The 47474-nt window shown below is 61.4% G+C and carries 45 protein-coding genes, 1 tRNA gene, 5 pseudogenes and 4 riboswitches (1 of these 55 only partly in view); of the genes and pseudogenes, 16 read left to right on the top strand and 35 right to left on the bottom strand.

Annotation, left to right across the window (positions count from 1 at the left end):
- Positions 1–257: 257 nt before the first annotated feature.
- Complete coding sequence (gene groL, locus LRP59_RS04355) at positions 258–1892, bottom strand: chaperonin GroEL (protein WP_002513189.1); 1635 nt, start codon at positions 1890–1892, stop codon at positions 258–260.
- 334 nt (positions 1893–2226) lie between these two features.
- On the opposite strand from groL, the gene LRP59_RS04350 reads away from it, so the two are divergent.
- The 3 genes from LRP59_RS04350 to LRP59_RS04340 are packed head-to-tail and all read left to right on the top strand — an operon-like array spanning position 2227 to position 4257.
- Positions 2227–2511 (top strand): DUF3263 domain-containing protein, encoded by a 285-nt coding sequence (locus tag LRP59_RS04350; RefSeq protein WP_002513187.1) that lies wholly within the window; start codon positions 2227–2229, stop codon positions 2509–2511.
- Positions 2512–2555: 44 nt separating this feature from the next.
- Complete coding sequence (gene manA, locus LRP59_RS04345; RefSeq protein WP_252236820.1) at positions 2556–3737, top strand: mannose-6-phosphate isomerase, class I; 1182 nt, start codon at positions 2556–2558, stop codon at positions 3735–3737.
- 37 nt (positions 3738–3774) lie between these two features.
- On the top strand, positions 3775–4257 hold the full coding sequence (locus LRP59_RS04340; protein WP_002521213.1) for an S-ribosylhomocysteine lyase: 483 nt from the start codon (positions 3775–3777) through the stop codon (positions 4255–4257).
- A 149-nt stretch (positions 4258–4406) separates the two neighbouring features.
- Here the strand turns inward: LRP59_RS04340 and LRP59_RS04335 are convergent, their stop codons facing one another.
- Together LRP59_RS04335 and LRP59_RS04330 are read right to left on the bottom strand one after the other, a co-directional pair.
- Positions 4407–4886: a hypothetical protein gene (locus LRP59_RS04335; RefSeq protein ID WP_002532667.1), complete on the bottom strand. Its 480-nt coding sequence runs from the start codon at positions 4884–4886 to the stop codon at positions 4407–4409.
- Between the two features lie 74 nt (positions 4887–4960).
- Positions 4961–5359 (bottom strand): annotated as a pseudogene (locus tag LRP59_RS04330) (hypothetical protein); the annotation flags it as partial.
- A gap of 832 nt (positions 5360–6191) precedes the next feature.
- Here LRP59_RS04330 and LRP59_RS04325 point away from each other — a divergent pair.
- The 3 genes and pseudogenes from LRP59_RS04325 to LRP59_RS04315 form a co-directional block, all read left to right on the top strand.
- Positions 6192–6352, top strand: a pseudogene (locus LRP59_RS04325) (S-ribosylhomocysteine lyase); the annotation flags it as partial.
- Positions 6353–6420: 68 nt separating this feature from the next.
- Positions 6421–7185, top strand: a complete 765-nt coding sequence (locus LRP59_RS04320; RefSeq protein ID WP_148378547.1) for a PTS sugar transporter subunit IIA — start codon at positions 6421–6423, stop codon at positions 7183–7185.
- 49 nt (positions 7186–7234) lie between these two features.
- A complete protein-coding gene (locus LRP59_RS04315) occupies positions 7235–8824 on the top strand; it encodes a PTS ascorbate transporter subunit IIC (protein WP_002513178.1) in 1590 nt (529 codons plus the stop codon).
- A gap of 37 nt (positions 8825–8861) precedes the next feature.
- Here the strand turns inward: LRP59_RS04315 and LRP59_RS04310 are convergent, their stop codons facing one another.
- Both LRP59_RS04310 and LRP59_RS04305 read right to left on the bottom strand, forming a co-directional pair.
- Complete coding sequence (locus LRP59_RS04310; protein ID WP_002533355.1) at positions 8862–9050, bottom strand: hypothetical protein; 189 nt, start codon at positions 9048–9050, stop codon at positions 8862–8864.
- A gap of 21 nt (positions 9051–9071) precedes the next feature.
- A pseudogene (locus LRP59_RS04305) lies at positions 9072–9271 on the bottom strand (hypothetical protein).
- Between LRP59_RS04305 and LRP59_RS04300 the strand changes: the two are divergent.
- Entirely contained in the window at positions 9271–9423 is a 153-nt protein-coding gene (locus LRP59_RS04300) for a hypothetical protein (RefSeq protein ID WP_002513177.1), read from the top strand. The pseudogene LRP59_RS04305 and the gene LRP59_RS04300 sit on opposite strands and share 1 nt — an antisense overlap.
- Before the next feature lie 281 nt (positions 9424–9704).
- On the top strand, positions 9705–11111 hold the full coding sequence (locus tag LRP59_RS04295) for a hypothetical protein (RefSeq protein WP_002521205.1): 1407 nt from the start codon (positions 9705–9707) through the stop codon (positions 11109–11111).
- Between the two features lie 90 nt (positions 11112–11201).
- On the opposite strand, the gene LRP59_RS04290 is transcribed toward LRP59_RS04295, so the two are convergent.
- From LRP59_RS04290 to cobT, 4 genes are all read right to left on the bottom strand, one after another.
- Positions 11202–11277: transfer RNA gene (locus tag LRP59_RS04290), tRNA-Thr, on the bottom strand.
- Between the two features lie 56 nt (positions 11278–11333).
- Complete coding sequence (locus LRP59_RS04285) at positions 11334–12098, bottom strand: helical backbone metal receptor (RefSeq protein WP_002521204.1); 765 nt, start codon at positions 12096–12098, stop codon at positions 11334–11336.
- A complete protein-coding gene (locus tag LRP59_RS04280; protein WP_002521203.1) occupies positions 12095–12934 on the bottom strand; it encodes an adenosylcobinamide-GDP ribazoletransferase in 840 nt (279 codons plus the stop codon). Before LRP59_RS04280 ends, LRP59_RS04285 begins: the two co-directional genes overlap by 4 nt.
- Positions 12931–14601, bottom strand: coding sequence for a nicotinate-nucleotide--dimethylbenzimidazole phosphoribosyltransferase (gene cobT, locus LRP59_RS04275; RefSeq protein WP_002521202.1), 1671 nt, complete (start codon positions 14599–14601; stop codon positions 12931–12933). The genes LRP59_RS04280 and cobT overlap by 4 nt, the downstream gene beginning before the upstream one ends.
- 116 nt (positions 14602–14717) lie before the next feature.
- Positions 14718–14779, bottom strand: a riboswitch (cobalamin riboswitch).
- A 45-nt stretch (positions 14780–14824) separates the two neighbouring features.
- Here cobT and LRP59_RS04270 point away from each other — a divergent pair.
- Positions 14825–15577, top strand: coding sequence for a cobalt-precorrin-6A reductase (locus LRP59_RS04270; protein ID WP_002513171.1), 753 nt, complete (start codon positions 14825–14827; stop codon positions 15575–15577).
- Positions 15578–15596: 19 nt separating this feature from the next.
- Here LRP59_RS04270 and cobA read toward each other — a convergent pair whose 3' ends face one another.
- The 3 genes from cobA to cobO are packed head-to-tail and all read right to left on the bottom strand — an operon-like array spanning position 15597 to position 19420.
- A complete protein-coding gene (gene cobA / locus LRP59_RS04265) occupies positions 15597–16373 on the bottom strand; it encodes a uroporphyrinogen-III C-methyltransferase (RefSeq protein ID WP_002513170.1) in 777 nt (258 codons plus the stop codon).
- A 9-nt stretch (positions 16374–16382) separates the two neighbouring features.
- Positions 16383–18806 (bottom strand): cobyrinate a,c-diamide synthase, encoded by a 2424-nt coding sequence (locus tag LRP59_RS04260; RefSeq protein WP_002513169.1) that lies wholly within the window; start codon positions 18804–18806, stop codon positions 16383–16385.
- Positions 18806–19420 (bottom strand): cob(I)yrinic acid a,c-diamide adenosyltransferase, encoded by a 615-nt coding sequence (cobO, locus tag LRP59_RS04255; protein ID WP_002513168.1) that lies wholly within the window; start codon positions 19418–19420, stop codon positions 18806–18808. Before cobO ends, LRP59_RS04260 begins: the two co-directional genes overlap by 1 nt.
- Positions 19421–19462: 42 nt before the next feature.
- A riboswitch (cobalamin riboswitch) is annotated at positions 19463–19577 on the bottom strand.
- A 71-nt stretch (positions 19578–19648) separates the two neighbouring features.
- Here cobO and cbiT point away from each other — a divergent pair.
- On the top strand, positions 19649–20245 hold the full coding sequence (gene cbiT / locus LRP59_RS04250; RefSeq protein WP_002513167.1) for a precorrin-6Y C5,15-methyltransferase (decarboxylating) subunit CbiT: 597 nt from the start codon (positions 19649–19651) through the stop codon (positions 20243–20245).
- Between the two features lie 22 nt (positions 20246–20267).
- Here the strand turns inward: cbiT and LRP59_RS04245 are convergent, their stop codons facing one another.
- From LRP59_RS04245 to LRP59_RS04225, 5 genes are read right to left on the bottom strand one after another with little or no spacing between them, the layout of a single operon-like run.
- On the bottom strand, positions 20268–20957 hold the full coding sequence (locus tag LRP59_RS04245) for a DUF4118 domain-containing protein (RefSeq protein ID WP_002513166.1): 690 nt from the start codon (positions 20955–20957) through the stop codon (positions 20268–20270).
- Positions 20958–21009: 52 nt separating this feature from the next.
- Positions 21010–21846: an energy-coupling factor ABC transporter ATP-binding protein gene (locus LRP59_RS04240; protein WP_002513165.1), complete on the bottom strand. Its 837-nt coding sequence runs from the start codon at positions 21844–21846 to the stop codon at positions 21010–21012.
- Positions 21843–22688 carry a cobalt ECF transporter T component CbiQ gene (gene cbiQ, locus LRP59_RS04235; RefSeq protein ID WP_002513164.1) on the bottom strand — a complete coding sequence of 282 codons (846 nt, stop codon included), beginning with the start codon at positions 22686–22688 and terminating at the stop codon, positions 21843–21845. The genes LRP59_RS04240 and cbiQ overlap by 4 nt, the downstream gene beginning before the upstream one ends.
- The gene (locus tag LRP59_RS04230) at positions 22685–23119 is read right to left on the bottom strand and encodes an energy-coupling factor ABC transporter substrate-binding protein (RefSeq protein WP_002513163.1); all 435 of its coding nucleotides are present in this window, start codon (positions 23117–23119) and stop codon (positions 22685–22687) included. The genes cbiQ and LRP59_RS04230 overlap by 4 nt, the downstream gene beginning before the upstream one ends.
- The gene (locus tag LRP59_RS04225; RefSeq protein WP_002513162.1) at positions 23112–23795 is read right to left on the bottom strand and encodes an energy-coupling factor ABC transporter permease; all 684 of its coding nucleotides are present in this window, start codon (positions 23793–23795) and stop codon (positions 23112–23114) included. Before LRP59_RS04225 ends, LRP59_RS04230 begins: the two co-directional genes overlap by 8 nt.
- Before the next feature lie 238 nt (positions 23796–24033).
- Between LRP59_RS04225 and LRP59_RS04220 the strand changes: the two genes are divergently transcribed.
- On the top strand, positions 24034–24753 hold the full coding sequence (locus LRP59_RS04220) for a precorrin-8X methylmutase (RefSeq protein WP_002531818.1): 720 nt from the start codon (positions 24034–24036) through the stop codon (positions 24751–24753).
- Between the two features lie 129 nt (positions 24754–24882).
- Positions 24883–25547, top strand: a pseudogene (locus LRP59_RS04215) (ATP-binding protein); the annotation flags it as partial.
- Positions 25548–25622: 75 nt separating this feature from the next.
- On the opposite strand, the gene LRP59_RS04210 reads toward LRP59_RS04215, so the two are convergent.
- The 11 genes from LRP59_RS04210 to cbiB all read right to left on the bottom strand — a co-directional run bounded on the left by LRP59_RS04210 (position 25623) and on the right by cbiB (position 38603).
- Positions 25623–26693, bottom strand: a complete 1071-nt coding sequence (locus LRP59_RS04210) for an ABC transporter substrate-binding protein (protein WP_002513159.1) — start codon at positions 26691–26693, stop codon at positions 25623–25625.
- Between the two features lies 1 nt (position 26694).
- The gene (locus LRP59_RS04205; protein ID WP_002513158.1) at positions 26695–27486 is read right to left on the bottom strand and encodes an ABC transporter ATP-binding protein; all 792 of its coding nucleotides are present in this window, start codon (positions 27484–27486) and stop codon (positions 26695–26697) included.
- Entirely contained in the window at positions 27483–28502 is a 1020-nt protein-coding gene (locus LRP59_RS04200) for an iron ABC transporter permease (RefSeq protein WP_002513157.1), read from the bottom strand. Before LRP59_RS04200 ends, LRP59_RS04205 begins: the two co-directional genes overlap by 4 nt.
- Before the next feature lie 87 nt (positions 28503–28589).
- Positions 28590–28768, bottom strand: a riboswitch (cobalamin riboswitch).
- 92 nt (positions 28769–28860) lie between these two features.
- Positions 28861–28998 carry a 23S rRNA methyltransferase gene (locus LRP59_RS12080; protein ID WP_171011474.1) on the bottom strand — a complete coding sequence of 46 codons (138 nt, stop codon included), beginning with the start codon at positions 28996–28998 and terminating at the stop codon, positions 28861–28863.
- A gap of 438 nt (positions 28999–29436) precedes the next feature.
- The gene (locus tag LRP59_RS04190; RefSeq protein ID WP_002513155.1) at positions 29437–30303 is read right to left on the bottom strand and encodes a VOC family protein; all 867 of its coding nucleotides are present in this window, start codon (positions 30301–30303) and stop codon (positions 29437–29439) included.
- 41 nt (positions 30304–30344) lie between these two features.
- Entirely contained in the window at positions 30345–31613 is a 1269-nt protein-coding gene (locus tag LRP59_RS04185; RefSeq protein ID WP_002513154.1) for a CbiX/SirB N-terminal domain-containing protein, read from the bottom strand.
- Positions 31610–34180 carry a precorrin-3B C(17)-methyltransferase gene (cobJ, locus tag LRP59_RS04180; protein ID WP_054249198.1) on the bottom strand — a complete coding sequence of 857 codons (2571 nt, stop codon included), beginning with the start codon at positions 34178–34180 and terminating at the stop codon, positions 31610–31612. The genes LRP59_RS04185 and cobJ overlap by 4 nt, the downstream gene beginning before the upstream one ends.
- Entirely contained in the window at positions 34177–35148 is a 972-nt protein-coding gene (gene cobM / locus LRP59_RS04175; RefSeq protein WP_002513152.1) for a precorrin-4 C(11)-methyltransferase, read from the bottom strand. The genes cobJ and cobM overlap by 4 nt, the downstream gene beginning before the upstream one ends.
- Positions 35145–35900, bottom strand: a complete 756-nt coding sequence (gene cobI, locus LRP59_RS04170) for a precorrin-2 C(20)-methyltransferase (RefSeq protein ID WP_002513151.1) — start codon at positions 35898–35900, stop codon at positions 35145–35147. The genes cobM and cobI overlap by 4 nt, the downstream gene beginning before the upstream one ends.
- A 58-nt stretch (positions 35901–35958) precedes the next feature.
- Positions 35959–36018, bottom strand: a riboswitch (cobalamin riboswitch).
- A gap of 198 nt (positions 36019–36216) precedes the next feature.
- Positions 36217–37689 carry a cobyric acid synthase gene (locus LRP59_RS04165; RefSeq protein ID WP_002521192.1) on the bottom strand — a complete coding sequence of 491 codons (1473 nt, stop codon included), beginning with the start codon at positions 37687–37689 and terminating at the stop codon, positions 36217–36219.
- Complete coding sequence (gene cbiB / locus LRP59_RS04160) at positions 37689–38603, bottom strand: adenosylcobinamide-phosphate synthase CbiB (RefSeq protein ID WP_230606450.1); 915 nt, start codon at positions 38601–38603, stop codon at positions 37689–37691. Before cbiB ends, LRP59_RS04165 begins: the two co-directional genes overlap by 1 nt.
- A 183-nt stretch (positions 38604–38786) precedes the next feature.
- Here cbiB and LRP59_RS04155 point away from each other — a divergent pair, with 183 nt between their 5' ends.
- Positions 38787–39341 (top strand): histidine phosphatase family protein, encoded by a 555-nt coding sequence (locus tag LRP59_RS04155; protein WP_371408054.1) that lies wholly within the window; start codon positions 38787–38789, stop codon positions 39339–39341.
- Positions 39342–39613: 272 nt separating this feature from the next.
- Here LRP59_RS04155 and LRP59_RS04150 read toward each other — a convergent pair whose 3' ends face one another.
- The 5 genes and pseudogenes from LRP59_RS04150 to LRP59_RS04130 all read right to left on the bottom strand — a co-directional run bounded on the left by LRP59_RS04150 (position 39614) and on the right by LRP59_RS04130 (position 44303).
- Positions 39614–40234, bottom strand: a complete 621-nt coding sequence (locus LRP59_RS04150) for a response regulator transcription factor (protein ID WP_002513146.1) — start codon at positions 40232–40234, stop codon at positions 39614–39616.
- A 4-nt stretch (positions 40235–40238) separates the two neighbouring features.
- A pseudogene (locus LRP59_RS04145) lies at positions 40239–41394 on the bottom strand (sensor histidine kinase).
- A 61-nt stretch (positions 41395–41455) separates the two neighbouring features.
- Positions 41456–42205 carry an ABC transporter permease gene (locus tag LRP59_RS04140; RefSeq protein ID WP_002513143.1) on the bottom strand — a complete coding sequence of 250 codons (750 nt, stop codon included), beginning with the start codon at positions 42203–42205 and terminating at the stop codon, positions 41456–41458.
- Positions 42202–43155: an ABC transporter ATP-binding protein gene (locus tag LRP59_RS04135; RefSeq protein ID WP_230703799.1), complete on the bottom strand. Its 954-nt coding sequence runs from the start codon at positions 43153–43155 to the stop codon at positions 42202–42204. Before LRP59_RS04135 ends, LRP59_RS04140 begins: the two co-directional genes overlap by 4 nt.
- A 131-nt stretch (positions 43156–43286) precedes the next feature.
- Complete coding sequence (locus LRP59_RS04130) at positions 43287–44303, bottom strand: NADP-dependent oxidoreductase (protein ID WP_002521185.1); 1017 nt, start codon at positions 44301–44303, stop codon at positions 43287–43289.
- A 117-nt stretch (positions 44304–44420) separates the two neighbouring features.
- On the opposite strand from LRP59_RS04130, the gene LRP59_RS04125 reads away from it, so the two are divergent.
- Positions 44421–44936, top strand: coding sequence for an O-acetyl-ADP-ribose deacetylase (locus LRP59_RS04125; protein ID WP_002513140.1), 516 nt, complete (start codon positions 44421–44423; stop codon positions 44934–44936).
- A gap of 30 nt (positions 44937–44966) precedes the next feature.
- Here the strand turns inward: LRP59_RS04125 and LRP59_RS04120 are convergent, their stop codons facing one another.
- On the bottom strand, positions 44967–45329 hold the full coding sequence (locus LRP59_RS04120) for a DUF488 domain-containing protein (protein WP_002521184.1): 363 nt from the start codon (positions 45327–45329) through the stop codon (positions 44967–44969).
- A 24-nt stretch (positions 45330–45353) separates the two neighbouring features.
- On the bottom strand, positions 45354–46184 hold the full coding sequence (locus LRP59_RS04115) for a DedA family protein (protein WP_049785439.1): 831 nt from the start codon (positions 46182–46184) through the stop codon (positions 45354–45356).
- Positions 46185–46303: 119 nt separating this feature from the next.
- On the opposite strand from LRP59_RS04115, the gene LRP59_RS04110 reads away from it, so the two are divergent.
- Together LRP59_RS04110 and LRP59_RS04105 are read left to right on the top strand one after the other, a co-directional pair.
- Entirely contained in the window at positions 46304–47140 is an 837-nt protein-coding gene (locus LRP59_RS04110; protein WP_002513137.1) for an ABC transporter ATP-binding protein, read from the top strand.
- Positions 47137–47474: the 5' portion of an ABC transporter permease gene (locus tag LRP59_RS04105; RefSeq protein WP_002513136.1), read on the top strand. It continues 310 nt past the right edge of the window; only the first 338 of its 648 coding nucleotides appear in the window; its start codon is at positions 47137–47139; its stop codon lies off the right edge, out of view. Before LRP59_RS04110 ends, LRP59_RS04105 begins: the two co-directional genes overlap by 4 nt.

The following is a 47474-nucleotide window of genomic DNA, read 5'->3' as shown; positions in this document are numbered from 1 at the left end:
CTTTCCCCCGCGCTTCCTGCTTTGCCGGCCGGGTGGGTGGTTTACTACCCCCCCCCCGCTCTCTTTCGTGCGGGGTTGTTTTGTTCGCGCGGGTTGCCGCGCGGTTGCCGGCCCCGGCCCCGCCCACGTCTGTGCTGGGCCAGCTCTCTCATGTACGCATGCGCACCGCACGAACAACCCCCACGCTTGTAACAAGACAGCGAGGTGGGGCGGCCACTAAGACCGCCCCACCTCAAGTCAGCGAAGGCAATGCAAGATCACATCATGCCGCCCATGCCGCCCATACCGTCCATATCACCGCCGCCAGCGGGAGCCTTAACGGGCTCGGGCTTGTCAGCGATGACGGCTTCAGTGGTGAGGAACAGGGCCGCGATGGACGCGGCGTTCTGCAGAGCCGAACGGGTCACCTTGGCCGGGTCAATGATGCCGGCCTCTACCATGTCGACATACTCGTCATTGGCCGCGTTGAGGCCCTGTCCTGCGGGCAGACCAGCGACCTTCTCAGCCACGACGCCGCCCTCAAGACCAGCGTTGATAGCGATTTGCTTGAGCGGGGCAGTGCACGCGGCCAGAACGATCTGTGCACCGGTGAGCTCGTCGCCCTCCAGGCCCTCGATTTCAGCGGCCTTGGAAGCCTGCAACAGGGCGACACCACCACCAGGGATGATGCCTTCCTCAACGGCGGCCTTAGCGTTACGCACTGCATCCTCAATGCGGTGCTTGCGCTCCTTGAGTTCAACCTCGGTAGCAGCGCCCACCTTGATGACGGCAACGCCGCCAGCGAGCTTGGCGAGGCGCTCCTGCAGCTTCTCGCGGTCGTAATCGGAGTCAGAGTTCTCGATCTCCTTACGGATCTGGGAGACACGGCCGGCGATCTGCTCGGAATCCCCGGCACCGTCGACAATGGTGGCCTCGTCCTTGGTGACGACAACCTGACGAGCGCGCCCCAGCAAGTCCAGGGTCACAGCGTCAAGGGACAGACCAACTTCTTCGGAGATAACCTGGCCACCAGCCAGGATGGCAATGTCATTGAGCATCGCCTTGCGACGATCGCCAAAGCCTGGAGCCTTGACGGCGACAGACTTGAAGGTCCCGCGAATCTTGTTGACGATGAGACCAGCCAAGGCCTCACCCTCGACGTCCTCGGCAATAACAAACAGCGGCTTGCCCGACTGCATAACCTTCTCAAGGACCGGCAGGAGATCCTTTAGCGACGAGATCTTGGAGTTGACGATAAGGATGTAGGGATCCTCGAGGACAGCCTCCATGCGCTCGGTGTCAGTAACGAAATAGGGCGAGATGTAGCCCTTGTCGAAACGCATGCCCTCGGTGAGCTCAAGCTCCAGGCCGAAGGTGTTGGACTCCTCGACGGTGATGACGCCTTCCTTACCAACCTTGTCCATAGCCTCGGCGATGATCTCACCGACGGTAGGGTCGGCGGCCGAGATGGAGGCGGTAGAGGCGATCTGGTCTTTGGTCTCGATGTCGATGGCCATGTCGGACAGACGAGCGCTAACAGCCTGGACGGCGGCCTCGATGCCCTTCTTCAGGCCCATCGGGTTAGCGCCAGCGGTGACATTGCGCAGGCCTTCACGAACCATGGCCTGCGCCAGAACGGTGGCGGTAGTGGTGCCGTCGCCAGCGACGTCGTCAGTCTTCTTGGCGACCTCCTTGACGAGCTCGGCGCCGATTTTCTCGTAGGGATCGTCGAGCTCGATCTCCTTGGCGATGGAGACACCGTCGTTGGTAATGGTGGGAGCGCCCCACGACTTTTCGAGAACGACGTTGCGGCCTTTGGGGCCGAGAGTGACCTTGACCGCGTCGGCGAGGGTATTCATGCCCGCCTCGAGCCCGCGGCGGGCCTCGATGTTGAATTCGATGAGCTTTGCCATGTTTGGGGGATTCCTCCGCTCCGGTGGGCCTGGTAGCCCGTGGACGTCAGATGATGTGGCGGGAGCGACCCCGCATTGTGATTCCCCGTGATGCCCGCGACGGACGATCTGGTGATCTCATCACCGGGAGGACCACTCGTACCGGCGCTCGCAACACCAATCCGGGCGGTAGCACTCTCGCTTGTCGAGTGCCAATGACATGTTTAGCACTCACACCCAGCGAGTGCAAAGAGTTCGTGAGCGGAACATGTCCAGTCGTACTGCCAACGATGACGACGGAGCCCGCAACGTCACCCACCCGTTTATTCCCCGGGATGGCCCCTAAACTGGCACTGTGTCAGATTCCATCACCCCCGAATCCGCAGAGTCCGCCGAGTTGTGCGCCTCGGATCGCGCGATTTTGGACCTTGAGGAGTCCTGGCAAGCCGGGAGTCTGGGCGTTGACAAGGAGACCGCCATTCGCGACAGCCTCGGCCTATCGTCCCCCCGATACCACCTGCGACTCAACGAGCTCATCGACGACGAAAAGGCCGCCCAGTACGCGCCGTCCCTGGTGGGACGACTTCAGCGGGTTCGCAGCCAGCAACGCCGCTCCCGTAGCGCACAACTGCTCAGATGACACCTACGGCGTCGGCAACGATGCGACACGACGAGAGGCACATTATGAAACGCCTGACCGGAACGGTTCGGACGTACTCCTGGGGCTCCTACGATGCGATCCCAGACATCCTCGGACAAGAGGCTGACGGAAAGCCCTGGGCCGAATACTGGCTCGGGGCCCATGAAACCTCGCCGTCGACCCTCGATGGCATACCACTCACCGACTACATCCACGCTCACCCTGACGAACTCGGTGATCGCAGCCGAAAAATCTTCGGTGCCCGCTTACCCTTTCTCCTCAAAATCCTCTCGGCCCACCACCCGTTAAGTCTGCAAGCTCATCCTGACGCCGCGATGGCACGGGCTGGATTCGCTCGAGAGAACCAGGACGGCATTGACGTTGACGACCCCCACCGCACCTTCGTCGACGATTGGCCTAAGCTCGAGATTCTCGTCGCCCTCAGCGATTTTGAGGGGTTGTGCGGATTCCGCGATCCGCACGAGACCCGTCAGCTGTTCGATGAGCTTGAGGTCCTCACCCCGACTGACCCGGTGTTGGGATCGCTGACCGAACGTTCCGGTTCGGCCGCCCTTGCCGAAACCTTCCTCAACTGCCTCGCCGGGGACGACGTACGGCGTCAGATCGTCACCGAGGTGGTCTCAGTAGCCGTCAACCACGTAGGAGAGGACACACCCCTGGGAGAGTTCGCTCGCACCGCCGTCGAGCTCGACGAGTATTTCCCCGGGGACCCCTCAATCCTCGCAGCGCTCATGCTCAATCGAGTTCACCTGAAACCGGGCCAGGCGCTGTCTGTGCCCCCGGGACTCATGCACTCATACCTATCGGGCACGGGCATTGAGATCATGGCTGATTCCAACAATGTCGTGCGTGGCGGACTCACCAACAAGCACATTGACATCGATTCCCTCATCCAAATCGTCTCGTTCCAGACCCAGGAGCCACGGATCATTATGGCGGAGGAGGTAGACCCGGGAATGCGCGTATTCCCGGGCATTGACAACCAGTTCCGACTCTGGCAGCTCGACCTCGACACCACCTGCCCCGCCATGATGCCGGCAAGCGAGCTAGCTCGAATACTCCTCATTACGGATGGGTATGCGGTCTGTTCAGGCTCTCATGGAACTGACGAGATCGTACGCGGTCAGGCCGTCTGGATTCCGGCTGGTGAACGGGTACAAATTGACGGAGACTGCGACGGATTTATTGCTGCCGCCGGGCTTTAACCACAGCTGGCTGGTTGCCCGTGTGGGATTCGTGTCGATGCGAGAGGATGGGTTCATGGCACACAAAATGAACGTCGAGAGTTTCAACCTAGACCACACCAAGGTGGCAGCACCATTCGTGCGTGTGGCCGACGTCAAGCACCTACCCGCTGGCGACACCCTCACCAAGTACGACGTGAGGTTCTGCCAGCCCAACAAGGAACATCTGGACATGCCTGCGGTGCACTCCCTGGAGCACTCCTTCGCCGAGTGCGTGCGAAACCATTCCGACGCCGTCATCGACTTCGGGCCGATGGGATGCCAGACCGGGTTCTACCTCATCATGATCGGAGAACCGGATGTCCCAGGCACATGCGAACTCATCGAGACCACCCTGCGCGACATCCTCAAGCTCGACACCACCCCCGCCGCTAACGAAGTACAGTGCGGGTGGGGAGCCAACCATTCCCTCAAGGGCGCCCAAAAAGCCGCCCACACAATGCTGAACCACCGCGACGAATGGGAACAGGTAACGGCCTGAGGATTCGGCTACCACACCGAGCTCGTCGAGACACACCGCTTGCATCGTCTACCGCTCTCAACTACGAAAATATCGGGTTGTGTTCATCACAGCAGTAGAACCCAGCATGGGTTTCTCGGCGCACAGAAAGCACTCAGCGCCCTACCGGGTCAAGGTTGGTTGGGGGCGTGCTTCTGCCGTTCGGCGGCCCTATCGAGAATGGGTTCGGTAACAGTGGTCATAATCATCACCACAATGCTCGCCCAAAAAGCATAGCTAATCGGGTGCATGAGAGTGGAATAAAACCACCAAAGCACAAGGAACTCAAGAACCCCTTTAAAGACCCTGTTGACCACAGGATGAGTCAAGGGGGCGACGACCCTCGCCAACACCCCCATGAGCAGGGAAACACCCATCCCCAGTGCAAACAGCACTAATCCGCCCAGGACAACAGTCTCCCACGTCCACGGCGAATCTAGATAGCACTCCTGAAACACCAAGGCGAACAACGCTGGAATCATAATGAAGGGGGCCATAACAAGAATAACGATGACGAGAAAAAAGACAATTGCGCCTAACATCCCCAGCAAATCATCGACTTTCTTAGATACTACCACGTCGAACCTCAACCTAGGAAGAAAATGATCCAATCTGCAGCCGCCTTGGCAACGTCGTACGGGATCCCGGCTTTACCTAAGGTGAAAATAATAGGAGCCTTTTCCCATATCTCTGTTTGCTCAAGAACATCTGCGATTTTGTTGGCCCAAGGCCTGATTTTGGCTGGTAGTTTGTGCACGGAATGGCGCAGCACAAAAAGGGCGACCCTGCGCCCCCATGATGTCCAACTATACGTGGATACTTGGTGAGAATTGGCCACTTCCGCTACTGGCATTCCACCATGCCATCGCACAACTTCACGATCACCAACAGCGATACGACCATCGCCGCCATGGGCCAGATCGTTGCGATCCGACAAGGCCTGCGTCGCTAAAGTAACCGTTTGACTCTTGTTAGATATCGACTCCGCATGTGCAACTACAGTCATCGAGCCAGCAGTGCCACTAAAAAGGGCCGCAACGATAACCGTCGCCACCACAGCCGAGACGGACTTCCTTATCCTCATATCGATGCTCCTTTTGTGGGTTACACTGCGCTTCTCAAAAAGAAACCAAGCGTTATTCTTCCCCTGTCTAAAGGTTTTGTCAATACCCCGAGTTGACGCAGTCTCAGCCCTCTGCCTGGGCAGGGCACGTTGCCTCGCGTAAGAATCTCCGACTAGACATGATCGAGTATGGAGTTGACGCGAGCACCGGAAAACATAATTCTGGCACCATTCATGTCAGCGCTGATTCCGCTGCTGCATGCCAAGGGTGAGATCACGCTCACCGATACCCGGGTCACACTCACACCAAATCCGGACATTAGCCATCCACCAGCCGATCCGCGCCCAGCCAGGCTCGTCGTCAGCTCGTCGAAGCGATTGACCACACCGCCAGGCAGTGAGTTTGTTCGCCGCACTGAATGTTCACGACGAGACGGTGATCCCCTCGATCCACCGGCACCACTAAGCAGAAGAGCCTAAGAAATTCCTCCAGAAGATCGACAAGACCACCTCCACGCATGTGGACGTGCACGTAGCATGCGATAATTACGCCACCCACAAGCACTCTTCAGTAAAGACGCAACTAGCCAAGCATTCTGGCCCCATATGCACTTCACTCCGACATACTCATCGTAGATAAACCAGATCGAGCGGCTCATCGCCGAAATCACCCGCGGTCTCCTCCAACGCCCCGATCACCGCACCGTCCAATCCCTAGAAAGAGATTTCTGCAAACTGGGCCAAAGCATGAAACGAAAACTCCAAGCCCTTTATCTGAGCTAAGATCGTCGAAGACATCCTCGAATCCATCGCCAGATATCTGAAACGTATTCAAGTATCAGGGCACTAGGGACTCGTCGAGACCGCCCTGCGCGACATCCTCAAGCTCAATACCACCCCCGCCGCTAACGAAGTACAGTGCGGGTGGGGAGCCAACCATTCCCTCAAGACCGCCCAAGAAGCCGCCCACGCAACGCTGAACCACCGGACCACTGGAAACAGGTAATGGCCTGAAAGCCGTGGCCTTCTACCCTCACGAGGGCGTACGCTATGGCTCCCCCAGCGATGGAAAGGCCCCCACGGTGATTGACCTGACAGACCTCCTGCCTCCAGCCGCCATTCGTCTGAACGCACACGTCAACGATTGGCGAGAAGCTCTCCAGGCCGTCGGGCATCTGCTGGTGTCCACCGACACCGCTACCCCCAGATACACGCAGGCCATGATCGATAATCTCGAGAAAAATGGCCCTTACATCGTCGTCGCCCCTGGATTTGCACTGGCCCATGCCAGACCGGACTCCTCAGTGCTGCGGACAGGCATGTCATGGATGCGACTTGACGAACCGGTGGCATTCGGCCACGAGACGAACGATCCTGTAACTCTAGTAGCAGGACTCGCAGCCACAGACGCCTCTGCCCACCAAAATGTTCTGGCCGCGTTGGCGAGCGCACTGGCCGATCCACACAGACGCAACGCCCTCGACACCGCGACGACTCCCCAGGAGGTCGTGTCGATCCTCTCCAACGAGGCCGGACACCGTTCAGCTGAGGCATCGACATCCCAGAATCTCTTGCTCACGGTCTGCGGCAACGGACTAGGCACCAGTCTGTTTCTTAAGAACACCACTGAGCAAGTCCTTGATGCTTGGGCGTGGACCCCTTACCTGTCAGTCGAGGCAACCGACACCATCTCTGCAAGAGGGCGCTGCAGCGAAGCAGACGCCATTTTGACGTCGGGAGCCATTGCTCAAACTCTCGGTGAGCTATCCATTCCCGTCGAAGTCATCGACGATTTCACATCGGTGTCGCAGGTCGATGCTGCGTTACGCCGCATTTACGACGTCTAATCGCTGACCATCAGTCGCCACGCCTACATCATCCCCGGAGACTAGCCTCATGAACATCGCCCTGGCCATCGTCCAATTCCTCGTAAACGAGATCCTCAGCGTGCCCGCCTTCCTCATCGGCATCATTACGGCCGTCGGACTGGCAGCTATGCGCAAATCCGTCGGCCAGATCGCCGGTGCTGCTATTAAAGCCACCCTCGGTTTCCTCCTCATTGGGGCCGGAGCAGGGCTGGTCGTCAACTCTCTCGGGCCGCTGGGAAAGATGATCGAGGGAGCGCTGGGGGCTCAGGGCGTCGTACCCACCAATGAGGCGATCGCTGGCATCGCCCAACAACAATTTGGATCCCAGGTCGCATGGATCATGCTCGCAGGGTTTCTCATCTCGTTGGTACTGGCCCGCATCACCCCACTTCACTACGTGTTCCTCACCGGGCATCACATGCTGTTCATGGCGACCCTCATCACCATCGTCATGGCATCGACATCGATGCCCACTTCCATCGTCATCGGGCTTGGCTCATTGCTGCTGGGGGTGCTTATGGTGAGCCTTCCTGCCTTGGCTCACCCCTTCACACGAAAGATCACCGGCGGGGAGGACATCGCCATCGGGCACTTTGGCACCTCGGCCTATATCGCCGCTGCCGCCACCGGCCGCTTGGTCGATCCGCACGGGAAAAGCCAGTCAACCGAGAACATAAAAGTTCCCGAGGGTCTGCGGTTCCTCCGAGACTCCATGGTGGCCACGGCACTGTCAATGGTTCTTATGTACGTCGTCGTTGCCATCATTTTCCTGGCTCGCCGTGGCGAGAAGGCCGCATTCCAGACGTTCTCAAAGCCAGCAACCGGCACTGGAAACTACATCATGGCGTCGGTTACTCAAGGGCTCGAGTTCGGCATCGCGGTGGCCGTCATTCTCTTTGGCGTCCGCATCATCCTCGGTGAGCTCATCCCTGCCTTCCAGGGAATCGCCAGCAAGGTGGTCCCCGGCGCCATCCCAGCACTCGACTGTCCCATCGTCTTTCCCTACGCTCAGAATGCTGTTCTCATCGGATTTATCTCGTCGTTCATCGGAGGGCTGGTCGGGCTAACGATCCTCGCGACCGTGCTCGGGCCGGCATGGGGGCTCGCTCTGATCCTGCCCGGGCTTGTACCCCACTTCTTTACTGGTGGGGCTGCCGGGGTCTACGGAAATGCAACTGGCGGACGACGCGGCGCGGTCGCGGGAGCGTTCGTCAATGGTCTACTCGTGACCTTCCTGCCAGCTTTCCTCCTCAAAGTTCTTGGGCCATTCAGCTCAGCCAATACAACCTTTGGCGATGCCGATTTCGGGTGGTTCGGGATACTCATCGGATACGGGGCCAGAACCGGCACCTTCTCAGGATCCATCATTCTCGCCCTCATCGGTGCCACCATCCTTAGTAGCGCCATCCTGGTGCAACGCCGCGCTGGCGGTTGGGACCCGGCTCCGGCACGAGGATCGTCATCCGACGGTGTGACGGCCGTTGTCACCGCCGAGGAGGTGAGCGATGACCCAGACGAGGCCACGCGAACGGCAACAGCATCCACGATTAGCCACCGCCGCATCGCCCCTCCTGTGGGGGCACCAACACCTCCATCCCGGGATGAGTTGGGGTTGTAATAGCCTCCGCGGTCGGTGTCGCAGGAAACGTCAGAAATCATTCAAGCGATAAGGCCATCCTCCGCGGGTCACCGGTGGATCCATGTGGAACCCTATAGATGAGCCACTTGCGTGGTAGCGTCTCGGCCAATAACCAGCGGCAACCAAAACCCTTGTATAAGGATGGTGCCGTGATTAAAACAGACATTTTGAGGCACCATGAGTCGTCACTCGCAGCATCCACCATAGGTTCACCGTATATCCACGATTAACTGACATCGAATGATGTCCTATTAAGAACCAATCGTTGACACAACCAACAGCAAAATGGTTGCACGCACTTCGTCTGTTTGGTGACAAGGGAGACACCAGCAATGCTCATCTCAAAGCGACCCCTAATGCTCGCTGCGACCCTCGTGCCGCTACCGCCATGTCAGCCCCGTCTGCCGTGGCGACATCAATATCCATTGCCGACCCAAGGCAGGTCAGCTTCCAGTAATTCTTATCCCGAACACGGCAATACCACTAACGACCCGAACGTCACCTACATGGTCGATAACGAACTCAACCCGACTCACGCACACACCATCCAGTGCACGCCGATGCCATTCATCGAATGACCAAAACGATCAACGCTAGAACGTAGCTACTCACCAAGGACACGGTTCGTATGAAATCACACAAACTACTCACGTTTGCGGTGGCTGCAATCATGGCTACCTCCGGCCTCAGCACCATGATTCCTACTCAGTCCGCTCTCGCGTCTGGACCATCGCAGAGGACACAGAGCCAACACGTTGGCCCCATGACGTGTGTGCCCTTCTTCGGACGCCCCGGTAGCTCGGGACAACTCCCCCTCGGAGTCATCCCACCAAACTGGGGAACCGACGGTTGGCAACGAATGGATTCCACCAGCCGTTCCGATCTGCCCAGCAAGATTGTGATGCGTGACAACACCGAGGGTTTCAACCAGCGCATGGATTTCGCCCTGCGTGACGGCAAAGTGTACGGACGTTTCCAATCCGAGAATCAGTGGCGTCACATCGACACGCCATCCTGCCTCGACGGACATATCTCAGCCATCTCCGTCAATGACGCCATGCTGGTCGCTGTCGATTCCAACGGTTGGGTGTATAGCCTTAATAATTTGCTCTCCTCTCCTAAGGACTGGGGCTGGTTCCGAGCATGGGGCAGCCCATTCTGGTTTGGCCGTGGGCTCAAGCTCGACAACCACGACCAAGGTTGGTGGGCCCTGTCCCTCATCGACAACCAGACCGACCGCACCTATCGCGGTGTCGACGGTCATGATCACCCAATCTCATTGGCGATGTGCACCGAGATCATGATGGTCTCCAAAGACGGAGCTCACATTTACCAGCACGATCCCTGGCTGCCGAACGACTACTCCTTCGAGGCTTCAACCCCGTACAACTCGAGGTTCCGTGTGCATTCCATGTCCGCGTCGGGGTCAGTGGCGCTGATCACGAATGATCACGGCGACATGTTCACGAGGCTCTGGGACTACGACATCGCCGGGACCGATCCCGCCCAGTTCCGCTACACCTGGCAGGACCAGAGTAATCTTCCCAGTCCTTCCACGTGGCTGCAGGGCAAGGTCGATCCTCGCTACGCTGCCATCAAGCTTCCACCGGCCGGGTGGAAGCATCAGCCGAAGATCCCCGGCGAGATCACCGACAGGCTTACCGTGGTGTCAACCGCTCCCGGATCCCAGAACCGGGAACTTCGTGTCGAGGGACGTCGTGAGGGCCATACCGGTTACTGGTCCAAGATGATTGACGCGAAAGCCTGGAAGTTCGTCCCCACCGGTCAGAATCTCAAGGGCAAGCCCCTTGACAACCCACAGCGCGATACGTCGAAGGTGGATCTCGGATCTGCCAGCGGGGTCAACTACTCGGGAAATCTGCAGAGCAAGGCGAACATCAACATCAAAGACTTCGCCTACCAATCAACGACCCGAACGATCGAGCTCACGGTGGGTGAGAAAAAATATCCGGTAAAGCTCCACTCGATTGACGGCCGTCTCAAGACAACCTTGTCGATGCTGAGCCACCGGGAACGTGGGCTCACGAGCACCCCACGGTACTACGACGCAGCCATCGAGGTTCCTGACTCCTATCTCAACGACCCGGATTTTTCGCCTTTCATGAAGGGATACCTCAAAGGAGAGAAAGTCCATGAGCTTTACCTGGAGGTGACGAAGGATTCATTCAAGGTGATCAACGACAGCCACCCCGAAATCGCGCTACGTACCGGACGAAACGTTTCCACCCTTAACCGGGCGAAGTAACACACCGAGACTCATCATGGCGGCGCTGATGCTTGGGCGTCGGCACCGCCATGATGGCCTGGGCGTGGTCACGACTCTAGCTAAGGAGTATGGAGCCTCTGACAGGAATCGAACCCGCGACCATCGCTTTACAAGAGCGGCGCTCTACCAACTGAGCTACAGAGGCATGTCACCTCGCGGTGACGTGGAACATTGTGGCACATATCGCCGATGCGGCGTCAATCACCTCAATGCCGAGGCGAGGTAGCGACGCGCACCCACCATGGACGGCCCGTACCACGCGAGCTTCTGGCCATCGACAAGACGCACGTCGAGGCCAGGAAAGGCGGATACATCGTCAGGACCGAAGTGGTATGGCTCGTCGGGAAGAATAACGCGATCCGGATGGGCCGCAGCGATGTCAGTCAGCTCGACGTGGGGGTACCGGGACTCCCCCGGCAGGTCGACCAACTCTATCCCGACACGCCTGAGCACATCAGAGATGTAGGTGTCCTTCCCCACACAGATCCAGGGATCCCGCCAGACCGCCGTCACAGCCGAAAGTACCTCATCGCGGCACGGTTCACGCCATTCCCGACCGGCTTCCTCCAGCCACTGTGGGCACCTGACGCCAAAGCCTTCCTCGAACAACCTCGTCAAGCTGGAGATGGCCTCCTCAACGGTGTCGATGCGTGTCACCCACACTGCCACCCCGGCCTCGCGCAACAAGGTGACGTCGTGCTCGCGGTTCTCCTCCTGGTTGGCCACCACGAGGTCCGGTCGAAGGTCGATGATCGCCTTGCGATCCGGGTTCTTGGTGCCCCTCACCCTAACCACTTCGTGCCCGACGATTTCCTCGAGATGAGTCGGACGGATGCAGTAATCGGTACAACCCACCAAGACATGTGGACAAGTCATCGCGATAGCTTCGGTAATCGACGGCACCAAGCTCACCACCCGCTGGACAGGTCTCGCTACCGAAGCCTTCACACCAAGATCATCGATCATGACACCACCGCCACGGTCAACGCCGTCAGGACCCAAAACGTCATCTGCGTCACCTCATTAATGCTTCCAAAGGTGTCACCCGTCATCCCGGACAGGCGTCGCACTAGGTGATGAATCCATCCTCGCGCGATAAGCAAGGTCAGCGTGGCACAGCTGACCGTTACCAAGCACCACATCCAGCCTCCAGCCACCAATCCGGCTAAGGCACACACGCATCCCAACGCCGTGAGGTTGATCGCCGCAGACCTCGGCGTCGTCACTCCCGCGACTAAAGACCCGAACCCGCCCGGACGGGCACACGGCACTCCGGTCATCGTCGCGAGAAGGATCGCCGCACGAGCCAGCGCAGGGCCAAGTCCCACCAGAATCGCCACGCGCCACCATGCCCCCGAGCCAACTGTCCCAGCCAGACTCACCACAGCGGCCGCGTCAACAAGTAGCACCAGCACGATACTCATGACGCCCATCGGCCCGATATCGGACTTCTTCATGATCATGAGAGCCTTCTCCGGCGCCGCCCGGGATCCCAAACCATCTGCGGTGTCAGCGACCCCGTCCAGATGGAAGCCGCCCGTCGCGCCGGCAAGCCAGCACAGCGCTAGCACTCCGGCAAGCCACGGCCCGACCCCCAGTCCCAGGGCCAGGGCGACGATCCCTCCCGCCACCGCGCCTAAACACAGACCCAGCCACGGGAAGGCGGTAACGGCACGACGGGCTAGTGGACGGTCAATGTCGTTCAGATATGGCCCAGGCAAGATCGTAAAGAGAGACAAAGCCTCAGCAACTCCACGCAGTGGCCCGAGTCTCCCAAGATCCGGATGCTGCTCGTCCGTCATGCCCACCTCTTGGGGATCCCGGCCACACACATCCACACTTCGTCGCATGCTTCCCCAACGGCGGCGTTGAGTCGCCCCAACTCGTCGCGGAAGAGCCGTCCAGCCGGGGTGTCGGGCACGACCCCCATCCCCACCTCGTTAGAGACAAAAATGACGTCACGCCGGGTTCCACGGATGGCGCTGGTCAAGTCATCAACGTGGCGTCTTAGGTCGTCCTGCCAGGCTTCGTCACCAGGAGCGGCAGCCCAGGCGCCAACCTCGTCAAGAATCCGAGTGATCCACACCCCAAGGCAATCCACCAGTACCGGGGAGTCGTCGTCGGCCAGCAGCACTGAAGCGATGTCGGTGGTCTCGACAGTCTGCCACGTGGCCGGGCGCCGAGCTTGGTGCAGGCGGATTCGCTCCTCCCACTCCGCGTCGCCAGGGTTGCGCTGGGAGGTTGCAACATAGGTGACACGGGAATCGCGAGGCAGCCTCGACTCGGCAAAGGTCGATTTTCCCGAGCGGGCACCCCCAATGACAAGCATCCGACAAGGAGGAACACTCGTCTCGACGGTATCGGGAATCTCGGTTTCCCCGCTCACTTTGATGTCGATGACCTCAGCGTCCTCAAAGGTGGCCATCTCGTTAAGGATGTGAGCGCTTGCCTGCACGATCGGTAGAGTCAGGATAGCCCCGGACCCCTCTCCTAACCTCATACCAAGGTCCAACAGAGCGGGCAGGCCCAGGGCAGAGGTCGACGCCGTGATTCCTGGCTCGGCACCGGCGTGACTCGCGATGATGAAATCTCGCGCTTCGGGACAGATCGCGGTGGCCGTCAGGGCGGCAGAACAAGCGATAACACCGTCAATGAGCACGGGGGTCCGTGACGACGCTGCCGCCAGAACAAAACCGGCCATGGCGGCGTGCTCAAAACCTCCCACCTTCGCCAAGGCCTCAACCGGATGTTTGGCCTCGGGTCGATTAACCTGCAAGGCGCGAGCGACGACTCCGATCTTGTGCTGGTGACGACGATCATCCGACCCGGCTCCCCTCCCGGTCACCTCGGCGGGCGGCAACCCGGTGAAGACGCTAATGAGGGCCGACGCCGGGGTGGTGTTGGCGATTCCCATCTCTCCGGTGACAAGGATGTCAGCCCCCTGCTCGACGGCCTCCACCCCAGTCTCAATACCGACCTCAAGGGCCTCAACAGCCTCGTCGAGACTCATCGCCGGGCCTTGGGAGATGTCGTCAGTGCCGCGACGCACACACCGCTGCCGAATCGCGGCGTCTACCTGGTGGCGGGCGCCGACGTCAGTGATCCACAGCTGCGCACCCATTTGGCGCGATAACACGCTGATCGCCGCCCCACCAGCCGCCATATTGATCATCTGCTGGGTGGTGATTTCCTGAGGATCAGGGGAAACACCTTGCGCCCATACCCCGTGATCACCGGCAAACAACCCGACAACTGGATGGCTCGGCACCGTCACTGGCACCTGCCCGTACATTCCGGCCAATCGAATCGACAGATCCTCCAACAGCCCCAGCGACCCCTCGGGCTTGGTGAGTAGCTGCTGACGGGCTCGAGCCGCCTCCAAAGCTTTCGCATCAGCTCCTCGGATGCCTCGCACCGTGCGTGCAAGCAAGCTTTCGGCGGATAGGGATTCGGGCAGGCGGGCCATCATGCTCCATCGTCGGGGACGCCGCCGCATCCCCCGGGTCTGTGTCCTCGCAGGCCTGGGCGCCGCGCGCGTGCGCCGCAGTGGTCCCACCCCGGTCGGGGTGGGTGAGCGCGGTTCTGGTCTGACTTCGCCCGAGAGGCGACACAGTGGCGGGACCGTCCCGGATTCGCACCGGTGTTCCACCGCGATTGAGGCTCATTGTTCCACAGGCTGGTTTGATGGACTCATGGACGTCCTCATTCTCGGCGGTACGACGAAGGCCCGGCAGTTAGCCACCCGATTGTTCGATGAGGGGGTAGACCTGTGCAGCTCGTTAGCGGGGCGTACGAAGTCCCCCCGGCCAGTTCCTGGCCCGACTCGGGTGGGTGGTTTCGGCGGCGTCGACGGTCTCAAAGAATTCCTGACTGATAACGAGGTCAAAGTCATGGTGGATGCCTCCCACCCCTTCGCCGCAGCTATGCACGGCCACGCCGCTCAAGCATGCCGCGACCTCAACCTTCCGCTGGCACGGCTGGCACCACCAAGCTGGCGCGCCCAACCTGAGGCAGCCACCTGGCACTGGGTTGACGACCATGACGGTGCTGCTCAAGTCTTAGCTGACTTACCCGACGTCATCCTGCTGACGGTGGGACGCCAACCCCTCAGCCACTACCTGAGACTCGGCCCCCGTCGGGTGATCGTGCGCTGCGTCGATGCCCCCGAGGAGGAGCTTCCCGCAGGCTGGACGGTACTGCGGGAGCGTGGACCGTTCACCCTCGACCGCGAGCGAGAGATTTTCTCGCAGGGTGTGGCTACCCTCGTCTCCAAGGATTCCGGAGGCACCTGCCTCGACCCCAAACTCAGGTTGGCGGCCGAAACCGACGTCCAGGTCGTCATGGTCTCACGTGGTCCGGCGCCCGGCTGGGGGGATGAGCTCAGCACAGTTGACGACGCAGTGCAGTGGACAGGCGACCACATCGCCACCGTGATTGAGCAGTAATCCCTCACGGAGCACTATTTCAGTGATCAGACGGGGCGTGGGCCTGGGTCTCGTCGAGGTCAAGCCCGGCGACATCGCCGACGACGGTGATGGCCGGCGGGTTGATCTCGGCTTCCGCCATGTCTTCGGCTGCCTTCTCGAGAGTCGTCGTCAGAGAACGCTGGGTGGGAAGTGAGGCATCGGCAATAATGGCGACCGGTGTGTCGCCGGCCAACCCGCCGTCCATGAGGCGGGTAGCGATGTCGCCAATGTGGGCCACGCCCATGAGAATCACCAGGGTAGTGCCCGTCTTGGCGATCTGGGCCCAGTCCAATTCGGACCGGGTATCGCCAGGGGCGACGTGACCCGAAACGACGGTAAATCCCTGCACCATATGACGATGTGTCAGCGGAACCCCCATGAGCTCGGGACCGGCTACGCATGAAGTGACGCCGGGGATGATGCACACCGGAACGCCAGCAGCAGCGCAGGCCTGCCACTCCTCGCCACCGCGGCCAAAAACGAAGGAATCGCCGCCTTTGAGGCGCACCACCTTACGCCCAGCCTTGGCGTGCTCGATAAGCAGTTCGTTGGTGCGCTCCTGGGGGACGTAAGGCCCGCGCGGCACCTTACCGACCGGGATCCTCTCGGCCTGGGGATTCTCATCCATGACGGCAGCTGGGGCGAGCCGGTCATAAAGTATGACGTCGGCCTGGCGCACCGCCTCAAGTCCTGCGACGGTCAACAATCCGGGATCACCAGGGCCACCTCCGACGAGAGTGACGGTGCCGGGAACGAGGTCTGCGAAGTAGGTCATTGATATTCCTTAGTTGCGGTGTGCTGTCAGATCGGAGAGAGCTCGAGCCAGCTCGGCATGAATATTCGAGTCACGGACTGCAAGCCTGATCCAGGTGGGCCCGAGCCCGGGGAACGTCTCCCCCCGCCTCACCGCGAAACCACGCTCGGCAAGGGGCTGGCGTATCGAATCCCCGCTGAGAGACGATGTGTTGACCAAAACAAAGGGAGCCTCGGAGCCAACAACGCTCAGCCCGAGGCCTTTAAGCTTGTCGACGAGGTCGGCGCGGGCGGCTGGGATGTCGTCGCGTAACTCGGTCCGAAAACGTCTAGCCTCTTCGCAGGTGCACGCGATCATGGCTGCAATTGCTGGAGTCGACACCGACCATGGGGTCTGGTGAGCTGCCAACTGTGCGACGAGCTGTGAATCACCGACGACATATCCAGCCCGGATTCCAGCCAGACCGTAGGTTTTTGTCAGGGAGCGCAGGACGAGGAGGTCGTCCATATCGCTTCCAATAAGGGACTGGGACTCATCGGTGGCGTCCATGAAGGCCTCGTCCACGACGAGGACCCTTCCGGGGCGGCGCAGAGCCAGCAGGTCGGTAGCCAGGTGCAGTCTGCCAGTGGGGTTCGTCGGGTTCCCGACGACGACGAGGTCGGCATCGTCGGGGACGAGGTCCGGGTCGAGGGCGAACCCATCGGACACGTTAAGGATGTGCCGACCGACGCTAATCCCGGCCGCTCTCAGAGCAGCTTCGGGCTCGGTAAACTGGGGGTGGACGACGATTGCGTGACGAGGTTCGAGGGTGGCGACCAGCGGGAAAGCCTCTGCAGCACCTGCGGTGGGCAGCACCATGTCGGTAGGCACCCCGTGCATGGCCGCCAGGGCCTCGCGACCCGGCGTGGCGTCGGGGTAACGGGCCCAGTCATGCTCGGTGGAGATGATGGCGTCGCGAAGCCACTGCGGCGGCTCACTCACGCGGACGTTGACGGCCAGGTCGACCAGACCGTCGGCGATGTCACGATCCCCGTGATGGTTGAGATCGGGCTCAACGACTTGATCACCTCGACTCTCGTGGAACTTCGTCACCTCGCTGGCAAACCACGCTGCTTGGGTGGGCTGACCGGCCCAGTGCAGGTGCAGGTAGGACGCCTGAATCGTGGGTCGGCCCAGCCCCGCCGGATCTCCCAAAGCTCCCTCGGCGCGGTCGGTGCCGTCGGGCATCGTGATGTGCCACGCCGGGTCGAGGTCGGCCAGCGGAGTCGTCGTGGTGCGGTGAAATTCGTGGCCGACGACACTGATGGAGTCACGTGTAGCGACGCGGTACCCCATCGTGAGCCGCTTTGCCATGGCCGCATCCATCGGCAGCACGCCAGCCATCTCGTGCCCGTCAAGGTGACGGCATAGATACAACAACCCGGCGCACTCGGCGACGATCGGCATCCCGGCCTCAGCGTGGGACCGTACGTCATCCGCCAGCTCCGAGTTGGTTTCCAAATCGGTGGCATGCATCTGAGGGAAGCCGCCTCCCAAATACAGTCCTTGGATGCCGTCGGGAAGGCGCCGATCAGTAAGCGGATCAACGTCGACAACCCGGAACCCTGCCGCTACCAGCATCTCGGTGGTCTCGGGGTACCGGAAGGTGAAGGCCCGTCCGGCGAACATACCCACAAGCGGCGACTCACCGAATGGATGACCTTGCCAGCCGGCGGATTCCAGGGCAGCGGCGGGATCCCACGGCTCGACGTCGAGGCCGGGGGCAGTAGCAGCCAAATCCATGACAGCGTCAAGATCGACGTATTCGGCAATGAGGTCCCCCAGCCCGGCAACCTTGGTCGCGGAGTCTTCCCATTCCCCCGCTGGCACCAGACCGAGGTGGCGCGACGGCACAAAGATCGACTCGGTACGCGGGATCTGACCGAGCACCGGGATGCCCAGTTGGGCTAAGCCCCGAGCGACTTCGGCACCGTGACGGGGTGAGGCCACCCGGTTAAGAATCGCCCCCGCAACGGTGACGTCAGGATCGAACGTCGCCAAACCGGCCACGATGGCGGCATGGGTGAGTGAAGCATGCGCGGTGTCAACGACCACGACAACCGGAGTTCGGGTCGTCGTGGCGATCTCGGCGCTGGAGCCACGGCCAGTCCCAAGCTGGCCGTCGAACAGCCCCATAACCCCCTCAATAACCGCAACATCGGCCGGATCAGGGGTGACGAAACCGTGGGCTAGCAGAGGGGCCATGAGCTCGTCACCGCACATCACGGAGTCGAGGTTGCGACCGGGACGTCCACTCGCCATCGAGTGGTATCCGGGGTCGATGTAGTCCGGTCCGACCTTGAAAGGCGCCACCGTCCGGCCACTGGCGCGAAGAGCTGCCATGAGACCGGTAGCAACAGTCGTCTTGCCGCCACCCGATGCCGGGGCGGCAATAAGAATTCGTGGAAGGCGCATCACCACTCGATTCCCGCCTGGCCGCGCTGGCCAACGTCAAACGGGTGTTTGATCTTCGTCATCTCGGTGACGATATCGGCCACCTCGACAAGCGCATCCGGTGCTCGGCGTCCGGTGATGACGACGTGCTGAGTTCCCGGGCGGTTGACCAAAGTCTCGACGACTTCATCGACGTCGAGCCACCCCCAGTCCATTGGGTAGGTGAACTCGTCAAGGAGGTAGAAGTCGAGGGCCTCGTGCGCCAACAGATCAGACACGTGGCGCCATCCTTCCCGGGCGGCCGCCTCAGGGTTCTCCGCAGCATCAAAGGATCGTGTCCAAGACCACCCGGTACCCATCACCTCCCAGGTGACCGGCCCTCCGACACCGGTCTCCTCATGCAGCTGTCCGAGCGCCCGAAGAGCATCTTCCTCACCGACGTGCCAGCGCCCGGACTTCACGAACTGAAAGACCCCAACTCGCCATCCCCGATGCCAGGCACGCAGCGCGGTTCCCATGGCCGCCGTCGTTTTCCCCTTACCCTCACCGGTGTTAACCACCAGCACCGGGCGTAATCGCCGCTGCCTCGTGGACAGTCCGTCGTCGGGTTCGGCACTAGTGCGCGCGTGCGGCATGGATGACCTCCTTCGGGTCCGCGCCCGTGGTACCGCGGCGTTTCCGCGACTTGACTTGCGGGATAGACCTGGCTTGCGCTGGGACGCTCACAGTGGCGGGACCGCTCCGGATTCGCACCGAATTCCTCCCCGCGAGTCCCCTTGATTGTGTCACACAGGCTTCGGCTCCCCCACCCCGCGTTGGCCCGGATCCGGGGGCCAGCTTGCGCACTAGCCTAGGCTTCACCCATGACCCACGATCCTGATACCTCTCTCCTCGGACGTACCCCCGGCCTGGCCGAGGAGCATTTCGCCCACGACGGACTTATCACCAAGCACGCGGTACGAGCTGTCGCGCTGGCAGCCCTGCGGCCCATGCCTGGTCAACTGCTGTGGGACCTCGGGACCGGAGCCGGGTCGATCGCGGTGGAATGGTGCCGCACCGACCCGACCTGTCGGGCGATCGGGCTAGAACGCAAGGTTGAGCGGGCCGCCAACGCACGTACCAACGCGTCCGAGCTCACCCTTCCGGGCCAGTTCGACGTGATCGACGCCGATCTGGCAAGGGGGCTGCCCGAGGGGCTTCCTGACCCCGACGCGGTGTTCATCGGCGGTGGAGCCACCAAGGCCCTGGTGAATCAGTGCCGGCCACGACTTCCCATCGGTGGTCGGCTGGTCGTTCACGGTGTCACCATGGAGGCCGAAATGCTAGTGGAGACCCTGCACTGTGACCTGGGCGGTGATCTCATCAGGTTCGGAGTCGAAACCGCCGATGTCATCGGTCGGTTGCACGGCTGGAAGCCAGCTCGCACCGTCGTGGCGTGGACCTGGCAACGCACTGAATAACGTGCCCGATCCTACTGGGCACTCAGCTGATCTGGGAAGCGAGCAAGCAGGCGGCACGCATCTGCTCGGCGGTGGGACGCACGTGGCGCGATGCCGCCGAGATACGGATGTAACCACCGGCCGCGGGGAAACAGATGAAGCGATCGGTCGGGAACCCCACCCGAGAGGGATCCTCCAAACCGACGTCGGTGCGCATGGCGGTGGCGTCCTGAATGACAGCCTCCCCAGACGGTGGAGTTCCATCCACCCAAGCTCCGGCCTCAGCCCCGACCAAACCGGCCAGACGCTGGGCAACCTCGTCACGGCTCATGTCTCCCGACCTCGCGTCCAGAGCATAGGTGACATATCCCTGTCGCCGCTCAGCCAAATCTGAGGCCGTCAGCGCCCACCGCGAAATGCCCGCGATAGCGGCACCGACGACGAAGAGCGCAATCGTCACCTCGATGTCGGGACGCGAGGCGATCTTCATGCTCCGGTAGGGGTAGGTGAGGAAGAAATCAAAGCCGATGGCACTAACGACGATGACGAGGACGTCGACGAGCCACGACCCTCTCAAACAGACGATGACAATGACGAGGACGAGCACGAGAGCCGCTGCCGGAGCGACGAAGACGTCGATGAGGGCGCTCAACACCGCGCACACGGCGATCGGCACGGCGACGGCGCCGATGAGCAGCGCAGCACTCGACGATGACCTGTTCATGGGGTCCATCGAACCACCGCTGCGCCCAGACTGCCAAGATCGCTGCGCAGCACCTTGACCATCAATTCGAGGGAACTGGCGCGGGACTGTCGGATAGCATCGCCACAACCTCGTCCATCGTCCTGGGAAGGCCCCGAACACCGAGACGCCGGGCGAGCTCGAGGGGCCACGGAAGGTGCAGGTGTGCCCGTCCCACCATGTCGGCATCAGCAAGTAACTCGTCGATCGGTCCTTGGTGCACCTGACCATCGACAACGACGAGAGCCTCCTGGGCCCACGCCAGAGCCAGGTCGACGTCGTGGGTGGCCATCGCCACCGTCGTTCCGTGATCGCGCAGCCGATCCAGGGCCTCCAACATCTGGGTGACTCCAACCGGGTCAAGTCCGGCGGTGGGCTCATCAAGGAGCAGCAGATCCGGGCGCATGGCCACGGCACCGGCAACCGCGACCCTCTTGCGCTCACCGTAGGACAGTTGGTACGTGGCACGCTCAGCCAGGTGACTGGCCCCAAGCAGTTCTAGGGACTCGGAGACCCGGTCACGCACCTCGTCAACGTTGAGGCCCATATTCATGGGGCCGAAGGAGACATCCTGGCTGACATCTGCGCTAAAGAGCTGGTCGTCAGGGTCTTGCAGCACAAGCTGGACGGCTCGTCGGTGCTCACGAAGCTGGGCGCGTCCGTAGCCGACAACGGTGTCGCTTCTCTTGACGTGGCCCTTGGCGGGTTTGAGGGAACCGGACAGGCAGCGCATGAGGGTCGTCTTACCGGATCCATTAGCTCCCAGGATCGCTACGCGAACCCCGGCGCGAAAGGAGACATTCACGTCGGTCAGTACCATCGGACGGCCCGGGTGGGTGGCGTACAGGTGCTCGGTCGACAGCAGGACCTTGGCACTCATCTGAAAATCCTTCCGGTCGTCGTCCAACTGATCACCCACAGGACGGCGATGACGATGACGACGATGATCTTGTATCGCACCGAACCGGTGCGTTTGATGGGCAAGGTGGCCAGTGCGGCCTCGAAGCCGCGATTAACGAGTCCATCGTTGAGACGGTTAGCCCTCGTCCATGCCCGGATCCCGACCGATCCCAGCAGAGCGGCCGTGTTGTTCATGCGCCGATTGAACCCGCTGAATCGTCCGGCCGGGGTATCGCCAAGGCGGGCGTGCTGGGCCTCACTGGCTGTGACAACGGTATCGAGTAGCACGAAGATGAGTCGGTAGGTCAAGGAGGCGATTTCCAACAACGGATCAGGGATGTGGAATTTCCGCAGCCAGGTGAGGAGATCAACCATCGGCGTGGTGACTGCCAGCACCATGAGGGTGAGGGTGCCGCATACGCCGTGTTCGATCAGGGACATCGCCTGGGCGCTGGAAACAGGTCCGATGCTGAACGCCCCGGCATGCCACCAAACCGTTCCAACCGGGGTGGATCCAAGACTGACGAGAACGGAGATGCCGCCAATGACGAGGAAGACGAGCGGGGCGACAACGGCCTGCCACAGCACCCGTCCAGCAATGCGGGCTGGCCCCAGGACGACGATCACACTGATGATCCCAGCCAACAGAGCCCCGGGCCAAATGCCGGAGCCTACCACCGGCCTCACCCACCGGGAGGTCTCCATTGACGGGGTGCACAGGGCGGTCAGGAGCAGGGCTGTCGACAGGGCGACTTTTTCCCCGACCGGGCGACGCCGCCAGGGGGAATCCCAGGCGGCGTCGTCGAGAGAGGTAATTGTCATGACTTCGAAGTCGACGTGTCCTCCGAAGAGGTGACGGCGGCCTGCGGCACGTCGTCGACACTGTTGAGGTCGGAGGCGCGCTCAGCCTCCTCACGACCCTTCGCACGGCCACTCATGCGACCCAAGGCATATCCAACTATGCCGGCACCCAAAGCTGCCTGGAGAGCGAAGAGACCGGACTCGACTTCAGAGGAGTTCGGCTCGAAGATCGGTTCGATCCACTTCTTGGCACCGGCCTTCTCAGCGGCCTCGGCGGCAGCGTCGTCAGTTCCTCCGAAGCCTTCCTCGCCGCCGCTGGTCTTCTTGGCACCCAGGACCATGCTGATGACGAAAAGGCCAACCACGAGGACGATGATGACCGGGGTTACCCACTTACTCTTGCTAGTCAGGGAGTTGTCCTGATGGGCCTTCGCAACAGTGCTCTCAGGCATGAGCCACCTCCGGGTTGTCGTCGAGGACGCCGAGCTGCTTGAGCTGCGGGGCGGCGACCTTGGCAAGGAAACGGAACAACAGGATGCCGACGAGGCCCTCTATGAGAGCCAGCGGGACTTGGGTCATGGCGAAGATGCCGAGGAACTTGCCGACAGCTCCCCAGAAGCCACCGGTGGCATCCGGGAAGGCAAAAGCCAGCTGGAAGCTAGTCACGACGTAGGTGATGAAGTCGGAGAAGACCATACACAGGAAGATCGCTAACGCGTCAGGCCCACGTAGTTTCTTGGTGAGCTTATAGAAGGCGTACCCAGCCCACGGTCCCGCGATAGCCATCGAGAAAGTGTTGGCTCCCAGGGTGGAGATTCCCCCGTGAGCCAGGAGCAGGGCCTGGAAGATGAGCACGATCATCCCCAGGAAGGCCATGACAGGCGGTTTGAACAGTGCCGCCCCAACTCCCGTTCCGGTGGGGTGCGAGGACGATCCCGTAACGCTGGGCAGTTTGATGGCCGAGAGCACAAAGGTGAAAGCGCCCGCGGTAGCTAGCAGAAGCTTGTTCTCAGGGTGCTCCTTAACCTCTTTGACGACCCGGTAGCCGCCATGAATGACGAACGGTGCAGCTGCGGCATACCAAACCGCACATTGGGCCGGCGAGAGAACCCCCTCAGCGATATGCATGGGGTGTCATCTCCTTTCTCGGGAGTCGCGTCCCGTCCTGGAAAGGCCTGACGTGCATGGCAGATCTGACTTTCGAACCGCATAGGGTCGTTCACAGTGGCGCGTCCGTGCCGGCACTTCCCGGCTTCAACCACGTCATCAGGACATTCTCGAGTTGTACGTTAACCAGTTAAACACAGCCGCTCCTAAAGTTGTATCCAAGGGCTGCCTAAGCTTGGTTGCGCCCCGTTACAGCACAATGGCCCAGTGTTACGCTTCCACACAATCACCACCACAAGTTTTCGCCGTCGTCAGGAGCAGCATCGTGGTCCACGAATACGTCAACAACGGATCCGACATCTACCGCGAGTCCTTCCGTATTATTCGCTCCGAGGCGAACCTAGATCGCTTCCCCACCGACGTTGAGGGGGTTGTCGTCCGCATGATCCACGCCGCTGCCGATCCGGCCATCGCCGATGACATCGCTTTTACCCCAGCAGTAGTGACGGCAGCTCGCAAAGCTCTAGGTGACGGTGCACCAATTCTGTGTGATTCCTCCATGACGGCCACTGGCATTATCCGATCCCGACTACCGCGCGACAACGAAACGATCTGCTACATCAAGGACCCTCGCTTGGCCGATATCGCTCAGGCGAAAAATATGACGAAGACCTGCGCCGCGGTGGACTTGTGGGCTGAGGAAGGCAAGCTCGACGGAGCCATTGTCGCTATCGGCAATGCCCCCACCGCACTGTTTCGAGTACTTGAGGTGTGCGAAGAGACCGGCGCTCGCCCGGCAGCCGTCGTTGGTATCCCGGTCGGGTTCGTCGGTGCAGCAGAGTCCAAGCAGGCCCTCGTCGACTCGAAACTAGGGTTGGAGTATCTCACCTTGCTGGGACGACGCGGTGGATCGGCGATCGCAGTGGCCGCCGTTAACGCCATTGCATCGACCGACGAGTTGACCAACAGTCATCGCTGACGGCAGCGAATTGCTCTTTCCAAGACAGCGAATCGTCATTCTAGGCACGGCGTTTCGCTGATTCAGCGGTAGCAAACTACTAATGACTTAGTATGCAGTTATTACAGCGCAACATCACCGCTTGGGTGCAAGAGCTACGCCCACAGACTGGTCCAGCGAGATGCCTCTGACATGGCACAGACCCGAATTCCCATCCTTGGCAAGTTACTCCAACTGCTGGCGGCTGTCCCCCGGGGCCGAGCTGGTACAGGACAGGCTTGCGCACAAACTCGACGTGGCACGCGGGACCGTGGTTCGCTATTTCGATCTCTTAGAATCCTTGTTCCTTATCCACCGTTTGCCGGCGGGATCCCGCAATCTCACGAAACGGCAGATCCAGCGTCCCAAGGTGTTCCTCATCGACACGGGACTCAACGCCGCACTGTCGAATATGGACGCCGCCCACTTGAGCTCGATGCAGGGCGCCGACCATCTTGGTCCTCTACTCGAGCAATTCGTGGTTTGTGAGCTGCTGCGGCACCAAGAATGGTCGGCAACACCCTTCAAACTTTTCCATTATCGGGATCGCCAAGGTGCCGAAGTAGACATCATCGTGGAAACCCCGGCAGGCATCATCGCGGTAGAGGTGACATCTACTGCTGCGGCCACTGCCCGGCACTTCCAGCACCTCAAGGCCCTTCGAGATCGGCTTGGTGACGAATTCCTCGCCGGTATCGTCTTGACGACCGGCACGGGACAAAATCCGGCGATCGGCTCGAATCGAATCGCTTCCCTTCTCGTCGCTGTGGTCGTGATGAGACGAGATTCGACCACATAGACCGGTCGGAGCTTCATCCCGAGGGTTATGGCAGCAGGACGGCCCAGATTCCTCAGCCCTCGTGCCCCGGCACGGATGCAGGGATCGTGAGTTGCGGCTTGATCGACGACTTAGGCTCCAACCCCCACTTCTCCAAGCTGACCCGCAGATGCTCAGCAGCATCAATATTGAGAGGGCCAGAGGTCCACATGGCGTAGGGAAGGTTCAGGAAGCGCTTCTTCTGCACCGCAGCAAGATTCTTGGTCGCCGGGTTGGATTGCAGGATCTTTACCTTCTCGGAGAAAGGCTGGGCATCGTAATCAACGAAGGCGATGGCGTCGGGCTTGAGTGTCGCCACTTTCTCCCAGCCGATCCTTACCCACGTATCGTTGACATCGTGGGCCGCATTCTGCCCACCCGCAGCATTGATGATGGCCTGCGGTCCGCCCTTATTTCCACTAGTGAAGACCGTGTCCTTGGCTGAGTCGAACAGCAAAACCACAGGGGTTTTCGCAGCCTTCGGAGCCTTGTTAAGAGCGTCAAGCCGGTCGTCGAGATCCTTGACCGCTTTCTTCCCGGTCGGTTCATTGCCGGTGAGCTTAGCCAGGTTACTCAGATCAGTACGGACGGCGTCCCACGGCTGCATGACACCACGAGCCTTCTCACTGCCCTTCTGCCGACAGGATTCGCTGAGCAGATAACTGCCAATGCCCCGCTCATGGAGCTTGTCCGGGGTCAGATTGCCCTCTTCGGAGAACCCATAATTCCAGCCCGCGACAACGACATCGGGCTTGTTGGCGATGATCGATTCCAGCGTCGGATACCCCTTGACAGCCTCATGCAGGTTGTCGATGACATGCGAGCCGTACTTGGCAGCAAGAATCGTTTTGTCATCACCCAGTGAACTTACAGCAGCGATCTGCCTAGCGGCCCCCGCGCTGAGAGCCATGGCGATGATGTTGCCGTCATTGACATAGAGACGCTGGGCAACCTTGGGATACGTCACCTTGTTCCCACAGTTGGTCAAGGTAACTTCGGATGAGCTCTTGGCGTCGTCACCCTTGGAGGTGGATCCACTGCTGCATCCGGCTAGAGCCATGGCTAGGCACGCGACCACGGCGATAGGCAGGCGAGGAATAGACACTTCAGATTTCCTTTCTAGAGGGCTCGGGCAGCGCTGCGGTACAGACGAGTTCCCGGCTGCCTTCAGGGGTGGTGACATGATGCGCGATGACATGGAAAGCCGTCGCCACGTTAGACGGGCTGAGCGCCTCCTCGGCGGGTCCCGTGGTAAGAACTCCGCCGTCGGCCAGGACGACCACGCGATCGAAGTGCGAAGCGGCCATGCTTAGGTCGTGGATGGTGGCCACGACCGTCCGCCCACTGGCACGCAGCGTCTCCAACAACTGCAACTGGTGTCGAACGTCAAGGTGATTGGTCGGTTCGTCCAACAGGATGAGATCGGCCCCTTGGGCCAGCCCACGCGCGATGACGGCGCGTCGCCGTTCACCGCCCGACAAATGGTCACACCGACGATCGATCAAATGATCCAACCCGACCAAAGCCAAAGCGTCACGAATGATCGCGCGCTCGGAACGCTGCCCCACCTGCCACGGCTTGCGGTGCGGCGTGCGTCCCAGCGCCACCATCTCTCCCAGCAGGAGATCCGGGGAGGGAGATTCCTCCTGTCCGACGAACGCCATGAGCCGAGCCCGCTGCATGGGTGTGTACTGGTTCACGGATTTCCCGTCGAGCAGGACATCCCCGGCATTGACCTTTCTGACGCCGGCGATGGATCGCAACAGCGTGGACTTACCCACACCATTGACCCCGACGATGGCAGTGAGTTGTCCCGCTCCCGCCGTGAAGCTCACGTCGTCGACGATGACGCGATCACCGATCCGGCACTGCACATTGCGAACGTCAAGACACGTCATGATTCACTCGAGAATCGGTATTGGCTGCGACCCATGAGGTACAAGAAGATGGGCGCACCAATGAATCCGGTTACGACGCCGAGGGGCACTTCTTGCGGAGCCGCAATAACTCGCGCACCGACGTCCACCCACAACAGGAACAGGCTGCCCACGGCGGCAGCGATTGGGAGCATCGACCTATGACTGGCTCCCACGAGCAATCGAGCCATGTGGGGGATGACAAGCCCCACGAACCCAATGCCGCCGGAAACGGCCACGAGCACTCCGACGAGCACTGAACTACCGACGAACAGCGCCTTGCGGACGCGCGTGTCAGGTATGCCCAGGGAACGGGCGACGTCGGTGCCGGCCGCCAGAGCATCTAACCACCCGGAGAACGCGATCATAAGCACGGCGATAACAACAGTGACAAGGGCCGCCACCCACAGGCTGTCCCAGGTGGCACCCGCAACTGACCCCAGCATCCAAAACAGCACCGACTGTGCCGCACGCGGGTCGGGACTTCGGAAGACGAGGAAACTCGCCAACGCCGAGAACGCCGAGGACAACACCACGCCCGACAGCACCAACCGAAGCGGCGTCATGCCTCCTTGCGCCATGGAAATGAGATAGACCAATGCAGCTGCCGCCAAGGCCCCTACAAGGGCACCAAGAGTGAGTCGGTGAGTTCCCCACGAAGTGAACATCCCCAAAGCGATGACTGCGGTTGCTCCCACACTTGCGCCAGCCGATACACCTAGCAGGTAGGGGTCAGCCAGCGGGTTCCGCACCAAGGTCTGCATGCCACTTCCAGCCAGGGCAAGACCGGCGCCAACGATAACCGCCAGCAGAGCCCTCGGGGCACGTAGGTCCCAGACGATGACGTCAATTATCGGATCGGGTCCCGGTTGAGCGGTCACCCGAGCGCCCACGGTGTCAAGGACTCCACGCAGCGGCAGTGGTTCGGATCCGATGGCCAACGAGATGACGGCACTGACGACGATGAGCACCACGAGGACCAGCAGCAACGGCGCCACCGGTAACCTGCGGTCACGCTCAACCGATCGCCTCGATGAGGGCATGACAGTTCCTTCTTGGTGCGAGGATCTTGATGCGAGATCCGAACGACACAGCGCCGTGCATGGGGGTCTTCGGACTTCGGATCACCCTCGGTCGGCCCTTCCCAGGATCACTCCCAGTGGTTTCGCCGACGTCGTCACCGTCACCGCTGCGCAACAGTCCCGGATTCACACCGGGTTCCTGCGACCTCATCAGGGCCGCACCATACAGACTCATGGAGGATATCAGGGACCCCCATTCCATGCCGCACAGCCCCGTCAACATACCGGGCCACACAACAGAATCGGCTCGGACCACGAGTTGTGGGGCGAAAAGCTACACGGTAACCGCGAGGTGCCTACTTCCGATCGCCTCCGAGCCAAGCTCCACCGTGATGCAAACTTTGCGTGAGAGCAAGCCGCTGGACGCGAAAGCGTCAGGACGCGTTGTCACCGCACAGATAGTGGAATCCACGACCCCGCCGTGCTCGTTGACGAAAGCCTCGCAGACAGCGCGTTCGGGCAGCAATTCGCGGTCTTTTCCCCATCTGGCGTCCCCCGTGACGTCAACGCGCTTGTGTTCCTCACACTAAGACCCTCATCGAAGTGCTGCTTAGATCTCGACTGTGATCGGATCCGGCCCGAAAGTCGCACCTCCAGCGTCAATGCAACAGGCAGCTACAACTGTGGACGCTCAACGTGAAACGGACGCCCGCGAAGGGGTCCCGTTGCCTGCCACAGGAAACCGTCCACCACGATGCACACTAGAAACCCTAAACACTGTAACCCACACTTCAATTCACACTGCAAAACTTGAAGTGTAAATTGCAGTGTGACGTTCCCACACTGCAAGCATGACCAGTCCATCATGACGATGAGGTGTGGGGCGTCGCAACACAAGGACCGCTCATGCTCACCCCCAGAGGACGTCACCCTCCCAGGTTCCCGTCGACACCACCGGGACGACCTGCCCAGTGACGACTGACCCCACATGCGGCACACGAGGAAGGTTCGCAGACACGGCCAGAGTCATGGGAATCGAAGTGTCACCCACGATCCGGTACCAGTCCACCCCAGTTAGCACGTTCGTGCGTTTCTCAACTTTCTTGCACACCATCGTCATCTCAGCGACAGCACTGGCCTCACCACGGGTAGCTCGCCCGGCGTTAATCTCCATGAGCCAAGGACTGATCAGGGTTCCGGCGGCGAACTGTAGCTCGCCGCCCAAGGATCCCTCGTGGGAACGCCCGTACTCCTCCTCGGATTCAAAAACCCGCAACATCTGGTTGGCGACCGCGCCCACACGAAGATGCTTAACAAAACGAGGGGTGTCGTCGCCAGGCTCGGCACACAACGGCACCTCGACCGGATCGTCGACGTTGGCCAGGAACCGCGCCACGTGCCTGCGATTCATTGTCGGCAATGTGAGGACAGACTCCCCGGTGAGCATCGAGGCAAGACCCGCATGGGAATAGATGTCGACTAACGCCACCGCTGGGCTGAATCGCACGAGATCCGCCGGATGCGTCGTCGGGGCGACAAGGGAGGCCATCGTCTCCATCTCGTCGTGACCCTTTTGCTTCATGAGAGCTAGCCGAGCTCCAGACGGATCAGTATAAGCAGCCAGCAAGTCAAATCCGCCGACATCTTCCACACCGACGGCACCAGCCTCAGCCGCAGAGTTGACAAGAGCGTCAAGATCGGGAGCATCGAAGCCCAGGGCATGCAGGTCGTGGGAAATCACCCGACGATGATATGCACCACCAGACGCGCCCGTCATGGTCGAGCGATCCCACGCCGTGTCATGAATGACCCCATTGATCAGCCTTGCAAGGCTCGCAGCACCTCATCCCGCAGCCTGGCAGAACGACGTGGGGTGCGGTCACCGACGACGCTGACTGTCATGCCGCCAGCCTGCTGGGTGGCCGGGGTGAAAGCACTGCCCTTGCGGCTGTTATCGCCACGCACGCAGAAGATGCCTCGCCTGTCGGCCTCTTCGGCCACCAGGGCATTGACTTCTGGATCGTTCGTGAGTGCCTGGACGAACCAGACTCCGTCAAGATCCTCAGTCTGGAAAGCCCGACGCTCCAGGTTCACCAATCCTTTACGGAACATGCGGGTAAGCTGGATGCCAGAATTTGGGGCCACGACATGCACGTCGGCGCCCGCCTCCAACAACCGCACCACGCGACGCTCCGCCACGTGCCCCGCACCGACGACCAGCACCTTGCGCCCCTGCAACCTCAGGCCCGACATATAAACGGGAGCTCCTTCCCCCAGACCGACCTCGTCGAGAGGCTCGCGGTAACGATCGACGACGACATCTGCGACCTCGTCACAGTCACCAATTACCGGAGCAATACGGATCTCGACTCCGGGGTGGCTAGCTTGCCAGGCCTCCACCTGTTCGGTCATCCACACATGTAGCAGGCCTGGGAACAAGAAATTGCCCTGCACGACGATCTGGTTGGCCCCCTGCGCGGCTAAGGCAGACAAGGCTTCCGGGACTGACGGACGAGTCACCTGAATGAAAGCAGGCTCGACCCGCGACAGGTCGTTTTCCTCCCAGAACATTCGCGTCAGGGTGTAGTGAGAGGCGTTGGCGTCAGGCACTAGGGCGCCACGCCCCACGAGCACTGCCGACGTGTCCCGAGGCCTCCACTCCTCGCATCCTTCACCAGCGGCAAGGGTCTCGGTGAGACGATGGTTGAGGGCCTTGCGCATCCGAACGTCCGGCAACAGCGGGGCGGAATACATCACCCGGGCGTCCCCGCGGCCCTCGTCAATTGCCTCCGGAATATCCTCGCGGACGTGACCGCCAGTGTTGAACATCAGTGGCACGACGACAGCGGCTGCCTCCTCGTCGCCGCCGGCCCCCTCGGGATTGTCTGGGGCCTGGGCGACGGCGGCACCGACGGCCTCGGGGATGCCGGGTTCGGCGAGCTCGACGAACCCCAGTTCCACCGGGATACCAGGCAGCTTGCGAGCAACGCGCTCAGCCAAAGCACGGCACTCGGCCACACCTGCCTCGTCGCGGGTGCCGTGGGCAGCGATGACCAGCGGAGTTCCGCTGGTGAGGGGATCGGTCATTTCGAATCCTTTGTGTCGTTTATGGGCTCAGACATGCGAGTGGAGTGAACCGGAGGCTTGGAGAGATAAGTCTCTTCGTCGGCCTTGGGCAAGTCCTTGTGGGTGTAATTCTTGCGAGCCTCGCTACACACGTGCCCGTCCATCCAGTGGTAGTCACGCGGGGTGACCATGAGACGTCGTCCATCACCGGAGCTGACGTACTTGGTCGTCGTCGAGCCGACGACAACCAAGGTTGTCATGCCACACCACTCGGGCTTGAACTCTTCGAGGGTAGACATGATCACTTGCTGTTGACGGCGCTCAGCGTGGGAGACCAGGGCCACCGGGGTGGAAGGCGGACGGTGCTCGGCCATGATCGCCAGGGCATCAGGGAGCTGGTGGGTACGAGTGCGCGAACGCGGGTTATAGAAGGTGGTGACGAGGTCTCCCTCAGCAGCCGCCTTTACGCGCTTGAGAATGAGGTCCCAGTCGGTATGCAGGTCCGACAGGGAGATAGTGGCGTGATCATGTCCCAACGGAGCACCGAGGATCGCCGAGATGGCGAGCTCAGCGGTGACTCCAGGGACGATCTCGACGTCGATACCGTCGGTACCCATCTCCAGAGTAGGGGAGGCCATCGCGTAGATGGCCGGGTCGCCACCACACACGAAAGCTACATTGCGGCCGTCCCGGGTGGCCTCGATAGCGGCCTGAGTGCGCTCTTCTTCGGTGCCCATCTTGGTGGCCAGGATTGTGGCCCCTGGGCGCACCAGGTCTCGTATCTGACGCACGTAGGGGGCGTAGCCGGCAACGAAAGTCGCATTGCGGATGGCCTCGACGGCGCGCGGAGTCAGCAGATCACGGGAGCCCGGTCCGAGCCCAACCACCGACAGATGGCCACGTGCCGGGATGCGGCCGATGGCGCAGGTAGCCTCCGAGGTTTTGGTCTTATGTACCAGCAACTCGGCCCCCTGGCACAACACCGCGGCCTCACTGACGCTCGGCGTCCCGACCTCCCGGGCAACGACGTCGGAAGGTGTCGGGACATCGTGGGCGGCCAGAGCCTCGGCGGACTCAGTGCGATATTCCACACCGAGTTGGTTAGCCAGCTTCACCAAACCAAGCTCGCCGGCCTTAACCTCGTGGGACACCAAGCGGGTCACCGAACCGAGAGCCAGGCCGTTATCCTCCAAAGTCTTAACGAGGAGTTGACGCAGCGACTCGACCTCGGTGCCCTTGTTGCATCCCATCCCAACGACTAGACAGCTCGGATGCAAGACAACGGTAGGCAGGTCGTCACCGTGATCGACGAAGACGCGCTCTGCAACCCGCTCGGAAACGATAACCCGGGCAGCCGGGGTCTCGACGTCCTCGGTGACGTTCTGGGGTAGCGGGGGCAACGGCCAAGGCTGCTCGCGGACGACGAGCACCGGACGTCCGGCGATGATCGATCCGGTTACACCCGCGACATCACCCTCGTAGGCCCAGCCAAGCTGGTCGAGGGCCGGTACACCGAGGGAGTCGGTAGCGGTGGAGACAACCGCGGTGCCGCTGAGGGCCTCGGCAACGGTGCGGGAGAGTTCGTTGGCTCCACCGACGTGACCACCCACCAACGGGATGGCGAAGCGTCCAGCCTCGTCAACGACGACCACTCCCGGGTCAGTCTTCTTGGACTCCAGTAGTGGGGCAATGATCCGCGTAGTAGCGCCCAGGGCCAAGTGGGAAACGATGAGATCGCACTCCCCCCATGCGGCGGCCAGACCGGTGCGCGATGGCCCGACATACTTCTTCGTCTCACGCTTGAGAGCGCGGTCAATGGCCTCGGCGTGGGCTACGGCAGCGTCGGAGTTGATGATCTGTCCGATGATCGGATCACGGTCGGAACCGTCGGGGTTGGTGTCGGAACCTGGCTGCGGGTCGTCGGGACCGTTGACGTTGACATCACCAGCGAGCTCGGGGTTGATACCGAGGGCCTCCGGAGAATCCGGGTGGTGCTCAAGCACCAGCACGACGTTGGGGCTAAGGATGTCCTCATCGGCGATAACGGCCTTGGCAGCGTCCTCGTCCAGAACGCGCACTCGCTGACCCTCTTCACCGATCTTCTCGGCCAGCACGAAGGTCTTACCACGACCTGCAAGCCCATCAACCAGTTCAGCGAGACCTCGATTGGGCGCCGTCAGCACGCCAACCTTGGGATGGATCTTCGCAAGCCGAACAGCCGTTTCGATGTCCTTGGAGTGGGAGGAGACAAACTGGGCGTCATCCCACGGCAGGGCGATCGCGGCGAACGCTGCCTGCAAAGAGGTCGGAGCCGTCACCACCTCGACACGCAAACCGGCCTGTCGGATCCGGCGAACCACACCGAAAAACAGCGGGTCACCGGAGGCGATAACAACGACGTTGGCGTCATCAGGCAGCGACTGGATCCGCTCAATAGCGGGCCCGATAAGACCAAGTTTCTGACGCTTATCGTCGGAGACAGCAAGGGCATCAAGGTGACGCTGACCACCGACGACGAGATCAGCCTGGGTAACTTCCTCGCGTAGGGCGTTGCTAATAGTGCCGAGATATCCGTGGACGCGAATCATGAATTGCCCTTCGTGTCGGGGTTCGTGGAGTTCCGGTGGTAAACGCCGCAGGTGCCGTGAGCCTTGAGGTCAGCGTGGGCCTGAGCGTCGGCTGCGCGATACTCGTGACGAAAACCGGGATGGTAAAGGTGGCTGCGGGTGGAGATCGGCCCCTCTGCCAGCGCCGGGCCCACAAGGACGACCGCATGCTTCCACAGCTTGTGGTTACGCATCGTCTCCGACAGGTGAGCCAAGTCGCAGCGAAACATCATCTCCTCGGGCCAGGTCACCGCATACCCGATGATGCAGGGGGTCTCCGGCAGATATCCGCCCTCCAGTAAGGCCTCCTGAAGCGCCTTGTTACGGGCCGCTGACAGGTAGATTGCCATAGTTGCCCCGTGGCGGGCGAAGGAAGCAACGGTCTCACCGTCGGGCATGGGCGTGCGCCCGCCCTCGAGCCGGGTGAGGATGAGTGACTGAGAGACTTCCGGGACAGTGATCTCGACGTCCATCCGAGCAGCGGCAGCCGAGAAAGCAGAGATGCCAGGAATGGTCTCGAAGTCAATACCAATACGACGACACAGGTCACGCTGTTCTGCGGTAGCCCCGTAGATGGACGGGTCACCGGTGTGGACCCTGGCCACCACCAGACCCTCGTCGCGGGCGCGGGTGTAGAGGGGTTCAAGGTCCTCCAAGGGGATGGAGGCGGAATCGATAAGCTCAGCGCCCTCCTTGTGACGGGCAACCATGTCGGGATGTACCAGGCTGGAAGCCCAGATGATGATGTCGGCGGTCTCAATAATCCGAGCACCACGCACACTCACCAAGTCTGGGGCACCCGGACCAGCTCCAACGAAAACGACCTTGCCAGCTCCTTCGGGGATGTCATGACGGGACACCGGCGGCGGCTCGATGGCGTTGTGGTCTAAATCCTCCAGAGCCTTCTCAGACACATGCTGGGTGGGTCGTGCGGCCTGAGGTTCGTTCACAGTTTCCCTCCTGTGGTGGTGCGCTCCGGAGTGGTCAAGACGGTCGAGAAATACGGCAGAGTCTGCGCGTCAGCCACCTCGTCAAGGGTGATGATCTGCTCAGATGTCAAGGTGACGTCGGTGCCGATGACAGCCTGACGGTCCCGGCTGCGCAACTGCTCGACGACGTCGGGGAGTTTACGTCCGCCCTTGTAGATCGCAACCGAGTCAACGAGGTCGAGGACCTGCCCAAGCTTGTTGATGCCGACGGTAGCCGGGACGAGGGCCAGGATCTCCTTGCCCTCGACGAGTGGACGCCCGGACGCAGCCGATAGGGCCTGCATAGCGGTAATGCCAGGGCTCAACTCGACGGTGACGTCGGGCAGCCTCTCCTCGACGTTGGCACGCAGATAGGTGAAGGTAGAGAAAACAGTCGGATCACCGACGGTGGCGAGGGCGACGGTACGGGCTCCCTCATCGAAGGCTGTCACCACGGCGTCGGAGGAGACCTGCCAGGAGGCCTTGCGCTTTTCACCGACACCGGACCTCTCCCGCATTGAGAAGGGGATGCGTCTGATACGCCCGGTGATTTCGGGAACGACAGCCGTGATGATGCTCTCGGCACGCCCCGGACCATCAGTGGTGGCCTCGGTGTAGGGAACGAGGATCACGTCTGCCTCGCGCAAGATGCGTACGGTTTTCACGGTGACCAGTTCCGGGTCACCCGGGCCGACCCCCACTCCGAAAAGGGTGCGTGACGTGGCATCGTTCATGTGGTTCTCCTCAGGTACCCTCGCCTGACGGTCTGTTCGGCAGGAATCGGGCAGAGCGTCTGGCTGCACCGCATGGGGGTGTCTCACAGTGGCGGGACCGCTCCGGAATCTCACCGGATTGCTCATCGCTCGATCGCATATCGAGCATAGCTGAGACGAGACATCACACACACCTAATGCTGCGGTAGCGAGGAACACATCGCCGCACCGAATACCGGGTCTCTTTGGCCGCCGTGCTGTTCTTGCACGCTCACAGCATGGACCAGGTCATCTGAGAACAAGATGGCCAAGTAGGAAAAGATCCTCAACCAACAGATCAACGCGCCAGGTGCAGTATCCGATCGACATCGACGTGAGCCTCCAACGCGTCGGCGAGGGTTTCGATCATCGCCTCGCGTCGAGCCTGATAACCCAGCTCGTCGGAGTGCGGACGCCAGGATGATCCAGCGTGACGGGCCGCGTCAGCCAGCCACGTGCGACGGAATTCGTCGTGCTCGAATGCCCCGTGCCACATCGTCCCCCATACCGGACCGACGTGTATGCCGTCAAGGAAGGCTTCAGCGTCCTCAAGCGAGCGACAGACGCCGTGATGGATTTCATAGCCACCAACCTCGATCCCCCGCCATGTCCCGTGCGACAAGGCAAGGGTCTTCGTGGCGGCGAAGTTCACCTCGACCGGTAGCAGTCCAAGCCCTTCGACGACACTTCCCGGAGCCGTCTCCTGACCATCGGGGTCGAGGATAGTGCGGCACAGCATCTGGTACCCGCCACAAATGCCCACCACGGTGCGCCCCTGCTTGGCACGGCGAGCCACGACGTCAGCGATGCCCGAGCGTCGCAACCATTCCAAGTCGGACACAGTGGACCGCGACCCCGGCAGGACGAGGACGTCAGCGGCCTGACACGTATCCGGGTTTGTCGTCACCTGGACGTCCACCCCGGCCTCGCCAGCCATGGCGTCGACGTCGGTGGCGTTGGAGATACGCGGGAACCGCACCACCGCAACCCGTAAGGATGACGGGTCGACGGCGTCTCCCTCGTGACGCCACCGTCCCACTTCCAAGGCGTCCTCGCCATCGAGCCACACCCCCGGGACCCAAGGCAGTACCCCGAAACTCGGCATCCCGGTACGATCGGTGATCTCCTCAAGTCCGGGAGCGAGGATGGCATCGTCACCACGGAACTTGTTGACGATGTAACCGGCTAACAGAGCCCGGTCGTCATCGTCGAGAAGTGCCCAGGTGCCAAAGAGACTTGCCAGAACCCCGCCGCGGTCAATGTCACCGACAAGCACGACCGGCAGGTTCTTGGCCTGAGCCAACCCCATATTCGTGTAGTCGCCGCGGCGCAGATTGATCTCGGCCGGAGACCCAGCTCCCTCACAGATCACCACGTCGTGGGACGCGGCAAGCTCGTCATAGGCAGCCCATGCGACCTCGGCCAGGTGTCGCCGTCCGGTGGTGTACTCCCCCGCCTCCAACACTCCACCGGGCTTTCCCCGCAACACGACGAAGGAGCGCCGATCAGTGCCCGGTTTGAGCAACACTGGATTCATGGCAGATGTTGGTTTGACCCCGGCTGCAGTGGCCTGGAGGTACTGGGCTCGGCCGATTTCGGAACCGTCTGCGCACACCATCGAGTTGTTTGACATGTTCTGGGCTTTGAAAGGCACCACGTCGATGCCGCGACGTCGGGCGACCCGGCACAAGGCGGTAACGACGAGGGATTTACCCGCGTCCGACGATGTTCCGGCAACGAGGATTCCGGTCATGGTGAGTCTCCTTGTCATCAACGCCCTTTGCTGTACGGCAGAAGACCGCGCGGAATCAGGCCGCCGTAGAACAGCACATGGGCCACACTGGCCAGCCCTGCGACAGCACACCAGGTGGCTGCCGTGGTGACCGTGGTGACCAGGCGCGCCGCGTCGGCCGTCTTGTCAGCATCGGGACGGGGCCCCGACCCCAGTAAGGGGCGGAACTCCACCCGGTTGCGGTAGTAGACGTTACGTCCGCCGAGTTGAACACCGAGGGCCGCTGCCCAGGCCGACTCGCACCAGCCACCGTTGGGACTGGGATGGTGGCCATGCTCGGCCCGCACCACTCGCCAGGTAGTTTTCCGATCGCCTCCGACCGTTGAGGCACACCCAGCGGCCAAGGCTCCGGTGAGCCGAGCTGGCACCCAGTTGACAACGTCGTCGAGGTAAGCGGCCACCTTGCCGAAGTGCTCGTAGCGGTCGTTATGGTGGCCGATCATGGCGTCAAGGGTGTTGGCCCCGCGGTGGACGAGCAGCCCGGGCAACCCAGCGACCGCGCCCCACCAGAGCGATGCGACTGCGGCGTCGGAGGCGTTCTCGGCCATCGACTCGACGGCGCCCCGGGCAATCTCGAGGGCGTCGAGGGCGTCAGGGTCACGCCCGCACAGGTGCGGTAGACGTTTCCGCGCGGCAACCAGATCGCCATTGGCCACATGGTCGGCCATCGCCCGGCCTTCGCGAGCCAGAGATGCAGACCCGACGACGGCCCACGTGGCCAAGGCGGTGGTGGCGATACGGAACGCCGGTCGGTTTCGGGTGAGGCGATCAACGGCGCCTCCGATCACCGCAAGCGGCGTCAAGCAGGTGACAGTAAAGAGGGTCCCGCGTCGCGTCGAATCCGCGTACATGGTCTTTTCCAGCCGGGCGACCGCCGCACCGAACATGGCCACCGGATGGTGGGTTTGCGGGTCAGGCACGATGTGGTCGGCGATAATGCCCAGCCCCAGACCAGCAGCCCGGCAGAGCAGACCGACAGCGACGTGGCGGCGTGGCGTGATCGACATACCTCACACCTTATCGAGATCGAGTTATCGAACGGCCCCGGTAGCCTTCCTAAGGTGAGCCGCATCGTCATCGTCAGGCACGGACAGTCGACATGGAATCGTCAAGGACGCATCCAAGGACAGACCATGGGTGTTCGGCTAACGATGCGCGGGCGAAGTCAGGCTCGCCAGGCCGCTCGCGCGGTGGCAGGTCTGGTGCCCCACGGCACCCCGATCGTCGCCTCGGACCAGAAGCGAGCAGTGCAGACGGCCCGTCCCATCGCACGAGTTTTGGGAGTGCAGGTGATGACGGATCCGCGGCTGCGAGAGCAGGGGCTGGGGGCCATGGAGGGGCACACCGCCGATGAGCTCGAACCTCTTCCTCAGCCAACGGGGGTACATCCGGCCGACGTGCGATGGGCCGGCGGGGAGTCGCTCGCAGACGTGGCTGAGCGGTGTCACAGCCTGCTGGACGACTTAGCAGCTCGTCATCTGTCGGCAACCGTGCTCGTCACGCACGGTGACACCATGCGGGTCCTACTGGGGATTCTCGATGGTCGTAGTCACCGAGACCTCGACTGGGATCTCTCGTTGACGAACGGAAGCGTCATGGTACGAAATGTGGACCTGGGCAAGTTACATTGACGGCCTTTGCGGTCGTAACCAGTCAACTGGACGCTCCATGCCCCACCCCCGAAGCCCGCAAGACTGTACTTTCCACGTCATCGAGCGTGTGCCCGACGATCGTCCGAAAGGATGTTTCCCGTAGTACTGGGAGACTTGTAACGGGGTTCGCGACCGACTCGAACGCTGCGGGCAATCTGCGTCATACTCTCAGCCTTGGCGATGCCGAACCGTTGGCTGGCTGCATCCCTGCCGACGAGCAATGACCTGGGCCACATCACGAACCACGACCCTCACAGCCACCCCCGATGCCGAGCCGTGACAGCCGCCTCAGTGCGATTCGCCGCACCCGTCTTGCCGATAGCCGAGGACACGTGGTTGCGCACCGTCCCCACTGACAGGCACAGCTCGGAAGCAATGAGGGAGATCGATGCTCCCGACTCGGCCAGCCGCAGGATCTCCCGTTCCCGGTCTGACAAGGGATTGTGACCCTCGATGAGGGATTCAGCGGCCAAGGCCGGGTCGATGGCCCTACCTCCGGCGTGAACCTTGCGCACCACCTGGGCCAGATCCTCGGCAGGGGTGTCTTTAACAAGGAATCCAGCCACACCGGCATCCATGGCTCGTCGCAGATATCCCGGTCGCCCGAAGGTCGTCACGATGAGAATTCGACACCACGGCGCCTGCTCCCTCAGCTCGGCAGCGACCGTGATCCCGTCGAGACCAGGCATCTCGATGTCGAGCAAACACACGTCAGCGTCAGTATCCTGCACCAGGCCAATCACCTCGTCACCTCGCCCGCACGTGCCGACGATCTCCAGGTCGTCCTCCATGCCGAGCAGGGCTGCCAGAGCTCCGCGTACTAGGGTCTGGTCGTCAGCTAGCACGAGCCTGATCGGGGTCTTGTTGACCATGGTCTCAGCCTGTCACGACAATCCGGGTACCGTAGCCACGCTCCCCCGGCCCGATCCACAACTCTCCCCCGGCTACCTCGACCCGTCGGCGCATACCCGTCAAACCGTTGCCCTCGGGAGCGCCTCCTCGGCCACGACCGTCATCGCTGATGGCCAGAACCTCGTCATCGATCTCGACGAAGCAGGTGTGGGCCTGCGCGTGACGCACCACATTCGTCACCGCCTCGCGCAGCACCCATCCGCGCACCGTATCAAACTCCGAACGCTCGCCATGGCACCCGCGTTGGACATCAGTACGCGTGTCGGAGACGACACACTCGAGACCAGCGGCCTCCAGTGCAGTACGAGCTGCGACAAGTTGAGCATCGACTCCCATATGAGCCATGTCACTGACCAGTTCTCGTACCTGCGCGCGACAATCCGTGCAGTTCGACCGCCTGGGCACGCGCAGCGTCCGGATCGGTGCCAATGAAGCGTTCCACCAACTGGGCCTTCATGGCCATAACCGTGAGTGTCTGGCCGAGCAGATCGTGGACATCGGAGGCGACCCGTTGGCGTTCCTCCAAACGTGCCAGGACGTCCTGTTCGGCTTGACGAGCCAGCTGCCCCCGGCAGGCCGTCCGCTCCAGGACCCCCACCACCGTCACTACAGCAACCGAGATGGCCGAACAGATCGCCCACGGCATCAGGTCCGGCGTGGTCCACACCAGCACAGCCATCCCGACGACCTCGATGGCGAGCGTGATCTCAAGGGCTATCTCAGGCATCTGGAAGACAGCGAAGGCTATCGGGTATGCCAGCGCAGTGGCCACCATCTTGGGGCTGACAAGGGCCAACAGGGCGCACAAGACCACGAGCACAACCTGACCCACGATGGCGCTTCTACGGACCTGACGTTTCGTGTACCACAGTTCCAGCCCGTCAACATGCCACCAGAACAGCGCCAAATAGAACAGCGCGAAGATGGCCAACCCCACCCAGCCCAAAGCGATGCGCCATGGCGGTAAAGGCGAGCTCTGAAGGGACACGACGGTATAGGCGAGGAAGACAAGCCAGACACCAGCAGCGAGGGCGTTGCGGTTACGACGCCGCACGGGACTCGGACGCGATGCCCCTACGATCACTACCATGGCGGAGTCCTTCCTGCTAGCCCCGTGCATTCCAGGGGTGCTGTCCCGATCGATTTCATCCCCGATGTGGATCTCGTCTGCTCCGATCCTCTCAGCGGTTCTGACGACGTCTACCCGCCAGCACTGTCACGATCCCCATGATGATCGTCCAAGCGATGATACTGACGACAGGACGCCACACCGGCTCGTCGATCACGCCATGCATCGTCACCATCTGCTGCCCGATGAGCGGCGTCCGCGTCAGCTGACCGAGCCCATACATCGGGGTGAACCGTGACAGCTTGAGCATGAATCCATTCAGCGGGATGAACATATTGCCTAGAAAAGCCAGGGCAACGGTGCAGAAGGAGGTGATCCCAGTCGCAGCCTCGCCACGCACCAGCAGAGCGACGGCCAGACCGAACAAGGTGAAGGGCATTGAGCACACCCAGCACAACAGGAAGGACCACAACCAGCGCAACCCGTCGACGCGGGCATTGGTGATGGCACCCGTGGCGAAAACGACCGCCAGCGGAACCAAAGCCACAGTTTCGATCGCCAGCACCTTTGAAAAGACGTATTTCAACGGCGTCATCGGGGTGAGTGCCAGCTGACGACCCCATCCGCGCTGCTGTTCGAGAGCAGCGTGGGATCCCCACGTGGTGACGGCCATGACAGCCCCGTAAACAGCCATGGAGACCATGATCGTTGCCTTGACGTTCCCGTGGGCAACGGCGGCGTCGGTGTACGACTGGGTGGCTCCGAAAATGAGGTAGAAGCCGGCAGGCATAAGTACGGTGAAGATGGTGCCGCCGGTGTTGCGAAGCAACCTGCGGATGTCGAGAAACGCGTAGGTGATCATGCTGCTGCCTCCCAGTCGTCAACATCGTCACGGGAATCATTGGAGCCTGTGAGCCGGACGAAGGCGTCCTCAAGGGTCATCGTCGAGATGAGCAGCCCGTGAGCGTCGGTGTAGGTCAGAAGGTGACGTGCCAGGTCGTCAGGCTGACTAGTGTGCACGATGAGTTGCTGGCCCTGGACGGTGATGTCGTTAATCCCAGGGAAGGTGCGCAGACCCTCGGCCAGTACGGAGGGATCAGTGAGAGTCGCTCTGACAGTGGATCCGGACACCGAGGCGCGAACCTCATTGATGGGACCGTCCGCGACGAGCTGTCCACCACTGACGAGGACGACGCGACGGGCGAAGGAATCGGCCTCCTCGATGTAGTGGGTGGCGAAAATGACCGTACGTCCGGCGTCGGCCTCCTCACCCATGACCTGCCAGAAGCGGCGACGAGCTTCAACGTCCAGACCGGTTGTCGGCTCGTCGAGAATAAGCACATCGGGGTTAGGCAGCATCGCGAGGGCGAAACGAAGTCGCTGCCGCTGACCCCCCCCCCCCGAGCATTTGCCGACCTTGGTTCCGGCGAATGGGGCCAACTCCCACCTCTCGGTGAGGGGCTTGACCCTCGAGCGCTGCCCGTGTGCGGCAGCGATGGCCTTCATGGTCTCTGCGACGGTGAAGTCGGGTAGCAGTCCGCCAGTTTGAAAGACGGCGCTGATGCAACCAGTACGGGCGGCTGTTCTCGGATCGGAGCCCAGGACAGTGACCTTCCCACTGTCGGGTCTGGTCATGCCAAGGAGCATGTCGACGGTCGTGGATTTACCGGCGCCGTTGGGCCCGAGGAAGGCCACGACCTCTCCGCGGTTGATCGTCATTGACAAGTGGTCGACGGCAATGAGGCGTTCGCGGCTGCCGGCCTGGGGGAACGACTTGACGAGATCGCGTATCTCTATCGCTGGTTTGTCCATGGCTCCAGTCTCGAATCGACAAGACTGGAGCCACCATCCTTCAATGTCACAACTTGGCCATGACATTCGTCACGGTCATCAGCGTGAGCTGACAATCAGAACGTGCTAACGAGTTGGCTGGCCCCCGCAACTCACAACCGGACTAGCATCTTCCCGGTGTTGGCGCCGTCGAGCATGTCGATGAACGCTTGTGGAGCGGCGTCGAGGCCGTCACGGAAAGTTTCGTCCCAGTGGATTTCGCCGGCCGGCAGCCACTCGGCCATCCGCTGTTGGAACTCCGGACGGACCTCCTCGGCATACTTAGCGATGACGAAGCCACGTAGGGTGAGGCGTTTCCCGATGGCCAATGCGAGATTTCGGGGGGCACAAGGCGGTTCGACGGAGTTGTACTGGGATATCGCCCCACACATCGCTACCCGACCGTCGATGTTGAGATGATCAATGGCGGCCTCCAGGTGATCGCCACCGACGTTGTCGTAGTAGACGTCAATGCCGTCGGGGGCTGCCTGCCCGAGCAACTCGGTACTCGGACCGTCGTGATAATTGAAAGCGGCGTCGAAGCCGAGCTCGCGCAACCGGGCAACCTTAGCGTCAGTGCCAGCCGAACCAATGACCCGAGAGGCACCGAGCAGCCGTGCCAGCTGACCAACCATCGATCCGACGGCTCCGGCAGCTCCAGAGACGAAAACGGCGTCACCAGCCTTCATCTCGGCGGCACGGGTCAAACCAGCGTAGGCAGTGAGCCCAGTCATTCCCAACACACTCAGATATGCCGACGCAGGGGCTATGTCGGTGTCAATGATGTGTGCATCATCGGCGTTAAGGACGGCATGCTCTCTCCACCCGAGCTGGTGACTGACGTGGCTACCTTCCGGAATCTCCTCGCTGCGCGACTCGATGACGGTACCGACGGCACCCCCGTCAAGGGGCCGGTCAATGTGGAAGGGCGGCACATAGGACTTGACGTCGTTCATTCGACCACGCATGTACGGATCGACCGACATGATGTCATTGGCAACCAGGATTTGACCGTCGGATAGCTCGGGGAGGCTGATCTCCTCGATGCGAAAATTGTCCTCGGTCGGTGCGCCGTGCGGGCGCGAGGCCAGGTGGACGGCACGGGTGGTCGTGGGACGTGTGGTGCTCATGGGGGTACTCCTCTTCTCGACACCGCTACAGCATTACTTGCCAACTCTCGCGCGGGCATCGCGGTCACACCAGACGATTCCGCGGAGGGTGATCGCGAGTCATGCACAATAGGGACCATGGCTGACATCACGATCCTTCGAGCAGACATCACCACCCTCGACGTCGATGCTGTCGTCAACGCGGCAAACCGTCAGTTGGCTGGTGGCGGCGGGGTTGATGGAGCCATCCACCGGGCTGCTGGACCAGAACTGTCACAGGCATGCCGGAAGCTACGCGAAACCACCCTGACCGATGGTCTGCCCACCGGTCAGTCGGTGGTCACCACTGCCGGAAAGATGCCCGCGAAGTGGGTTATCCACACCGTCGGCCCGGTATGGGCTAAGACCATCGACAAGTCTGACCAGCTCGCCTCCTGCTACCGCACCTGCCTGCACGTAGCCGACGAGATCGGCGCGCGAACCATTGCTTTTCCGACCATCTCTGCCGGGGTCTACGGCTACCCGATGGACGAGGCGACTCGGATCGCCGTCGAGACCTGCCGACAGACCATCACCAAGGTAGAAACGATTTACCTCGTTGCGTTCAATGCCGAGGCCGAGGCCGGTTATCGAGCTGCCCTCGGGGAGGAGTGATCCGGGTATTCGGGCGAGGACGCCCGCAATTTAGTTGGCTAGCTCGGTAAGGATGCGTTCCAGCACAACAGCGTGATTGACCTCGCGATCACCGGCGCCATAAAGCAAAATCACGTCGTCGCGCCCGGCACATTCGTCCAGGAATGTCTTCGCGGCACCGGACTCGTCAAGCTCGGCTTCATAGCGGCCTGCGAACTCGTCGAAACGCTCAGGATCGTGGTTCCACCACGTACGCAGCTGGGAGGACGGGGCAAGATCGGTGCGCCGCTCGTCGAGTCGAGCGTCATCCTTCTTGACCCCTCGCGGCCACATCCGATCAACCAATACCCGGTACCCCTCGGCAGGGCCCTTCTTGAGGTCATCACGAATGTTCACTGCGCGGAAAATCGTCATGTCTTCCACTGTGTCACGCGAGGGTCAAGCCTTCTGCTTCTTTTTGACGAAGATGGGTGCCAAGATAACGATGATGAGAGCGATAGCCACCCAATTGGCAATCTTGGCGTAGTACTTGAGGGCGTCAACGATGGGATCGCCCACTCCCCAGCCCAGTCCCAGATATCCTAGGTTCCAGATAGTCGCAGCGACGAAGTCTAGAGCAATAAACCACCTCACCTTCATCCCAGATGCCCCCGTCAAGACGAACACAACCGGCATGATCGGAAGCGGGATCGGCACATAGGCGACGAGCACTCCCAGCCAGCCAAGCTTGCGAGCCCATTTCTCCGCCTGGTCATACCTGCGATGCGCCCGCTCGGATCGTCCAGCCCAGACCTCGATCATGCCTCGGCCCCACAGCTTGCCGGCCCACCAGTAGACCCAGTCGAGTTTGATCGACATAATCGAGCCCAATAACAGCCACCAAAGCCAGTACGGAACCTGCCCCACTGATACCAGCGCCCCGGTCGCAGCCGCACCGGTACGAGACCCGGTCAACCCCATGAGGATGGGCGGATCAAGACCGAGCAGCCAACCGCGCAATGGGAGCATCGCCAAAGAGAAGATGCCAAGGAAGCCGATCCACCCCATGCACCAGTAGTCGGAGCGACCCGGCTTGTGGTTCCACGGCATGCCCTCGGCCTTCCACCACTCCTCCTCTGCTGGGGACTCGGTTCCGGTGGAGGATCGCGCCAGTTCGTCTTCAGCCACAGCCAGGGAGGTGGCGGCAACGGCAAAGGAATCCTTCTCACCTGCCGCCGCAGTGCTCATCTCATTCTGCACGCCGTTGAGGATACCCAGAACCGGTGACAACCCTGCATCGGCAATATCTGCCAAGAGGGGAACACCTTACTCACAGCCCTATCCCAGCGGTAGCGTGGTATCTCGCTTCACCCAGCACACCCTAACCCCGCCGGGCGAGGAAGGACCACATGATCCGTTTCGACCACGTCAGCAAGCGTTTCGATGACGGAACAGTCGCCGTCGACAACTTCGAACTGACAGTGGAATCACACCACCTGGTGGTCCTCCTGGGGTCTTCGGGGTGTGGCAAGACGACCCTGCTGCGGATGGTCAATCGGATGGTTGATCCATCTGAAGGACGAATACTCATCGACGACACTGATGTCGCCACCGTCAATCCGGTCAAGCTGCGCCGCCAGATCGGATACGTCATGCAATCGGGCGGATTGTTCCCCCACCGCACTGTTGTTGACAACATCGCCGCTGTGCCCCTTCTCTCGGGGGTTTCGCGAACTGCTGCCCGTACCCGAGCGATGGACTTACTCGAAAGAGTCGGCCTCGATTCTTCCCTGGCGCGTCGATACCCCACCCAACTATCAGGCGGGCAGCGACAACGAGTCGGGGTGGCACGCGCCCTGGCCGCCAACCCCGACATCCTCCTCATGGACGAGCCTTTCGGTGCTGTCGACCCGGTGGTGCGGACCGAGTTACAGCAGGGTCTGCTGCACATCCAGGCGGATCTAGGGAAGACGATCGTCTTCGTCACCCATGACGTTGACGAGGCATTCCTGCTCGGCGACGAGGTGCTTGTCTTGCGACGGGAAGCCCAGGTCGCGCAACGAGGGCGACCCGACGACATCCTCCTCCATCCGATTGACGACTTCGTCTCCTCCTTTATTGGTGGCGATCGCCGGAACCTTCACATGGAGCGACATGATGATCATCCCACCATCGTTGATGCCAGTGGTCGACTCGTGGGGCGTTTCGCCAACCAACCATCGACAACCGTCCGGGAGAATTCGTGAACACCCGATGGATTAGCGAGAACTGGGATCAGATTTGGCAGCTCACAAGCCACCACGCGCTGCTAGGCGTCACTCCCGTGCTACTGAGCCTATTACTGTCGGTCCCGTTGGGATGGTGGGCGCACCGCGCGCGAACCGCCAGACGCATTCTTGTGCCAGGCGCGTCAATCCTCTACGCCCTCCCTTCTCTGCCTCTGTTCGTCGTTTTGCCGCTCATCCTCGGAACGAAGATCCTTGATCCGATCAACGTCGTCGTCGCGCTGACCCTGTACGGCATTGCCCTGCTGGTGCGCACCGCCACTGATGCCTTCGATTCGGTGGGACGATCGGTACG

It is taken from the genome of Cutibacterium sp. 37298 (assembly GCF_023838685.1).
GTDB classification, from domain to species: Bacteria; Actinomycetota; Actinomycetes; order Propionibacteriales; family Propionibacteriaceae; genus Cutibacterium; species Cutibacterium acnes.
Note: the sequence above shows the minus strand (reverse complement) of the source record. Positions and strands in the feature narration are given on the sequence as shown.

Coding starts and splice junctions, on each gene's coding strand:
- LRP59_RS04135 (WP_230703799.1), bottom strand. CDS start 43,155: ATGGACAAACCAGCGATAGAGATACGCGATCTCGTCAAGTCGTTCCCC.
- LRP59_RS04190 (WP_002513155.1), bottom strand. CDS start 30,303: ATGACGGGCGCGTCTGGTGGTGCATATCATCGTCGGGTGATTTCCCAC.
- LRP59_RS04280 (WP_002521203.1), bottom strand. CDS start 12,934: ATGACGGACGAGCAGCATCCGGATCTTGGGAGACTCGGGCCACTGCGT.
- LRP59_RS04110 (WP_002513137.1), top strand. CDS start 46,304: ATGATCCGTTTCGACCACGTCAGCAAGCGTTTCGATGACGGAACAGTC.
- LRP59_RS04225 (WP_002513162.1), bottom strand. CDS start 23,795: ATGCATATCGCTGAGGGGGTTCTCTCGCCGGCCCAATGTGCGGTTTGG.
- LRP59_RS04130 (WP_002521185.1), bottom strand. CDS start 44,303: ATGAGCACCACACGTCCCACGACCACCCGTGCCGTCCACCTGGCCTCG.
- LRP59_RS04220 (WP_002531818.1), top strand. CDS start 24,034: ATGGCCCAGTGTTACGCTTCCACACAATCACCACCACAAGTTTTCGCC.
- LRP59_RS04270 (WP_002513171.1), top strand. CDS start 14,825: ATGGACGTCCTCATTCTCGGCGGTACGACGAAGGCCCGGCAGTTAGCC.
- cobT (WP_002521202.1), bottom strand. CDS start 14,601: ATGATGGCCCGCCTGCCCGAATCCCTATCCGCCGAAAGCTTGCTTGCA.
- LRP59_RS04295 (WP_002521205.1), top strand. CDS start 9,705: ATGGATTCCACCAGCCGTTCCGATCTGCCCAGCAAGATTGTGATGCGT.
- LRP59_RS04310 (WP_002533355.1), bottom strand. CDS start 9,050: ATGGTGGATGCTGCGAGTGACGACTCATGGTGCCTCAAAATGTCTGTT.
- cobJ (WP_054249198.1), bottom strand. CDS start 34,180: ATGATTCGCGTCCACGGATATCTCGGCACTATTAGCAACGCCCTACGC.
- LRP59_RS04150 (WP_002513146.1), bottom strand. CDS start 40,234: ATGGTCAACAAGACCCCGATCAGGCTCGTGCTAGCTGACGACCAGACC.
- cobI (WP_002513151.1), bottom strand. CDS start 35,900: ATGAACGATGCCACGTCACGCACCCTTTTCGGAGTGGGGGTCGGCCCG.
- LRP59_RS04230 (WP_002513163.1), bottom strand. CDS start 23,119: ATGCCTGAGAGCACTGTTGCGAAGGCCCATCAGGACAACTCCCTGACT.
- LRP59_RS04340 (WP_002521213.1), top strand. CDS start 3,775: ATGCGAGAGGATGGGTTCATGGCACACAAAATGAACGTCGAGAGTTTC.
- LRP59_RS04205 (WP_002513158.1), bottom strand. CDS start 27,486: ATGACGTGTCTTGACGTTCGCAATGTGCAGTGCCGGATCGGTGATCGC.
- LRP59_RS04245 (WP_002513166.1), bottom strand. CDS start 20,957: ATGGACCCCATGAACAGGTCATCGTCGAGTGCTGCGCTGCTCATCGGC.
- manA (WP_252236820.1), top strand. CDS start 2,556: ATGAAACGCCTGACCGGAACGGTTCGGACGTACTCCTGGGGCTCCTAC.
- LRP59_RS04120 (WP_002521184.1), bottom strand. CDS start 45,329: ATGACGATTTTCCGCGCAGTGAACATTCGTGATGACCTCAAGAAGGGC.
- LRP59_RS04185 (WP_002513154.1), bottom strand. CDS start 31,613: ATGACCGATCCCCTCACCAGCGGAACTCCGCTGGTCATCGCTGCCCAC.
- LRP59_RS04260 (WP_002513169.1), bottom strand. CDS start 18,806: ATGCGCCTTCCACGAATTCTTATTGCCGCCCCGGCATCGGGTGGCGGC.
- groL (WP_002513189.1), bottom strand. CDS start 1,892: ATGGCAAAGCTCATCGAATTCAACATCGAGGCCCGCCGCGGGCTCGAG.
- cobO (WP_002513168.1), bottom strand. CDS start 19,420: ATGCCGCACGCGCGCACTAGTGCCGAACCCGACGACGGACTGTCCACG.
- LRP59_RS04315 (WP_002513178.1), top strand. CDS start 7,235: ATGAACATCGCCCTGGCCATCGTCCAATTCCTCGTAAACGAGATCCTC.
- LRP59_RS04125 (WP_002513140.1), top strand. CDS start 44,421: ATGGCTGACATCACGATCCTTCGAGCAGACATCACCACCCTCGACGTC.
- LRP59_RS04240 (WP_002513165.1), bottom strand. CDS start 21,846: ATGAGTGCCAAGGTCCTGCTGTCGACCGAGCACCTGTACGCCACCCAC.
- cbiT (WP_002513167.1), top strand. CDS start 19,649: ATGACCCACGATCCTGATACCTCTCTCCTCGGACGTACCCCCGGCCTG.
- LRP59_RS04140 (WP_002513143.1), bottom strand. CDS start 42,205: ATGATCACCTACGCGTTTCTCGACATCCGCAGGTTGCTTCGCAACACC.
- cobA (WP_002513170.1), bottom strand. CDS start 16,373: ATGACCTACTTCGCAGACCTCGTTCCCGGCACCGTCACTCTCGTCGGA.
- cbiQ (WP_002513164.1), bottom strand. CDS start 22,688: ATGACAATTACCTCTCTCGACGACGCCGCCTGGGATTCCCCCTGGCGG.
- LRP59_RS04285 (WP_002521204.1), bottom strand. CDS start 12,098: ATGATCGATGATCTTGGTGTGAAGGCTTCGGTAGCGAGACCTGTCCAG.
- LRP59_RS04165 (WP_002521192.1), bottom strand. CDS start 37,689: ATGACAAGGAGACTCACCATGACCGGAATCCTCGTTGCCGGAACATCG.